Here is a 51,080-nt window from a genome sequence, read left to right as displayed (position 1 = left end):
TCTACCAGGAGCCCCGTTGCCATGACCTGGGCTTCCCCGAAAACCCTCGATCCCGTTGACAACCGGGGATCCGCTCTAACTCCGTGGTCTTGCAACAACCCCTACGCCCTGCCACCCGCACCTCTCCCCCACGAACCCGCAGCAGACGTCCAAGCAGCCCTCACCGCCCTCACCCGCCCCGAATCACGCACCCACGTCGACCCCCGCGAACCACTCGACCTCCACAACCTCCACCTCGCCGGGGCCAACCTCACCGGAGCTGACCTCACCAAAGCCGACCTGCGCGGGGCGACGCTTACGAGGGCCACCCTGAGCGGGGTGACGCTCACCAGGGCCGACCTGACCGCGGCGACGCTCACAGAGGCCAACCTGAACGGCGCAACCCTCAACCACGTCAGCCTGAGCGGCGCGACCCTCAAATACGTCTTCTTAGAAGGGGCGACCCTCAACCACGTCACCCTCCTCGCGGCGAAACTCACCCGCGTTTATCTGCTGAGTGCGACCCTCAACCACGTCACCCTCAGCGGGGCGAAACTCACCACCGTCTACCTGAACGATGCGACTCTCACACGCGTTGACCTGAGCTGGGCGACCCTCAACCACGTCGCCTTCTTCGGAACGACCCTCGCCGACATCAACTTGTCCTGTGCTGATCTATCGGGTGCACTTGGTTTGACCGTGGCGCAGGCTGTTTCCGCACGTACCGATGAGAAGACCAAGCTGCCCAGCCGGTTCTATCCACGGACCGAGATTGCTGAGGAGGCGTGAAGTGCGACGATCGCAGCGCGGCCAGTCAGAGGGTGAAGGCTGTCGCGCCTCGCTTGCCCGGCTGGCTCTGTTCCCGTCGAAAGCAGCGTTTCGACAGCAGCTTGGAAGGCAGCACCACTCGGCGGCAACTGACGAGACGCCGTCTGCCGCTCTTCGGGAATTCTATGCAAAAGCCGTGGCTACGGGCGGAGGCGACGACCGCAATCTCATCGTTGGCGACCGTGGCTGGATGCCTCCCGTTCTCATATGTCTCGCCACCTTGAACCGGGCTGAAAATCACCCGCTAACGACCTACGAAAACAGGCGCCTGACGACTCGTTGCCTGCTGCTGCGGGCTGGTCCGGGTCAGACCTCGATGTATGCGACGACGACCACCGTGCGCAGTGCGGTCACGAAGTACAGGATCCGGACGGCTTCGACGTCGTCGGTGTACTGGCGCAGGAGCGGTGCGCCGGCGGTCGCGGGGAGCGGGTCGCCGATCTCGGGGTCGACGCTGACGACGACCAGGGCGCGGTCCAGGGCGTGCAGCTCGCTCTCGGAGGTGATGGCCTCCAGCTGCTTCGCGGCCGCGTCCGAGAACACGATGCGGGCGCGGCGGCCGTGGTGGTGAGGGGGCATCAGGCGATGGCCGGCCTCTGCTTGGCGAGCCGGGCGAGGTGGGCTTCGCGGAGCTCCTCCCACGGCGTGCAGTGTTCGGGGTCGGGCAGGCCGTTGGTGGCGATGTCCTCGAGGACCGCGGCGAACTGGTCGGCGCGTGCACGGGTTTGCGCGGCGACAGCACGTACGGCATCGGCCGTCGCGGGCTCCAACGGCTGGCGGACGGCGGCGTCGGCGGGTGCCGGCTGGTCGCTCATCGGTGCCTCCAGCGGGGATGCGGCGGTACCACCACGGTAGCGCCGGGAGAGTGGGGCGGGGCCCTGTTCGGCAGCCCTCGGGTCCGCTGCTGCCTTGTGTCCGGTCTGCCGCGCCGGCTGTGTCCGGCGCGCAGCGCGGAGGCCCCGCCGACGCGCAACAAGCAGAGGACGGCGCCCCGATCCCCCGAGGCACACCCTCACCCGTCCCCGCCCTTCCCTTTCCCTTCCTTCTTGTCTCGTCGGGGGCGTGGGGGTGTGCAAAGGGGGATGTCGGGCTGCAGACCATGCCTGGTCAGGGGGGGGTGATCTGTGGAAACTCCGTCAGCCCCGGTAAGGGCGCGGACCGTTGTCGGCGGGGATATGAGCGGGGTGTCCGGCGGGAATGCGGGCGTGGTCGGGGGCGGGGTTATTGCCTCGTGAGCGTCGTGCTGAGCTGAGGACGCCGGCCAGTTGGGCCTTGCCCGGTCGGAGGCGGGCGTTGCTAGACGCCTAACGCTCAGGGCTGACGGGTTGTTCGTTCGCGTGGTCACAGGTGAGAGAAGTCGCCTGCGTGGTGGGATCGCGGTGGTGATGATCGGAAGATGGCAGGACTCGGGGGACGCCGCCGACGGCGTAGGTGGCAGTTGTTCGGGGCTCTGGGCGCCCTGGCGAGCGTGGCGAGCGCCGTGTACACGATTCGGCAGCTGATGCACGGTGGACTTGAGCCGTCCGACACCGCAGGGCTGCTGGGCCTTCCCCTGGGGGTGGCCGGGATCGTGATCGCGGGGGTGGCGCTGCGCAAGCCCATCGAGGGCAACGACGCTGAACTCGCCCGCGGGTGGGCCGCGACGCTGGCCAAGCAGGTCGAGAACGGGGAAAGCCCGGTGTGGCGGCAGCTGCTGGGCGACGACACCCGACGCATCAACCTCGCCTACAACCTCCACCCTGCTGCCGCCCGCCCTGCCATGGCGCCAGCCGCCGGACGCCTGACTGCCGATGGCTCAGGCCCGGTGACGCTGCCCGACATCGTCACCTTCTACCGCGCCACCCAGCCGCTACGCCTGGTCATCACCGGCGCCCCCGGGGCCGGCAAGACCGTCCTGGCCCTGGAACTGATGCTGGCCCTCCTCGACGGCCGAGCCGAGGACGACCCCGTTCCGGTCCGTATCCCGCTGTCCCGGTGGGACACCGAACGCCAGTCCCTGCCCGAACTGCTGTGCCAGCGGCTGGTCGAGGCCTACGACTGGCCCGCCGACCTGGCGGCCGGCCTGGTCCGGCACGGCATGGTGCTGCCGGTCCTGGACGGCCTGGACGAAATGGACCCGCCGGCCCTCGACGGCTCCCCCGACCCCGCCGCGCCCCGCGCCACCGCCGTCGTTGAAGCACTCAACACCTACCAGCAGGGCCGTGATGCCGGGCCCTTCATCCTGACCTGCCGCACCCACCACTACGACGCCCTGACCGCGCATACCGAAGTCCTGGACGCCGCCCGCATCGCCATCGCCCCCGTCGGCAGCGTCGATGCCCAGGCCTATTTCACCGACCGTGCTCTGGGCACGGTCCGGTGGCAGCCCCTGCTCGACCACCTTGCCGCCCATCCCGGCGGATTCCTGGCGACGGTGCTGTCCACCCCCTGGCGGCTCTGTCTGACCGCCACGGTCTACCACCGTGACGGTAACCCTGCCGAACTCCTCACCTTCCCCGATGCCGACGCCCTGGACCGCCACCTCCTGGCCCGGTACATCCCCGCCGCCACCCGCACCGCCCCCAACCCCCGCGGCTACACCCCTCAGGACGTCCACCGCTGGCTCCACCACCTCACCACCCACCTCGACCTCACCGGCGCCCTCCCCGTCACAGCCCCCACAGCTGCGGAGGCCACCGACCTTGTCCTGCACGAACTATGGCCGCTCGCCGGACGCACCCGCGTCCGCACCACCGACGCCATCCTCACCACCCTCACCGTCCTCCCCCTCGCCTGGACAGCCCCCCAACAACTGACAGGCCCTCTCACCGCCCTGCTTACTGGGCTTGCCGTCTTGTCCGGAGCGTTCGCCACCGCAACCGGCCACCCCACGAGTGCGGCGAACCCGCTCAGGACCCCTCAAGGACGCAGGGAGCTCGCGGTCGGGCTTGCGGTCGGGCTCGCGGTTGGGTTCGCGGGCGGGCTCATGATCGGGCTCACATTCGGGCTGGCGGCCGGGCTCACAGCCGGGCTCGCGGTCGGACTCGCGGTCGGACTGGCGCTCGGGCTCACGCGGGAGCCGGGCGCAAATCTCGGAGCCCGGGCCGTCATCAGAAGCGACGCCCTGTCCGGGCTCACCTTCGGGCTCGCGTTCGGGCTCATGGTCGGGCTCGCGGCGGGGCTCACAGTCAGGCTCTCATTCGGGCTCGCGGCGGGGCTCACAGTCGGGCTCTCATTCGGGCTCGTGGGCGGCGCGCAGGCTTCGCGGCGGTATGCGGTGTTCCTGCTCTGCTCACGCGGCCGTTTGCCGTTCCGGCTCGGCCTGTTCCTGGACTGGGCCGTCACCGCAGGACTCATGCGCTACAGCGGACCCGCCTACCAGTACCGCCACCGCGAACTCCAACACTGGCTACGCCAACACCCCCAACCCCCAGACCAGCCCTGAACCAGGCAGGGTCATTCGTCATGCACCGTGATACCAAATCTCAACGGGAAGACACTAGAAGAAGCTCGGACGGAAATTGAGCAGGCTGGGTTTGTCTTTCGCAGCGAAAGCCAGTCTGAGTATATCAGGTATCGCCACGAAGACGGGAGCGAGGTGTGGATCAGGCCGGATGGTGAAGTGATGAGACTTGCGCCGAAGGTGAGGCCAGCATCGGGCGAGGGTAAGTCCTTTCATCCGCGACTCGACCCTGAGGGAAACGTTACGCAGCAGCACGACCCGAAGACGGAGATGGTACTCAGATGAGTCGCCTGGAGCAGATCTGCCAAGCCATTGAGAGCTGCGAAGGATATATGATTGATGCTCTCTCGATGACGGTACTGAACGAAGAGGACGCACTGGAAATCTCACTCCGTTGGGGTCCCGAGAAGCGAGATGTGAGCATCTCCTTGAGAGGCGTTGTCTATTTCGAGATCGGAAGGGACGCGTATGTTTCAGCCGGCCCGCTCTGCGAGCTGCGAGCTTCTGTGATTGGCCCAGGTGGCGACTCGTGGCCGGAGGGTATTAGTTTCGACCGAGTTCGCCAATTGGATGCTCGACTGATTTGGATCCGCGCTAGTGGACCAGTGCAGCTCAACATCCTCGCGAACACGGCTGCCGTTCTACAAGAATTGGGCTAAGACGCCGAGAGAGTATGTACAGTAGAGGCCACTCCGGAAGCTGGAAGCCAGATACGGTGGTTGAGGGCCGGAAATCGAGGAAGCGAATGCGTCTGACGCCTGTCTGGTCGAGGGGCCATGGAAGCAGCGGGGGAGCTTGAGGCGAGGCCCGCCAATCGATGTGCTGTCTGTACGACCACGAGTACCTCTGGACCGTCTGCGGCACGTGGAAACACTGCCAACTAGTTCCATCGGGACGATCAACTGCTGTACGACCGGCTGCTGAACGAGTTCCCCACGTGGCTGACCGACGCCCGCGCTGCCGGAGTCATTCCTTGATGCTCCTCGGATGAAGGCCTCCAGACTCAGGCGGATCAGCCGTGTCGAGGGACCGGAGGGACTGGCATCTCGGATGGGTGTAGCCCCACGACCGTGCTGGAGGATGCGACGGAGTGGGCGCCGAGGATGAGGTCTGTCCAAGGTGCTCGCGGCCTGATCAACTCACCGCGGTGTGGCAGCCGCCAGCAGAACCGGGTGGTCGGGGGCACTGCGCTGGTGTGGGGGTCAGCTGGCAGTGGGTGACAGGTCGCCCGAGGTGGCGGACGTTTCTGAGGTCTGGCCGGCTGCGGTCGCTTCCGCTGTTTCGGCGGGGACGTCGCGTCGGTCGCCCCTCAGTTGCGGCGGCGGGCAGGGCAACCCTGTGGGTGGGTGGTGAGTCTTCTGAGCGGTCACGTTGTGACCGGAGCCACGAGGAGAGACATCATCAACGCCATACGCAAGACCCTGACCGCCACCGCCGTCGTCGGTGCCGTCCTCGCGGGTTCCGCCGCCTGTGGAACGGTGGAGCAGCTGTCTGCCGGCAGGAAGCTCGAGCAGGCCTTCGAGAAGCTCGGCAAGAAGAAGACGCTCTCCTTCGAGGTCGACCTGAACACCGACGCCGCGTCCTTGAAGGCGCTGGACGCCGCGTCCGACCCCGAACCCGGGGAGGAGATCCCGGACGAGGTTGCCGAGTTGCTCAGCGACGCGAAGATCACCGTGACCGTGCAGTCGAGGAAGGCGCTCGACAAGTCCGGCGAGAAGGACCTCGTCGGCACGGCCGTGAAGGTCGGCACCGCGGACGGTGACCTTGTCGAGTACCGGGTGATCGGCGACTACACCTACCTCCGTGCCGACACGGACGTCCTGGGCAAGACGATGGGCAGCCCCCTGCCGGACGCCGACGAACTGCCCCCGGAGGCCGGGGCGATGAAGGACGTCCTCGAGGGCAAGTGGGTCAAGTTCAGCACCGAGGAGATGGACAAGGCCGCTGGCGGGGGTCGGGAAGCCGGAGGCGATGCCCCGCCCTCGCTCGACGCCAAGACGCAGAAGAAGCTCGTCCAGGCCCTCCGTGAAGTCATCGCCCGTGAGGTGGAGTTCAAGACGACCGGTGGCGGGGGCGATACCGAGCACGTCACCGCCACGGCCCCCTTCCGCACGCTGGTCACCGAACTGTTCGGCGAGATCCGACCCCTGGTGAAGGACCTGCCGATGGGCATGGAGCTGCCGACGGACAAGGACCTGAAGGACGCTCCCAACGCCAAGGTGACAGCCGACTTCACACTCAAGAACGGCGAGCTGGCCCAGGTGGACCTCGACCTCGCCAAGCTGGCCGAGAACGCCAAGGTGAAGAAGCTCGGCCTGACAGTGCGGATGGGTGAGGGCACCAAGCCCACCGCTCCGGCCGGAGCCACGACGCTCGACCTCGCCGACCTCATGAACGGCTTCCTCGGCGGTCCGGCGATGACCGATGCCGAGCTCGGAACGAGCGATCTCGCCGACGAGGGCGCCCTGTAAAGCCGGGTTCCGATCACGCGTGAGACGCGGCGGGCCGTCCTTTCCGTCCCCCGTGACGGAATAGGACGGCCCCGGCCTCTTGCGCCGGACGCCCGGTCAGTACAGCTTGTTGACCGCCGTGGTCGTGGTCTTCTTGAAGGCGGTCACGGGAGCGCTCTTGAAGTCGCCCATCTGTCCCCACTGCAGGACAGTGACGGTCTTGCCGTCCCGCCCGACCGACAGCAGCGCGATGTCGCTGGCGCCCCCGGATGTCTCGGTGTGCAGGCCACGGACGTGGGCGCCCTCCTCGACCTTCAGCTTGCCGTAGTCCCGGCTCTCGGCCTCGATGTCGGGCGAGGCCTTCTCGATGCGGTCGGCGCAGGTACGGATCAGGTCGTCGTAGTGCTTCGCCAGGGCCTTGGCCTGGGCGGCGGTGCCCGTCACCACGGTCAACTGCACGGCGCCGGTGTCCAGATCGGTCCGGAACGTGCGGTGCCGGTAGTCGTAGTCGAGCACGCCCTCCGTGCTCACGCAGAAGCCGAGTTCCTCCGGGAACCCTTCGGTGACCGGCCCGGCGGTCCAGGACGACGTCGGGTGCGGCGGCAGCTGGGACGCCGACAGGAACTTCGGGACGGCGGCCTTCGGCGCGGCGCCGGCGGACGGTGCCGTGAGCACCGTGCCCGCCGCGACAGCGGCAACGGCGAGTGCGGTCAGAGCGCTCGTGCGGATACGCATGGACATGAGTGTTCCCCCGTGAATGAGTTACGTGGACGTGGATACCGCGGCAGGTCCGGTTGGTCGGCCCGGACCCGGTCGGCGCGACACCAAGAGCATCACCGGTCACAGCCACCGGCCGCAACAACCGACAGCCGATCGCACACCATGGAACCATCCCAGCCCCTCTGACCTGCACAGACATGCAGTACCTGGGACACTGTCCCTGGCCGGGCGAGGGTCGTATGAGGACGAGGGAAGCCTGCGCCGGCACACGCCGACAGCAACGTCACCGACGTAGTGGCACAGTTCATGGCGCTGCTACGGGCACTGAGAAACCCGCAGTCCGTGGCTACAGCTCGTCGGCCGTCGTCGGGACATGAACACCTCAGTGCTGCACAGCTACTGCTCGGGACGGCAGGGCAGCCGTTCTTCACGCTTCGAGGTGTCGAACAACGTCGCGTGAAGGAACGGCTGCTGGTGACACACCAAGATCAGCGGATTAGCTGGACGGCCGAGGTCGAACAGCCGGGCTAGTTGTAGTGCGGCCTCAGGTGCAGCGAGTTGATGGGACCCAGGTCGCGGTACTCGCCGTGACCTTCCGGGATCGACGACGTGCAGTCGTTCGCGTTGTAACTGAGGCACAGCTCCACGACCGCGCCGTCGTACTGGTTGTTCAGCACCCAGTGGTTGCCCACCTGGTTGCTGAGGTTGTGGGCGCCGTAGGTCCAGTAGATGTGGCTCGGAGACACGGCCGGGTTCTGGTTCTGCGGGTAGATGCAGACCGCGCCGTACGGGCAGCCCGCCCAGGTGTCGGCCGGCTTGGCCTGTGCGGTGGCCGTCGCGACGACGGTCGCGGTGACGGTGGCGAAGGCCAGCGCGGTGGCGCGCCTCAGCATGGTGCGCATGGAAGGTGATTCCTCTCCCGTGGACTTGGTGATCGCCGGAACTGTATGGAGTGGGTGGGCCGGCAGGTCCTGACAGATGTCAGGGCCCGGTGGGCAGCGCGAGTGCGTACGTTCGCGGGAGACCACCGAGACCAGGGGGAGTGCCGTGGGCAGAGTGCGAAGATCTTGGGGTGCGGGGAGAGCCGGGTGGGGCGAGCGGCCGTGGGGGCGCCGGGTGCGGCTGCTGCTGGCCGCGCTCGTGACGGTGGTGAGTCTCGGCCTGCCGGTCGCCTCTGCCGCGCCGGCGGCCGCTGCCACGGGGTGCGCACCGCTCCAGGCCGGTGCCAGCCAGGCGGCGCAGGCGGCCGTCCAGGTCGCGTGCCGTTACGTCGGGCGGCAGTACGCCTGGGGCGGCGGTCACGCGCAGGGGATGCCGGGTCCCAGCCAGGGCATCTACGACGAGTGGTACCCGGAAACCGCCGCGGACCCGACGTACTGGAGCTTCGACTGCATCGGCCTGGTGCGCTGGGCCTGGTACAAGGCGACCGGCCGGGACCTCATCACCGAGCGCACGACGCAGGCGACCTTCGCCGCGCCCGGGTACGCACACACGAAGCTCCTCAAGTCCCAGGGGTCCGCCGTCCTGCTTCCTGGGGACATCATGTACTTCGGCGCCGACGGCGCCGGGCCCACGCACGTCGCGCTCTACCTCGGCAACGGAATGATGGTCGAGGCACCCGAATCCGGCATGAAGATCCAGGTCAACACCATCAGTGCCCGCTGGGACCGCTACAAGGGCGCGTTCCGTCCGCACGCCGAGGCCGTGCCGGTGGTCTGGAACTGGGAGGGCCGCGGTTCGTTCCACAAGACGTGGGGCCAGCCCAATCTGCGGCAGGACTCGAACACCGGCAGCCCGATCAACTTCACCAACGGCAACGGCATCTCCGTGGAGGTACGGGTGCTGTGCCAGCGGGTGGGCGAGCGGGCCACGGTCGACGGCATGGTGAACAACGTCTGGTCGTATCTGCCGGACTACAACAGCTGGATCAGCAATCTCTTCGTCCAAGGGCCGGCGCTACTCAAGGACGTACCATCCTGCGGCGACTTCCCACCGATCGGCGGAACTCTGGCCGGCGCGGAGAACAACACGTCCTGCGGCGACGGTACACAGCCAGACTCCGCGGGTGCCTGGACGGCCAAGTCGACCACCGTCTTCGGCCGTACCGTGGAGCTCCGCTACAACGGCACCACGGAGTGCGCCTGGGGCCGCATCACCGGGGGCACGGTCGGCGACGAGATCTGGGTGGACCGCAGTGCCGACGGAGGAAACACCTGGCAGCCGATGCTGGGCTACACCACAGTCACCTCGGGCAACGACGCGTACACCACCCAGTGGAACGACTCCGGCCTCCTGATGCGCGCCTGCGGCACCAACGGCCGGGGCGGCAGCATCGAATGCACCGGCTGGTTCTGACCGACAGCACTTACCGTACGGCGGATGATCACGGCGTTGCCGCCCTGGTCATCCGCCGTACCGGCTCCTGTCACGTGGGATGTGCGCATCTCTGTTCCCGACCTGGGCGAGCACGGTGGCGATGACCCGTTCGCGGGCGGCGTTCATCTTCATCACAAAGTTGTCGCCCGCACCCGAGTCCCAGTCATCCAGCTCCACCTGGTGCCCGGCGTCCAGGAGCTGCCAGCCGACCCACTCCGCCCACGCACGATCCGCACCGGCATGACTGGTGAACCAGCGCCGGTCCGACGTACCGTCAGATGCCCTGCCGGACCCATCAATCGCGCTCATCGTGTCCCCCGAAACCACGCTCCCCGTGCTGCTGTCAGCGTATGGCCCGCGTGCCCGCCGAGACCCGGTCTTCACGGCGCTCCGTCCCCGGGGGCGGGCCTGCCCACAGCATCGGATCCGAGCCCAGCGTGGCTGGCAGTGGCGACGGATCCGGTGCCGCTGCGGGGAGGGCTGGCGGAGGGTGGCGGGCTGCCGCGCCCCTGGTCTTGTGGGTCAGCCGCGCTTGAGCTGGGTGATCTTCTGCTGGGCGGCCACCACGGTCCGGACCAGGTCGCTGCGGGCGCTCTCCTGCTTCATCGCCTTCACCAACTGCGTACGGTGATCGAGCAGGGAGACCTTCACCGCCGGGCCGGGGTCGGGCAGCGCGGTGGCGACGTACTCCTCGACGCGTTCGACGGTCTTGGCCAGCTCGGGTGCGATCGTGGGCGTCTGGTCGACGACGCCTCGGATCATGTTGCCGATCTGGGTGACGTCCTCGAAGTCCTCGCTGCGGCAGGGCTTGTGTGCGAGGCGGCACTGCGCCTTGTACAGGTCGGTCAGCCACTCGGAGGGCTTGTCGAGTTCGGTGTTCGCCTGGTCCGTGCTGCGGATGTTCTTCATCCAGGCCAGGACTTGCTTGTGGTGGAGCAGGGTGTAGGTGCCCAGGGCACCGGTGAAGAGGGCGGCGATGATGCTCACTGCGAGGGTGCCGGCACCGGTGCCGATCGCCAGCGTGCTGGTCGTCATCGTGTGTGGGTCCGTTCCAAGGGAAACGCCGGCCCCGCGCAGGGTGCGGGCATGCGGCGTAGAAAGGGGGGTGGTGGGTCCGGGGGCCGTCAGTGGGCGGGCCCGGGTGGTGGTGTGCGCGTGGTCGGGGGTGGTGTCAGGTCCCGACGAAGTGGCGCAGGCCGTCGACGTCGCGGACGACGAACTGGCGGTATCTGGCCTCGAGCACACCGTGGTGGCGCAGGGTGCGCAGCGCGTTCTCGGTGGTGGAGACCGCGAGTTGGAGGGCGGCGGCGATGTCTTTCTGGCCGGGCCCGTTGATGATGATGTGCTGCGCGGTGTTCGGGTCGGGCACGCCCGCGGTGTCGGCGAGGTGGGCCAGCAGGCGCGAGACGCGTTCCAGGGGCGGGCGGATCGCCATGGTGTAGACGGCTTCGTCGGTGCGGTTGCGGTCTTCCAGGCTGCACAGCAGGGCGTGGCGGGCCTCGGGCAGGCGGCGCTCGATGAGGAAGCTGAAGTGGCTGGCGCGGCACGGGATGGCGACGGTGCGTGACAGGCAGCGGGTGGCGACGGTGGAGCCGCGCATGATGAGGGCGGCCTCGCCGACGAGCTGGCCCGCGCCGCGGAAGCGGGTGATGGAGGGGATGCCGGGAGCGGCGCCGAGCGGGTGGCGGTCCTGGCGGACCACGCCCTCCCAGATGATGTAGACCATGCCGTCCTGGGGGCCCATCGGCAGGAGCTCGTCGCGGGCGAAGGTGCGGCTGCGCAGGCCAGCCTTGAGGAGGCGGTGCCAGGTGTCGGGTGAGATCAGCTGCAGGAAGCTTCCCGCAGGCATGTCCTCACGGCCCTGCAGCAGGTCGGTGGGACGGGCGGTCTCAAGGGCAGGAGGCACGTTCACTCCCCCGCTCGTACGGCGGCCGGGGCAGTGAAGGGGGTGGCGGGGGCGTGTGTGCGGGCGTGCACGCCCTGGACAGCGTGGTGGTGACGGCAGGTCAGGGCCCGCGGTGCGGCGGGTCCGTGGTGGGGCGGTGGGGCGGCGCCGGCAGCGTTGGCGGTGCGCATGAGGGGTCCTTATGTGGCTGATCGAGTCTGGGACCCCGCTGGTCAGCGGGGTCCCAGATGGTGGGTCCTTCGCCCTCTCCGGGAGGTGGGGCATGCCCGGCTGGTGGGGCCGGACGGGTGGAGAAGACCTCAGGCGGGATAAAGCTACCTCTCGCCGCAACCCGAGAGCCAGTCGCGCTTTCGACGGCGGGGCGAAGACCATTCGATCACGACGGAAACCCCCCACGGGTAGGGGTTTGTTACGCATCCTGTCGCTACCGCACGCTGGGAAACATGCCGATCTTTTCCGGGAAATCGCCCGCATTCTTTATTCGAATGCTTATGCACGAGGGGCGGAAGATTCTCTCCCCGCCGGGCGCGGGTGGCCCGCATGGAAACGGGAGGTAAAAACGGGAGGCCCTGGGGCACCACCCCCAGAACCTCCCGGAAAGGGTCCGGACCCACCAGGATCAGACCGGTGTCCAGTAAACACCACGACCGGTGTTAAGGTCACTCCCGATCCGCCGCCAGAGGGTCTCTACCACCCGGTGCGCCACCGAAACTCGCACAGATCCCTCGGCTCCGGGGGTTTGTTACACCCTCCGCGCCACCGAGGGGCATGACGGAACGGCACACAAACCCGCGCACGCTTTGCCCCAAATGCGCCCCCTGCCGCACAACGCCCCCACCCTCGGCAGGCCTGAGAGCGCGATCAAATGATTAATCTCGTTCAAGAGTCAACAGTGACGGTCGGCGCAGACCTTCCCCAGCAGCACACCCCCTCGGCCAGCCGTGCGATCGCCGCTACCGGAGGAACGCTTCCTCGGCTGCACCGGAATTCTTTTCCCCTCGCCCTCCCGGTCTCGTGCGGAGCATTATGCAAGCGCGATAGATATTTCGCCGACTTCAGATGATCGACGAAATATCGAACATAAATCGGCGGGTCACCCGGCGCCACTCCTGCTTTGTCGACCAGTCCACAATCCGGCGCCAACCCCGCTCAACACACCCAACCGGCACCACAGTTGGCATATGCGCCGCCCTTCACGGAACTGGCGGCCTGTCAGTTCCGTTACCCACACGGCACGTTGACGGACACAGCCGGGCACGACCCGCCCGAACCGCACACAGAATGATCACCCGGGCGCGGAGAGTAACGTACGTCACATCGCGCGCCGCCCCCCACCACCAGGCGCACGCCCCGCACCGCCCAAAGCGCCCCGCGCCTCACCTGACATCGGCCTGGCTTTGTGCCGCGGCCGTGCTCGGGTGGACTCCGGCGTAGTGCGGGGGCGGCACCGGGACGGCCGTGAGGCGGTACCGCCAAGGGTCCTCAGGACGTCATCCTGCCGGCCCACCGAAGAAGCCGCCCCCGCCGTCGCTGCCGCTGACGTCTTCCAGGACGAAGCTGGTCCGGGCCTTCTTGCCCAGGATGGTTGTCTCCACGAGGTACGAGCCGGCTGCAGCAAAGGTGTTCTGCTGGCAGCCGGCGTCGTTGGGGATGCGGTCCCACTCGAAGTCAACGGCAGCCGGTTTGCTCCGGGTGACCTGGAGCCAGCGGTGCCCTTCGTAGCCGCCGGCGCATTCCGAGCTGTCCCACACAGGCTCGCCGCTGTCGGCTGTCGAGATGGCGATCGCCACACGGCTGCGGGCGGCATCCACCCGGCACGGCACCCGCCCTGCCTCGGCCGCCTTGATCTCCAGCCCGATATCGATCAGCAGGCCGCTGAAGCTGTTCTCTGCAGGGCTGACCGTGGCGGTGATGTCGCCTTTCACGCACGGCCCCAGCTTCATCACCGCCGCGGTGTTGACCTCCTGATCGCCGTTGTCCGCCACCGGATCCTGCGTCGGCTCGCTCGGCAGGGCAGACTCAGAGACGTCCGCCGAGCTGGACACAGTTGCCGATCCGGACGCGCTCACCGATCCGGACTTGGAATTGTTCCTGGGCTCGTCCCCGTTGCCCCCTGACCGGTTCATCGCCCAACCGATGCCGAGACCCAACGCCGCCACGAGGATCAGGCCGACGGCCGCGATCCCAACCTTCTTGCGAAGCGATGTCCTGCCGGCCGCCGTTGTCTCTCTCGTCGGCACTGTCCTTTGGCCCGCGGTGCCGGTGCCCGGATGCGGAGGACGAGGCGGGCCACCGGCGGTGACGTCCGTCTCCGCTCTCTCGTCCGGAGGCCCGCCCTCCGGCTCTGAGGCGCCTCGCTCCTGTGCCGGTGGGCTGTCCGGACCGGCCAGGCCAGACACTGCGGCCACGCCAACTGAGCTGGGAGGACTACTTGTCTCCCCAGCGGGGACATCCTCCGCCGGCGGCAGCGCGGCGGGCGCCGGGTCCAGACTCTGCAGAGCCAGGCTGAGGACGGAGTCGGCCTCGGCCAGCACGTGGCCGGCGCGCAGCGAGGCGATCTCTTCGGCGTGCTCCTGCACGAGCCGGGCCAGGTCTCCGTCCCGGCGGATGAGTTCCGCCCGGGCTTGGGCCAGATCATGGAAGACGGTGCGCAACTGCTCGTCCAGGTGTTCCACCACCTGCAGGGCCGCCGCATGCTGTCGCTCGCGGTCTGGAACACTGCGCGGGCCCGGCCGGGTCAGCTGGTTCTGCTGATCGAGGGCCTGGCCGCCCAACGCGTGGTACTCGTCTGCCCGCTGCTGAGCGTCGTACAGAGCGCGGGTGATGGTGCGGAGCATCTGAGCGAGTTCCTCGTTCTCCTCCCACACCGATGCCAAGGTGCTCTGCAACTCGGTGATCCGGCCAGAGCGGACACCGCTGAGCTGTTCCCGCTCGCGCAGCACGGCGATCTCCTGCTCCACCGACTCCTGGTCCCGTCGGCACTGCTCCAGCTGCTCCTCCACGTCACGCACCCGGACTGACAGTTCGACGGCCTCTGTCTGCGCACGGCGGGCTCCCTCGTACTGGATGACCGCGGCCTGCTGGGCGTGCTCCAGCTCAGCGGCCGCGTGCGCGAGCAGGGCCGTGGCGCGTTGTTCCTGCCTGCGGGACAACGCCAGGTCGCTGGTGAGCCGGTCCTTCTCGCGCTGCAGGCCTTCGGCCCGGTTGCGGGCCGCATCCCGCTGATCAAGCGAGTCGTACAGCTCGGCCAGCAGCGGGAACGTGGTGTGCAGCGCCGCCCGATGAGCCCTCCACAGCTCAGTGACCTGCTCGCGTGCGGGCGACGGATCAAGGCTTTCGGCGGCGATGTCGAGCAGATGCTGCACCACATCCCGCGCCGGGACCCGCTCCCCGGCGAAGAACCGCTGCAAGGTCGGCTTCGCCGTCCCCGACACATCCCCCCGCGCCCCGCCCCCAGGCCGCTCCCCGCCCGCGCGCCGGGACAGCTCCGCCGACATCCGCTCCAGCGTCCACGGCGGATCCGCAGCCCGCAGCGGCTCCAGCACCACCGCCCGCCACAACCTCAGCCACGCAACCACCGTGACCGGCAGACCCTCATCGATCGGCTTCATCGGCCGGCCCGCTCGCCGGCCCTCCTCCCCCTGCGCCATACCGCGCCCTTGCCCCCGAGTTGGTTCCCCCACAGAACCATCGGCACGCGCCGCGGCCCCGCTGCCGAGTCAATCAAGGGGCCCGCAAGGTGATGGACACCCACCGGCCGCAACCGACATCCGGCAGGAGTCCACCATGCGCGATCCGCAGCCCACACCGCAGAGCAACCCGCAAAATCACCCCCAACCCGCCCCGTCGGCGCCCGGACGGCCCTCCCGCGTCCCCGCACTCGCCGGCGCCGGACTCGGCAGCGTCAGCACTCTCACCCTGATGACGACCGGCGCCCCCTGGCCCGCCGTCCTCACCCTCGCCCTCGCCGGACTCACCGTCGTCCTCGCCCAGTCCGCCCTCCAAGCCCTCGCCCCCCAGAACTCCCACGACCGCCTCACCTGGTGGACCACACGCTGGGACCACCACACCCGACGCCGCACACCACCCACCCCACCACCCGACACCCCACCGCCCGCTGGCCAGTAGCCGACGGCACGGACGAGGCGGGCGTGTGGCACGCGGCAGTGAACTCCATCCCCCGATGGGGCGAGCCTCCGCCTTTCGCCAGCCTGGTGTCCTGCGTCGGCGCTTACGATCCGCCCCACGTCACGTCCTGGGGGAAACGTTGAACAACACGCCGCCGACGCCCGCAGCCCCGCCACCGGGTCCACTGGCAAAACCCAAGAAGAGCCGCACCAACCGGGTCATCATCGGGGCGGCCGCAGCGGTCATCGCCGCGATCGTCGTCACCGGAATCATCGTGGTGCAGACCCGCAACGACGGCGGGAGCCCAAACAGCGCAGCGCCGCGTTCCACGCCATCGGACGACACCGCCATCACCGAGGAAGAACACGAGCCGACGCCCGAGAACACCGAGCCGGACGTCAGAGGACTGCAGGACACAGTGGTGTACGCAAACGGCGTGGAGGTGACGCTGTCCGACTACAAACGCGGCACATCATCGGCAATCGCCGCGCCCGCGAACACACCGTACGTGTCCTTCACCGTAAAGATCGAGAACAAGTCCAAGTCCGCCCTGGACGCCGCAACCGGCTACCTCATGTGCTACCACGGCGACGAAAGCCAGGAATCCCGGCAGATCTTCGATGAAGAACTGCACGGACTGCCCTCGATGCAACTGCGGCCGGGAAGGACAGCGAAGGCGACAGTGGCGTGCGAGCTGCCGAAGGAAGGGAAATATCTGCAGGTGGAGGTGACGCCATCAACGGGGTTGCCGAAGACGATCTTTGCAGGCGACGTGAAATAGGGCGCATTGTCCGCAAAACCCGCACGGAGAGGCTGAACCCTCGCCAAGTGACGGACAGTCGCGGGAACAGAGATCAGGATTTCGGGAATCCTGAAGCGTCCCGAGAAGCCTCAACCCGACCGAGCACCCCCTCACTCCAGGGTGTGGATCGCGGAGCAGGTGGCCGGGTGGGACCGGCTCGCGCCCGTCCACCAGTACCTGCTGGAGACGATCGGTGTCGATCCCGAGGGCGGTGGCGGTGTCCTCGACCGCCGGCGCTGGAACGCCCTCGAGGAGCTGCGGATCGCGATCGCGACCTGGATCGAAAGGACCTACCACCGACGCCGCCGACAGGCCTCGCTCGGCCGGCTGACCCCCATCGAATACGAAACCGTCATGACCACACCGACCCTCCAGGCCGCGTGACCGAACCTGTCACCCAAACCTGAGATGTCAGGGGCCCGGACGATGATCGGAGCCCTCAGGCCACGTCCTGGGAGGAACAGGGTGGGCGTACCGTCCCGGTTGAGCGGATGACGGCCCCCGGGGCGAGTTCCGATCGGCTGTGCGGATCACGAGTGCCTCCACTCCTCCTCAAGCAGTCGAGCGGTCGAAACGGGCGGGGCCGGCCCGGGACTCGCATGGGACGGCACACCCTCATCCAACCGTCTTGAGCAGGCATTTCAACACCCAACCGGTACCCGTAGACAATCAATGGACAAAACCAAGAGGGGCAGAGCCTGTTGAGCGTGCTGCTTCCTTTGCGCCTAGTGCGCCATCCGTCATTCGCCCGCTCCATTGACCACGGCCGAGCAATGATGCGTGCGTTCGAGCCGCGCCGACAAAGGACGAGGCCACTTTGACGGGGAGCCGCTCTGGCAGGGGGCGCGAACGGACCCGCGGCTTGATGACAAGTACGGGGTGAGACCGTCGTCCGGCGGTCGGAGACGGAGATTCCGTGAAACCGGATACCCGGCAACACGAGGAGCGCCGCGACGGCGCCCCCGACCGTGACGGTGACAGCGACGCCCTGCTGACACGGTCGGCGGCGGGGGACGCGGCGGCGTTCACCCCGCTGGTGGAGACGTACTCGCCCGCCCTGCACGGCTACTTCGCCCGGCGTATGCCCGGCGCGGCGGACGATCTGCTGGCCGAGGCGTGGTTGCAGGCGTTCGCCGCGCGGCGCACGTTCGACCCCTCGCGCGGCTCGGCGCGGGGCTGGCTGTTCGGGGTGGCCCGCAACGTACTGGCCCAGCACCTGCGGCGGGCGGGGCGCCAGGAGGCCGTACCGGGAGTGGAGATCACCGACCCCTGGCAGGCGGTGGACCAGCGGCTCGATGCGGCCGCGCTGGCCCCCGCGCTGCGCCGGGCGCTGGGCGAACTGCCCGTCGAGGAGCGGGAAGTGCTGCTGCTCGTCAGCTGGGAGCAGCTCACCCCGGCCGAGGCGGCCGCCGCCGTGGGCATCCCGGCGGGCACCGCCCGCTCGCGGCTGCACCGGGCACGGGGGCGGCTGCGCGACCGGCTCGCACCGACACGACCGGCCGGGCGGCACCTGAGCGTGACGGGAGACATGGCATGAGTACGTACGACGACGTGGAGCGGACCGGCATGAGTACGCAGGACGTGAAGGAGACCGGCATGACCGAGCGGGCGGTGTTGCTGGACTTCCCCGGCGCCGATGAACTGGTGGCCGCCGGGCGCATCGAGCCGCCGTCGGCACAGGCGCTGGCCAGGGCGCTGGCAGGGATCGAGGCTGCGGTGGCCGCACAGGAGGCCGGGCACGCCTCCGGGCCCGAGAAGGGCGCCGTGGTGAGCGCACCGCTGCGGGGGATGTCCGGGCGCCGCCGGGTCCTCGTCGGCCTGTTCACCGCAGCCGCGGTCGCGGCCGGCGTGGTGACGTACGCGAACACCGGTGAGACACCTACGGGCACGCGGAGCGAGGCGCGCGCGGACGCCTCGTCCGTCTTCCTCGACGACATCTCCACGGTGGCCGCCGCCCAGTCGGTCTCCTCGGGGAAGTACTGGAAGACGCATCTGACGGTCGGCGACTCGTACCTCTCGCAGTCCATGGACTTCTACGTCGTCAACGACGGCAAGGCCTACAAGAAGGGGCGCCAACCCGACTGGCAGTTCGGGCCGAAGGACCTCGACTGGAAGGCCCTGGACCAGCTGACCACGGACCCGGCGAAGCTGCTCCAGCTGCTCCAGACTCCGCCGAGGCCCAAGAGCATCTCCGCCTTCGACCAGGCGGTCACCCTGCTCGGCGGGTCCCCGGCAAGCCCGAAACTGCGGGCAGGGCTGTTCAAAGCGATGGCCGGACTGAAGGGCGTCAAGCTCGTCGGGACCGTCAAGGACAGCACCGGGCGCGGCGGGACGGCCCTGGAGTTCGCGGAGGCCAAGAGCGTCGGCCGGGTGATCGTCGACCCGAAGACGAGCTCCATTCTGGAGTACACCTTCACGTGGACGGCGGGAGCCAGCAAGGGCAAGGTCACCCATCGGACGTACCTGTCGGTGGGCTTCACGGACAAGATCGGCTGACACCGGACCGGCGGGGAGGTCCTCGAACGACCAAAGGCGCCCGGGGCGTACAGCGCCCCGGGCGCCCTCCACTTCCTCGCTTCCGGCAGCTGCTCCCCCGCCCTGGTGGTGTTCCAGACGGACGGCGGACCCACGAGTCGCACCGCTGCCGAGCGTTATCCGTGCAAGGCCGTCCGGCTTCCGCTGTTCTGGCAGTTCGTCGGTTCGGCGATCAAGCCGTTGACGATCAACTGCTGTACGACCGGCTGCTGAACGAGTTCCCCACGTGGCTGACCGCTGCCCGTGCTGTCGGAGTCATTCCCCTTGGCGCGGCAGTGTGGCACGGGTCACTGCGAGGGCTGTCACGGATGGGTGGGCTTGTTTGTCCCATGGGCGTTCCCGTAGGCGTGACGAGCACCCGGAGTGGTCTGTATGAGCAGCGAGCATCGCATTGTCGTTCTCGGCGCCGGTTACACCGGCATGTTGGCCGCGGTCCGGCTGGCGCGTCGTACGCGGCGGGTGGGGGGCCGGGTCGTGCTGGTGAATCCTTCGGGGCGGTTCACCGAGCGGCTTCGGATGCATCAGGTCGCGGCCGGGCAGGAGTTGGCCGACCATCGGATTCGCGAACTGCTGGCCGGTAGTGGTGTCGAGTTCGTGCAGGGGTGGGCCACCGGGATCGATCCGGAGGTGCGGACGATCACTGTCGATGGTGGTCGGGTGCTGGCGTACGACACTCTCGTGTACGCCCTCGGCAGCAGTACCGACACGAGTGTCGTGCCTGGCGTCGACGAGTACGCGGTCACCCTCAACGACCCGCGTGCCGCCCATGAGTTCGGCGCCCGGCTGGCCGTCCTGGCCGGTGCCGGTGGTGCCGTGACGGTGTGTGGTGGTGGGCTGACCGGTGTCGAGGCCGCGGCTGAGATCGCCGAGGCTCATCCCGGTCTCAATGTGACCCTCGTGTGCCGGGAGGTGCCGGGCGCCATGATGGGTGAGGCGGCGCGCGCGTATCTGCACCGTGCTCTGGACCGGCTCGGTGTGACCGTCCGTGCGGGTGTGACTGTCACCAAGGTGCTGACCGACACGGTCGAGTTGGCGGGTGGTGAGCTGCTGCCGTCCGGGCTGACGCTGTGGACTGCCGGCGTGCGGGTGCCGCGGCTGGCCGTCGAGTCCGGGATCGCGACGGATGCGCGAGGGCTGGTGGTCGTGGACGCCGGGCTGCGGTCGGTGTCGCATCCCGAGATCTACGCGATCGGTGATGCTGCCGCCGTCCGCCAGGCGTGGGGGCCTGTCCATGGGACCTGTCAGAGCGGGATGCCCACTGCCCAGTACGTCGCCGACGCCGTCGCGCTGCGGCTGCGCGGGAAGCCGGTGAAGCCGTTCCGGTTCGGGTACTTCCATCAGCCGGTCAGTATCGGGCGGCGGGATGCGGTCATCCAGTTCACGCACGCCGACGACAGTCCGCGTCGTTGGTATCTCAAGGGTGTGTGGGCGGTCCGGTACAAGGAGGCCGTCAGTGGCTCTCCGGTGAAGCTGTACCGGCTGAGCAAGCGCGTGAACGTCAGTGCCACCCTTTCCCGGGGCGGGCGCGCTACCCGGCGGCCGGCGGCGCCGACGCATTGACATGTCGACGGGTTGACGTGTGGGCGCTTTGAGGGTGGCATCGTCCAGTGGATTCCTGGCCGACGATGGGAGCATGCACCGGTGGTCGAGTCGGAGCGCGAAGTGGCCCTGGACCAGGATCCGTTCGCTGTGCACCGGCGGCTGCTGTTCGGTACCGCGTACCGGTTGCTGGGCAGCGTCGCCGACACCGAGGACGTGCTCCAGGACGCCTGGCTGGCCTGGCAGAAAGAGGATCGTTCCGGGGTCCGCAATCCCCGCGCGTACCTGGTGCGTACGGTCACCAACCTCGCCCTGAACCGGCTCACCTCGGCCCGTGCCACCCGCGAGAGCTATATCGGACCCTGGCTGCCCGAGCCGCTGCTGACCTCGCCGGACGTCGCCGAGGACGCCGAGCTCGCCGACACCGTCTCGACCGCACTGCTGGTGGTGCTGGAAACACTGGCGCCGGTGGAGCGGGCGGTGTTCGTGCTGCGCGAGGCGTTCGCCTTCTCCCACACGGAGATCGCGGAGGTCCTGGGGCGGCCCGAGCCGACCGTACGGCAGATCGCCCACCGGGCCCGTAAGCACGTGGACGAACGGCGACCCCGCTACGACGCCGACAGCGTGCGGCACCACGAGGTCACCGCGCGGTTCCGGGCGGCCTGCGCCGGCGGTGACCTGAACGTCGTGATGGAGCTGCTCGCCCCGGACGTCGTCGCCTGGTCCGACGGCGGCGGCAAGATCACGGCAGCCCGTCGGCCGCTGTACGGCACCGATCACGTCGCACGCTGGCTGCTCGGTGTGCTGGCCAAGCCCGAGTCGGCCGGTGCGGCCCTGGAGCCGGCCACGATCAACGCCGAGCCGGGACTGCTCATCACCCTGGGCGGCCAGACCATCGGCACCATGTCGCTCGGGGTGTCGGACGGTCTGGTGCGCCATGTACGGCTCCAGCTCAACCCGGACAAGCTGCGCGGTGTGACCCTGCCCTGAGAAGATGTGACGCCGGTGATGGCTGTGTCTCGGGAAACGCAGAAAGGCTCCCGCTTCGCCGGGAGATCCGGCGGAACGGGAGCCTTGGACGCAGGTGGGTTCAGGCGGCCTGCACGCCTTCGAAGATCAGGATCCTGCCCTTGGTGTTGCGTACGCGCAGGGGAACGATCTCCTGGTAGGCGGGAGAGTCGTACCAGCGCTGGGCCGCTTCGGCGTTCGGGAACTCTATGACGCCGGTGAAGGCCTTGCTCTCGCCCTCCAGGACCTGCCAGGGGGCGCCGCGTACGAGGTAGCGGCCGCCGTGGGGTTCGATGGTGGAGACCAGCTTGGCGCTGTAGGTGGCCACCATCTGTGGGTCGCCGTCGCCGTTGAGTTCGGCTTCGGCTATGACGTAGGCAGTCATGTCGCGTCCTCATTCGTCTTTCGTCGGTGTGGTGGTCACGCGAACGCGCCCGGCCCACCAGCTGCTGCTGGTGGGCCGGGCGCGTTCTGCTGTCTGAGCGGAGGAGAGGGGGCTAGGAGCGCGTGGAGAGCGGGGCCGGGGCGGGTGCGGCGGAGGCCGTGCCGGTGACCCGGTGAGTTATCGCGGAGAAGGCCAACAGCCCGAAGGCCACCAGCGAGGCGACCGTGCGTACCACGTGGGACGTCTGCCACTTGTCCCTCACGTCGGCCCAGTCGGACGGCGGGGACGTGACCGTCCAGTCCTTCTGGTCCGCGTTGATCGGGAGGTTCACCACGATCGTCAGGATCAGGATCAGGAGGAGGAGGGCCAGGGCTGCCAGGGGGACGTAGAGGTCGTTGCCCTTCGCCTTCCAGGCGCCTACCACCAGGATCACCGTGGCGATGATCGTGGGGATCAAGGTGGCGGAGGCCAGGGTGTCCAGGGAGTCGAGTTCTACCTGGCGGACCTGGGCGTAGACCTTGGCGTCGTAGTCGCGCAGGGAGGTCTCCAGGACCAGGACGCAGACCAGGAATCCCGTGAAGACTCCGCCGAAGATCAGGCCTGTCCAGCGGGCGATCGAGAACAGCGGACCTTGCTTCATTCACAACTCCAGGGCGGCTGCGGGGTGGTGTGGCGCTCAGTCACTCAGTCGCTCACTCCGCCAGCCTTCCACAGGTGTGGTCGAGTCCTGGTCGAGTAATTCAGGCGGCTTCCGTCTTGGCTCGCGGGGCCTCGCCCGCCTGCCAGACGAGGTCGAAGGTGAAGCGGTGGATGCGCCAGCCGTGAGGGGTACGGCGGGCTTCGGCCTCGTAGTGGCCGCCGATGGTGAAGTCCGCCGCCGGTTCGTCGGCCTGGCGGACGTGCACCGCCATCAGATGGGCGGCCACCCGGGCCTCGTCGCCGTCCAGATCCACGGTGTGGTTGGCGCTGATGTGGTGGGTACGGGCGAAGGTCGTACGGGCCATCTGCTGGAAGTCCGCCAGGCCTTCCAGGCCCTTGAACTCCCCGAAGGGGAACATGAGGTGGACGTCCTCGGTGAAGATCTTGTCCAGCCAGGCGTCGCTGCCGCGGTCCTTGTCGAGGTGGTGGACGTAGCGGTCGCAGAGCTGGGTGAGCTCCAGGCGGTCGTTGAGGAGCCGCAGTTGGCGGTTGAGGGTTTCCAAGCCGGCCTCGTCCTGGGATATACGCATCTTCGAGTCCTTCTCTAGTGAGACGTGCGGGTCAGGCTGCTCGCTGGAACTGGATGCTGCGCCAGGCTCGGGGCTGGAACGGGGTGGGCTGCTGGCGGTGCCAGCGGGCCGCCGTGGGTGGTCGGCGGCCCTCCGTGGGATCGGACGGCGCGCTCATCAGGCGCTGCTGCAGGACCGCTATCACCGCGGCCAGCTCCTCGGGCGTCGGGTTGCCTCGCTCGATCTTCAGCTCAAGAGGTGACATCAGTGGCCTTTCACTGGGGCGGCGTGCCGTGTTTGCGGCGGGGCAGGGACGCGTCCTTCGCAGCGAGCATCCTCAGGGCGCTGATGAGTGACAAGCGGGTGTCGGCCGGGTCGATGACGTCGTCCACCAAGCCGCGTTCCGCCGCGTAATAGGGGTGGACCAGGTTCCGCTTGTACTCGTCGATCTTCTGGGCGCGCATCTCCTCCGGGTTGTCCGCTGCCGCTATCTCCCGGCGGAAGACCACGTTCGCCGCGCCTTCCGCGCCCATCACCGCTATCTCGTTCGTCGGCCAGGCCAACGCCACGTCGGCGCCGATCGAGCGGGAGTCCATGACGATGTACGCGCCGCCGTACGCCTTGCGGAGCACCACCGAGACGCGGGGGACGGTGGCGTTGCAGTAGGCGTACAAGAGCTTGGCGCCGCGGCGGATGATGCCCTCGTGTTCCTGGTCGACGCCGGGCAGGAAGCCGGGGACGTCGACGAGGGTGACCAGGGGGATGTTGAAGGCGTCGCAGAACTGGACGAAGCGTGCGCCCTTCTCGCTGGCCTTGATGTCCAGGACGCCGGCCATGGAGGCGGGCTGGTTGGCGACGATGCCGACCGTGCGGCCGTCCAGGCGGGCGAAGGCACACACGATGTTGGGGGCCCAGGCCGCGTGGACCTCCATGTACTCGCCGTCGTCGACCAGTTCCTCGATGACGGTGCGGATGTCGTAGGAGCGGTTGCCGTCCGCCGGGACCGTGTCCAGGAGGGTGGGGCAGCTGCGGTCCGACGGGTCCTCGGTGAGGGTCTCCGGGGGGAGTTCCCGGTTGTTGGCCGGGAGCATCGAGACCAGGTAGCGGACCTCCGCGATGCAGGTCTCCTCGTCGTCGTAGACGAAGTGGGCCACCCCGGAGGTGGCGGCATGGACGTCCGCGCCGCCCAGGCCGTTCTGGGAGATCTCCTCGCCCGTCACCGCCTTGACGACGTCGGGGCCCGTGATGAACATCTGCGAGATCTCACGGACCGCGAAGACGAAGTCCGTCAGAGCGGGCGAGTACGCGGCTCCGCCCGCGCACGGGCCGAGCATCACACTGATCTGCGGGATCACGCCGGACGCCAGGGTGTTGCGGCGGAAGATGCCGCCGTAGCCGGCCAGCGCCGAGACGCCTTCCTGGATGCGGGCGCCCGCGCCGTCGTTCAGGGAGATCAGGGGGGCGCCGGCCGCGATGGCCATGTCCATGATCTTGTGGATCTTGGTGGCGTGGGCCTCGCCCAGGGCGCCGCCGAAGATACGGAAATCATGGGCGTAGACGAAGACCGTACGGCCGTCGACCGTGCCCCAGCCGGTGATGACACCGTCGGTGTAGGGCCTCTTGTCCTCCAGGCCGAAGCCGGTGGCCCGGTGGCGCCGCAGGGCCTCGATCTCGGTGAAACTGCCCTTGTCGAGGAGGAGGGCGATGCGTTCGTGGGCCGTCAGCTTGCCCTTGGCGTGCTGACGTTCGGTGGCGGCGGGATCGGGGCCCTCGAGGATACGGTCCTTGATCTCCTTCAGTTCCAGCGTCGCCGCGGTGGACGGTGTGGTGTGCATGGCCATCACTCCCAGTTGGGGCAGACCTGCCGCTCGGCGGCGATCCGTTCGGTGGCGTCGTCGGTGTAGAGGCACTCGGTCGGCAGCCGGCGGGCGAGGATGTCGGGCGCGGCGGCGCCGGCGGGGGCCGCGATGGCGACGGCGGCCACGTGCGCGGGGCAGCTCGGCATGTTCTCGATGCGCCACCCCCGAGGGCGGGCGGGGGCGTCCGGGTCGGTGCGCTCGCCCAGGTAGTCCGAGTTCAGTTCGCGGCCCAGGCCGGTGCCCAGGCCCTTGAAGTAGGCCTCCTTGCGGGTCCACAACCGGCCGAAGGCCAGCGGCTGTTCGGCGTCGGGCAGGGCCCGCAGTTCCCGCTGCTCCGCCGGGTGCAGTTCCGGCAGGCACAGCTCGACCGTCTCCACCGTCGGCACCCGCTGGACATCCACTCCCAAAGGCGCGTCCGCGATGCTGATCAGGGCGATGCCGTGACTGTGGGAGAGGGAGAAGTGCAGCCCCGTGCCGCGCAGGACGGGGCGGCCGTGCGGGCCGCCGCAGCACGGGCAGGTGTCCCTGCCGAGCGGGAGCTCGGCCGGCGGGATACCGGTGTAGGCGGACAGCAGGCGGCGCAGCGCGATGTGCGCCATCAGATAGGTCAGGCGGTCCAGGGGGCGGACGAAGGCCGCCGCCCGTTCTCGTTCACGGTCGTCCAGTTCGCCGGTGACCATGTGCTCAGGGTGGTCGCCCGCCCATTCGGTGCCGATCACCCACAGATGGATCTGCTGCGTGTCGACACTCAGCCGGGGGACGGTGCGCAGAAATGGGGCGGTGGAGCGCGCTGGGCTCATCGCGCCGTCCCGTAGGCGGGCACGGCCACCGACTCGGCCAGCAGGACGGCGATCTCGCCGACCGTATCGTCACGCAGCAGGTCGTGCGTCTTGATCCGGACGTCGAGCTCGTCCTCCAGGCGGCGCTTGAGGCACAGCGCCGTCAGGGAGTCCACGCCGAGGGCGCGCAACGGCCGGTCGGGTCCCACCCGGTGGGCCGGCGGCACGTCGAGGACGTGGGCCAGTTCCCGGCAGAGCCAGGAGACGATCGTCCGGGTGCGGGCGTCGAGGTCCATGGCGCGCAGCGCGGACGGTGCGGGTGGCCGTACGAACAACGGGGTGCTGGTGTGGTTCATGGACTGGTCGCTTCCGTCGAGGGGGCGCGGGGCGGTGGTGTGCGTGGGGGGTTGGACTGTCAGGCGGCCGCGGGCAGCGGCACGGTGGTGCCGGTGACCGCGTGCCCTGCGAGGCACTCCTCGAGGAAGGCGAGGGCGCGCAGGTGGTAGGTGTGGGCGGTCCAGCCGAGGCTGATGTTGTGGCCGGCCTGCGGCAGGCGTTCCACCAGGACGCGGGGTGCGCGCGGCAGCAGGCCGGCCAGCTCGGCCAACGCGTGCTCGTCGTGGCGCCACCACTTCTCGTGCTCGGCGAACGTGAACCGGACGGGCACGCGGAGCCGGGCGGCCACCGACGCGAACCGGGCGGGCCAGGACCGTACTTCGGCGCGTTCCCTCTCGGGCATGGGCGCGACGGGGCAGGTGCGGAACGTGTCGGGCGGGTACAGGCGCAGGGCGCCCCAGTTGTGTTTCCAGTGGCCCTGGCCGCCGGCCGAGGGCAGATCGTGTGCCGGTACGGCCAGACGGTGACCCAGGCCCGAGACGTCCAGGCCCAGCAGGGGTGCCGGGAGGCCGTCCGCGGCGCAGATCAGGGCGAGTTTGCCGCCGTAGGAGTGGCCGAGGACGAAGACGCCGGCGCCCAGGTCGTGGGTGGTCGCGTAGTTTGCGAGGGCCGTGCGGACCGTGGCCGACTGCTCGGCGAGGGTCTGGCCCGTCGGCAGGGCGGGTGTGGAGGCGCCGTAGCCCGGGCGGTCCAGGGCGAGGACCGTGTAGCCCAGGCGGGCCCCGAGGGTGAGCAGTGACTGGCCGGGATGGGCCCGGGCGTCGAAGTAGCCGGCGGTCATGCCGCCGCCGTGCAGGGCGAGGACGGTGGCGCGGGGCGCGCCGCCGGGCGGGGTGGCGAGCAGGGCGGAGAGGCGCAGGCCCGCCGCGTCCAGCATGATGCGGCGGGGCCCGGTGGCGGGCGGGGCGTCAACTGCCGTGCACGCCCCGCCCATTGGTGGAATGGCCACGCTCACGCCGTGCTCCCCGATGTGCTGTCCCCCGCCTCGCCGAACCAGCGGTGCAGTGCGGTGCGCAGTTCGGCCGGGTCCGCCGTGGTGCCGGTGGCCCAGGCGATGTAGCCGTCGGGGCGGACCAGGAGGGCGGTGGTGGCCGTCAGGACGGGTTCGGTGTCCTGCGGGCGGACCGTCACCGTCGTCACCCGGTCCTGCCACGGGGCCGCCGCCTCCCGCAGGGCCGGGTCGTCGGCGAGATCGAGCAGGACGCCGCGTCCCGGGTGCAGGAGTTCCATCGTGGTGGTGGGGCCCTCGGCGCCGGTCAGGGTGCGCGGGGGCAGGCGCCGGCCCAGGAGGGGGTGGGTGCCCTCGCCCACGTCGTAGCGGACGTCCAGGCCGGAGACCAGACCGGACAGGTGCCGCTTGACGTCGTCGTACTGGATGAGCTCGCCCATCAGCTCGCGCAGCGGGCTCATCTCGGGGCCGCCGACGAAGAGCATGCCCTGGGCGTGGGTGTTCATCAGCAGGCGGGCACCGGCCGCGTGGCGTTCACCGTGGTAGGTGTCGAGCAGACCGATGGGCGCGCGGCCGCGGACCTCGGCGGCCAGCTTCCAGCCGAGGTTGGCGGCATCCTGGACACCGGTGCTCAACCCCTGGCCACCGGCCGGGAGATGGACGTGCGCGGCGTCCCCGGCGAGCAGGATGCGGCCGCGCCGGTACTCGGTGACCTGACGGGTGGCATCCGTGAAGGAGCTGACCCAGTGGGCGGTACCGGCGCTGATGTCCTCGCCGGTGATGTCCTGCCAGGCGTCGGCGACCTCCGTGAAGCTCACCGACCGCTCGCGTTCGCGGCCGGGCTCGACGTCGGGGACGACGATGATGCGGTCCACGCCGTCGCCGAGCGGGGCGGCCATCACCATGCCGCCCGGCAGGCGCTCGCCGAGGAAGCGCGGGCGCAGGTCGCAGCCGGCGACGTCGGCGAGGTACATGGTGCGGGTGGCGTCCGTGCCGGGGAAGGAGAACCCGGCCGCTCGCCGTACGGGGCTGCTGCCGCCGCCGCAGCCCACGAGGTAGGCGGCGGTGAGGCGTTGGACGCCCTGCGGGGTGGCGACGGTGATCTCGACGTGGTCGCCCTTCTCGTCGAGTTCGAGGAACTCCCAGCCGCGCCGGATGTCCGCGTCCAGCGAGATCGCCCAGCGCTCCAGAACGTCCTCGGTGTGCGACTGCGGGACACCGCGCGCACCGAAATGGGCGTCCTGAAGGACGGTGTAGTCGAACTGCACGCCGCCGAAGTGACCCATGGGGGCCTTCTCCAGGTCCCCGAACCACGGCAGCAGGCCGCGCTGTTCGAAGACCTCCATGGCGCGTGCGGTGAAGCCGAGCCCGCGGGACTGGCCGGTGGGCTGCTCCAGGCGTTCCACCACGACGACGTGGGCGCCGCCCAGGCGCAGTTCCCCGGCGAGCATCAGACCGGTCGGGCCGGCCCCGACGATGATGACGTCGGCGTCCATGGTCTCTCCTCTCCCCTACTCGTGAGTGGTGGTCAGCCGAACAGTCCGGCGATGTGCTCCGGCGCCTTGGTGCGGCCCCATTCCAGGGCCTGGCCGAGCAGGTCCGGCGTCGCCTCGAAGCACTTGTTGTCCGGGTCGCCGAGCGCGAACGGCTCCGGCAGGAACTTGGACTCGCGCAGCTGCTCGAAGAGGAACTCGGCGGCCTCGCCCGGCTCCAGTCCCCCGACCTCGACGGCCTGGCAGGTGGAGCGGGTCAGGGCGAGCAGGGAGCTGATGTCCTCGCCGACCGGCGCGGGCAGACCGGGGGTGGTGGTCTTCTCCAGGTCTTTGAGGATCTGCTCGTCGCGGTTCTCCATGAAGCGGCGGTACGCCCGCTCGACGGTCATCGTCGGCATGATGCTGGTCGACTCCCACACGCGGGTGACCGCGTTCCACAGGTCGTAGTGCTTGAAGCCGACGAAGGAGCTGTAGACGAGGTCGTCGTGGACGTCGTACAGGCCCTGCTGGAGCCGGTCGATGTACTCGAAGCGCTCGGTGGACCAGTCGCCGTCACGGGAGGCCTCGATCAGGCGCCAGGCCAGGGAGTTGACGACCTCGAGAGTGTTGGTCAGGCCGCGCGAGTACAGCGCGTCGATGAAGCCGGCGGCGTGCGCGGTCAGGCAGTAGCGCTCGCCGACCGTGCTGGAGGAGGAGTACTGCAGACGGCCGGTGGCGACCCAGGGGCGGGCCGCGCGGGCGTCGGTGAACTGCTCGGCGATCTGCGGGAACTTCTCCAGGAACTCGTCGAACTCCTGCTGCGGGGTGAGGTCCTGGGACTTGGGGAACTTCCGCTCGTCCAGGGTGAGGCCCACACTGCACAGCGGACTGATCGCGCCGTCGTGGTTGTCGAAGGGGATGACCCACAGCCAGCCGCCGTCGAAGACGTGGTGCAGGGTGCCGTGGTGCCAGGGGCTGGGCTGCTGGTGCCGGGCGGCGGAGGGGGCGTCGTCGTAGGCGGTGACGCCGACCATGTGCGTGAACAGGGTGCGGGAGTGGTGGCGGGCGCGGGTGGGCTCCTCGCGCAGGCCGAAGGCGTCGGCGACGGGGGAACGGAAACCGCTGCCGTCGACCAGGTACTCGGCGCGGTACTCCACGCCGCGGTCCGAGCGCAGCACCGCGCCGTCGGGGCCCGTCTCGATGTCGGTGATACGGGTGCCGAGCAGCGGGGTCGCGCCGTAGCGGACGGCCAGGTGGAACAGGTAGGCGTCGGTGTCCTGGCGGAACAGGTGGCTCTCGGTGCGCTGCCACTCCGGGACGACCAGCTGGTTGATCTCGTCGGGGTTCTGGTCCTGGCCCTCGCGGTGGTAGACGAAGCCGAAGTTCTGCTTGCGGCCGCTCATCGGGGAGACGTGGTCCTGGATGCCGCGGAAGCTCGCCATGTGCACGATCTCGGGGACCTCGTAGCGTTCGCCGACGATCCGGGTCATGGCGGAGGTGTACGGGATCGTGGACTCACCGACGGCGAAGCGGGGGTGGGTGCCGGCGTCGATGAGGAGCACCTTCACGCCGTTGCGGGCGAGGACCGCGCCGAGCATGCCGCCGGCCATGCCCGCGCCGAGGATGGCCACGTCGTAGCGCTCGTGCGCGGGGTCTTTCGTGTTCATGGGGTCACCCTTCGGGGAGTCGTTGGCGGCCTCGGCTTCGCCGTCGGCCTTGGGGGTCCCACCCGCATCGCCCGTGCGACCTGTCGATTCGGGTGCGGGTGGCCCCTGTGGGACGGAATCGCCGTCGGCGACTGCCGGTTCGGGGGCAGGGGATGGAGCGGCTACGGATCCGGGTGCGGACGCGGTCGTCGGCGCCCGACCGCCGTGGGCGGCTGCCGGTTCGGAGGTGAAGAGCGCGGCGGCTTCGGACTTGGGCGCGCGTAGTGGACTCGGCGTCCGTGCGTCGTCGGCTGTGGGGCGTTCCGTCGTGGGCGGGCCGAACCAGTGGGTCAGGGCCTCCGGCAGGGGGGTGCCGCTCGGGAACGTCCAGGCGATGTGGCCGTCGGGGCGGAGCAGGAGGGCGTCGGTGCCGGGGAGGTCGGCTGTGGCGGTGAGTGTGGTGACGTAGTCCGACCAGGGGGCCGCCTGCTCGAGGAAGGGGGCGGCCCTCGGGGTCAGGAGGAGGAGCAGGGGACGGGCCGGGTGGAGCAACTCCGTTGTCGTGTACTCGCGGTGCCCTGCCCTCAGGGTGGTGCGCGGCAGGCGTACGCCCTGGTCGCCGTAGCTGATGTCCAGGCCCGCGATCATCGACGCCAGGTGGGTGCGGACCTTCTCGGAGGGCAGGAGTTCGGTGAACAGGGCCCTGGTGGAGCTGGATTCCGGGCCGCCCAGGAGAAGCTGGGACTGGACCTTGATGTTGGCGAGGACTCTGCGACCCACCTCGTGCCGTTCATCGTGGTAGGTGTCGAGCAAGTCCGCCGGGGCCCTGCCGGTGGCCACCGCGGCCAGTTTCCAGCCGAGGTTCACCGCGTCCTGGAGGCCGAGGTTGAGGGCCTGGCCGCCGATCGGCATCTGACGGTGGGCGGCGTCGCCGGCGAACAGGATGCGGTCGTGCCGGTAGGCAGACAGTTGGCGATTCGCGTCGCCGAAGGAGTTCACCCACAGCGGGGTGCCCGAGGTGATGTCCTCCCCCGTGACCCGCTGCCAGACCTCGCACACTTCGGCGAAGTCCGGCTCCCGGGTGCGGAGTTGGGCCTCGCGGCCGAACTCGTGCACCATCACTCGGGTGACGCCGTCGCCGCGCCGGGCAGCAACCGCCATGCCGCCGGGAAGGCGCTGGAAACGCCGGTTCGGGACGTCGATACCCGCCACGTCGGCGCGCAGCAGCTCGCGGTGGGCGTCCTCGCCGGGGAAGTCGGCGCCCAGCAGACGGCGAACGGTCGAGTTCTCGCCGTCGCAGCCCACCAGGTACGCCGCCCGGATCCGTACCGGACCGTCAGGGCTGGCAGCCACCGCTTCCACGCCGTCGGCCGTGGTGCGCAGGGCGCGCAGGGTGTGGCGCCGCTTGATGCGCGCGCCCAGGCCGGTCGCCCAGTCCTGCAACAGGCGTTCGGTCTCGGTCTGCGGGACCTTCCACTGACCGGGGTGGGTGCTGGGCAGGGTCAGGTCCAGCGGGATGCCGCCGAAGTGCCCGCGCACCTCGCACGGCGGGGTGCCGAAGGCCTGAAGCAGGCCCCGGCTGTCGAGGATCTCCATGGTGCGGGCGTGCAGGGTCGAGGCCCGCGACTCGGTGGTCGGGGCCTCGCGGGTCTCCAGTACGACGACGTCGGCGCCGCCGAGGCGGAGTTCACCGGCGAGCATCAGCCCGACCGGTCCCCCGCCCACGACGACGACGTCGGCCTCCAGCCGCTGGTACGCCATGGTCAGCGCTGGTTCTCGGCGTGGTCCTTGGCGTGGCCCAGGGTGGCGCGGCTGTTGGTGCTCAGCGCGCCGTGGACGTACGCGCGGGCGTCCGCGACCGTGGCGTCCTCGCCGAGGATCCTCGCGATGTTCGCGGTGTTGAGGACCACGGTGTGCTGGGATGAGGCGGTGGTGGTGCCGTCGGCGGCCTCGGTGAACGTCCAGTAGCCGGTGTGCAGGGTCATCAGCGCGGGCAGCGTGACCTGCTTGTAGGCGATCTTGTGGTGCGGGAACGTCACCCGGTACGACTTGGTGGTGTGTGTGGAGCCGTCCTTGGCGCGGGTGTCCATCTCCAGGCTCTGCAGACCGGGGGCGGGCTCCTCGAAGCGGACGGTGGCCACGTGCGGCAGCCGCTCGGGCCACAGGCCGGCCTCGTTGACGAAGTCGTAGGCGTCCTTGGCGGAGCCGGCGATCGTGACGGAGTCCTCGAAGGAGAACGTGACGTCCTCGGTGGCGTGGGCGAGTTCGACGTTGGTCTTCAGTGCCGCGAGCTCCGAGCGGGAGTTGCGGTCGACGGCCTCGTCGATCCAGGCCAGGCCCTTGGGGTCGTCGTCGATGGCCCGGTAGTCGTGCAGGAGCCGCACCCGGGACGTGGACTCGGTGAGCGGCTCGATGATCCAGGTGCCGCCCATCGCGGCGACCGGCGGGGTGGAGACCTCCTGACGGAAGGTGATGACCAGGCCCTCGGCGTCCAGGGTGCGGCGCGAGGTCCAGTTCTTCGGCTCGCCGTTGGCGGTGGCCCAGATACGGATCCGCTCGCTGTCACCGTCGTCCTCGACGCGGTCGACGAAGATGGTGGGCGGGAAGATCCGCGGCCAGTTCTCCACCTCGGCGATCAGGCGGTAGACGGCCGTTGCGGGGGCGTCGACGTCGACGGTGTGCTCGACCTCGCGGAGCGTCATGGCTGAACTCCCTTCAGGGCAGGGGGATTAGAAGTTGCCGAGGCCGCCGCAGACGTTGAGCGCCTGTGCGGTGATGGAGGCTGCGGTGTCGGAGGCGAGGTAGCCGACCAGACCGGCGACCTCTTCGGGGGTCGAGTAGCGGCCGAGCGGGATCTTCGACTGGAACTTGGTGAGGATGGCGTCCTCGGTGGTGTCGTAGGCGGCCGCGTAGCCCTGGCGCACCCGCTGCGCCATCGGGGTCTCCACATAGCCGGGGCAGACCGCGTTGACGGTGATGCCGGTCGGCGCGAGCTCGTTGCCGAGAGCCTTGGTGAAGCCGACGACGCCGTGCTTGGACGCGGAGTAGGGGGCGCCGAGGACCACGCCCTGCTTGCCGGCGGTGGAGGCGATGTTGATGATCCGGCCGCGGTCCTTGTGGCGCATGCCGCCGGTGTTGAGGACCGCGCGGGTCATGCGGAAGACGCTGTTGAGGTTGGTGTCGATGACGTCGTCCCACAGCTCGTCGTCGATGTCGGCGGTGACGCCGCCGCCGCTGCGGCCCGCGTTGTTGACGAGCACGTCGACGGTGCCGAACCTCTCGACGGCGGCGGTGACGAACGCGGTGACGCTGTCGGAGTCGCGGACGTCGACGGCGGCTCCGTCGACGTCGAGGCCTTCCTCGCGCAGCTGCTTGACGGTGCTGGTGACGTTCTCGGCGGTGCGGGCGCCGATGAAGACGCGGTGGCCGCCGGCGGCCAGGATCCGGGCGGCCGCGAGGCCGATTCCGCTGGTGGCGCCGGTGACGAGAGCGACGCGCTGGTCCTGCTGCATGGTGGCTTCTCCCTGGGTCCGGTCGAATCAGGCGGCGGTGGCGGCCGGCGACAGCAGTTCGTTGACGGCGGCGATGAGGGTGCGGGGGGTGCGGTTGTCGGTGAAGACGTCGTCGTCGAGGGCGATGCCGTACTCGCGCTCGATGCGGCCGCCGGTCTCCAGCAGGGCCAGCGACTCGTAGCCGAGCGACTCGAAGTCGAGGTCGAGGATGTCGCCGTCCAGGTCGATGCCGTCGTCGGCGCCGGCGCCCTCCAGGAGGATGCGCTTGAGGTCGGCGAGGGCGAACGCGGAGGAGCTCATGAGGGGTCCCTTCGGGGATTGGGGTGGTGATGGGGTGGGCATGGCGATGCCCCTGCCGGTGGGGCTCGGCAGGGGCATCGGGTTGAACAGGAGAGAGCGCCTAGGAACTCGGGAGGGTCTGTCTTCTTGCGGCTGCGGGCTCGTTGTGGCTGGTCGCGCAGTTCCCCGCGCCCCTGGGGGAGCAGCCCCGCCCGGGCATGGGAACGCCCCTGCCGGGGCGGGGGATGTCGCCGGCAGGGGCGTGCTCCAGGCGGCCCGTCCAGCGGGCCGTGGGGGTCAGACGCCCCACAGGTGGCGCTTCTTGTAGCTCGACTCCCAGAAGAGCTTGTTGAGGACCTTCACCGGCGCCGGCATGGTGTCCAGGAACGCCTTGCGCTCGGTGTCGTTCTGCTCGTCGGTGATCCAGGGGAAGTAGACGGCCGCGCCCTTGGGACCCTGCTTGCGGGCCATCGCTCCGCGGAAGGCGTCCCAGTCCTTGGTGGTGCAGGCGTCCTGGATGAGCGGCAGCGCCTCGCTCTCCTCGTGCTTCATGTGGTCGCCCAGGACCCGGATGAGTTCGGCGACGCGGTCGGCGAGGTCGGGGGCGTTGCGGGCCAGGCCGTCGTCGACGGCGGCGAGCACCGGGTCCAGCTGGGCGTGCTCGGCCTCCATCTCATCGAGCAGCTTCTGGTCGGCGGGCCGGCCGGCGACGGCGGCCGCGACCCGCGGCCACAGGTCGGAGTCCTCGACGGTGTGGTGCACATGCAGCTGGTGCTTGAAGTTCGCCCAGCCGTCGCGCACCTCCGGGGACTGGGAGCGGCCCGCGGCGACCGCCGCGGCGAGCCGCCTCATGTCGCGCCGGAACGCGTCGTGCGTGGCGTACATGACGGCGAAGTTGATCGGGGCCTGCTGTGCGACTGCCATGGTGTGCATGCCTTTCTTGGGTGACCGGTCGCGGCCGGTCGGCGGATGGGGTAACTCGCTGTCGCGAGTGGGGAGTTCGGACCCTTGCGGCCGAGCTCCCCACGCCCCGCGGCCCGGGATGCCCTCGCGAATGAGAGGGATCGGCCATGGCCGGATGTGACACGAACCGTCACATTTGTGATCTGAATCACATTCGCGGGGGGTGATGTCACAATCCCCGGGCGAAAGGCGTCTCGGGTGTGAGCTCGTCACAGGGAGGCACCATGTCCGACAGCCAGGCAGGCGACCACACGGCCAGTTCCGTCGAAGCCTCGACGGAGGTCTTCGTCGGCTACCGCGAGTTGCTGTTCTCGATCGTCTACAACCTGCTCGGCACCGTCGCCGACACCGACGACGTGCTCCAGGAGACCTGGTTGTCGTGGTCGGCGAAGAAGAGCCGCTCCCCGCACGAGGAGATCGACAACCCGCGGGCCTACCTCGTACGGATCGCGGTCAACCACGCGCTGGCCCGCAAGGCCGTCATCAAGCGACGCCGTGAGACGTATGTGGGTCCCTGGCTGCCGGAGCCGCTGGTGACCCGGGGCGCCGCCGACGAGGAGCCGGTCGCCGAGCCCGCGCACCGGGCGCTGCAGAGCGAGTCGGTGTCGATGGCGCTGATGGTGGTCCTCGAGACGCTCTCCCCGCTGGAGCGGGCGGTGTTCGTGCTGCACGACGTGTTCGGCTACGCGCACGCCGAGATCGCGGGCATCCTCGACCGCAACCCTTCCTCGGTGCGCCAGCTCGCCCACCGGGCCCGCGCCCACGTACAGGCGCGGCGCCCCCGCTACCAGGCTGATCCGCACGTCCAGCAGCAGGTCACCGAGCGGTTCATCGACGCCGCGCTCGGCGGCGACCTCGGTCTGCTGATGGAGATGCTGGCACCGGACGTGACCATGTGGACCGACGGCGGCGGCAAGGTCCGCACCGCGGGCCTGCGTCCGGTCATCGGCCGGGAGAAGGTCTGCCGGCTGCTCGCGGGCTACGCGGGGCGCACCCCCAAGGACCTCGACATCCACTACCGGCACGTCAACGGCGACCCCTCGGCGGTGGTGTTCTCCGAGGACTCCCCCTACGCGGTGCTGGTCATGGACCTCACACCCGACAGCGACCAGGTGCGCGGCATCTACGCCGTGGTCAACCCGGACAAGCTGGCCCGGGTGCGGTCCGGCGAGGCCGACGAGCCCGCCGAGACGGAGGTCTGAGGGCCGTGGGTGTCAGTGCGCGCCGCGCCCGTGGCCGGCGGCCGCTTCGGCGACATCGGCACGCGGACCGGCGACCGCCCCGGCGGCGTCCGGAGTGCCGGCTGCGCTCCCCACCAGGGGCGCCCGGTCGTCGTCCCGCAGCAGCCGGTTGAGGACGGGCGCCGCGATCCCGGTGGTGACCAGGGCCATGAGCACCATCGCGGAGAACAGCTGCACGGTCAGCAGCCCGAGACTCAACCCCACGTTCAGCAGCACCAGTTCGGTCAGCCCGCGGGTATTCATCAGCACCCCGAGCACGGTGGCGTCCCTCCACTCCATGCCGGTCAGCCGGGCGGACAGGGCGACGCCACCGAGCTTGCCGAGGCAGGCGACCACGATGATGGCCACCGTCTGCAGGACACCGCCCGCACTGAGCGTGGTGAGGTCCACGGACAGGCCGGTGACGACGAAGAACACCGGAAGCAGCAGCTTGCCGACGCTCTCCAGGGGCGGCAGCGCCACCCGGTGGAGCAGGCTGTCGTGACGCCGGGGCATCACGAGACCGAACATGAACGCCCCGAAGATGGCGTGGATGCCGATGTGGGAGGTGACGAACGCCGAGGTGAACACGCCGGAGGCGACGAGCACGGGCACGTACTGCGTGTGCGTGACGCGCAGCCGGTCGCCGACGGTGGCGAGCACGGGGCGTACCAGCCACAGCATGGCGACCAGGTAGACCGCCGACCAGGCCATCACCGTCAGGAATCCGGCGGTGCCGGTGGCGGTGGTCAGGGCGACCACGACGGCCAGCATGCACCAGGCGAGCACGTCGTCCGCGGCCGCCAGCCCGAGGGCCAGGGTGCCGGCGCGGGTCTTCTGCAGTCCCTGTTCGGCGATGATCCGGGCCAGTACCGGGAAGGCGGTGATGGACATCGCGACGCCGAGGTAGAGCGCGAACTCGGTGAACGGCACGGTCCTTCCGTCGACCACGTCGTGCGAGCCGTAGATCAGCCAGGCGAGCCCGACACCGAGCGCCATGGGCAGCGCCAGCGAGCTGATCCAGATGGTGCCGGTGGAGCGGAAGCGGCCTTTGAGGGCGCCGCCGTTGAACTCCCAGCCGATGATGAACATGAACAGGAGCAGGCCCACCTGGGAGACGACGCCCAGATGGGGGCGTATCTCCGCGGGGAAGAGCCGGTCGGGCAGGTCGCCGGGGAACAGGCCGAGCAGGCTCGGTCCCAGGCAGATGCCGACGGTGATCTCGCCGATGACGGCGGGCTGTCTGATACGGCGGCACAGCGCGGTGACGGCGGCCGCCAGGGCGAGGATCAGGGCGATGCCGCCGATCGCCGTGACGGTGATCCACTCGGAGTGGGGCACAGCAGTCTCCTGTCAGGGGGCGGCGGCGGTCATGGTCGGGCCGGCGCGGACGTGGAGGTGGCAGCGTCGACGGGACGCAGCTCGATGAAGTCGAAGGCCTTGAAGCGGCGCAGCAGGGGCCGCAGCGGCGCCGGTACGACGGACTGCTGCGGGTCGGTGAACACATGCGGCTGGTCCAGGCGGATCAGCTTGCCCCGGGTGTGCAGTTCGCAGCCGCCGCCGGCGATGGTGTTGCGCACCCAGTCGGACTGGGGGCCGTACGGCAGCGACATGACGTAGTTCCCGTCGCGCTTGAACACCTTGACCGGGGTGCGGTAGACGCGCCCGGACTTGCGTCCCACGTGCAGGACGGCGCCGAACCCGGGCATCCGGGTCAGGACGGGGCCGACGAAGCGGTTGGCGAAGGTGCGGTTGAAGCGGGCCAGTCGCCGTTGGATGGCGGACATCCGGAACTCCTTAAGCGTGCGGGTCAGACGTCGAACATGGGGTGGGTGCCGCGCTGTTCGGCCTCCAGGGAGCCCATGGAGCCGCGGAAGAAGATCAGTGGTTCGGACTCGCCGCTGGACACGCCCAGTTCGGCGACCTTACCGATGAAGATCGTGTGGTCGCCGCCCTCGACGGCGTTGACCAGGCGGCAGGACAGGAACGCCATGGCGCCGCTGAGCACGGGCACGCCGGCGGTGGAGTAGTGGTGGTCGACGCCGTCCAGGTTCGCGGTGTGTTTGCCCGCGAACGCCCAGGCCAGGGGCTCTTGCCGGCCGGCGAGGAAGTTCACCGTGTAGGCGCCGGACTCCTCCACCACAGCGCGCAGGCGGGACGCCTTGTGGAGGCAGAACAGCACCAGCGGCGGGTCGAGGGAGACCGAGGTGAAGGAGTTGACGGTGGTGCCGGCCGCGTGCGAGCCGCTGCCGCTGGTGATCACGGTCACTCCGGTCACGAACATGCCGCACACATTGCGCAGCACCTTGCCGTCGATGGGACCGTCGGCCCGCTGTTGCAGGATGCCTGGCTGTGTCGTGGTCATGGGCGCCCCCTGGGGGAAGAAGGCCCCGGCGAGGGGCTCAGCGGATGCTCTGGGCGTACTTGAACAGGCCGTACGGGTCGTAGAGGGCCTTGGTCGCGGCGAGCCGCGGGTAGTTCTCGGCGTAGTAGGACCGCTTCCAGTCCTTCAGGGCCGGGTCGATGAAGTTCTGGTAGGTCTCGCCACTGGAGTAGGGGTCGATCGCGGCGAACCCGCGGTCCACCCACGCACGGGCGGCCGCCCGGCCCTCGTCGGTCGGTGAACTCGCGATGGTGGCCAGGTAGTTGGTGGTGCAGAGGCTGTCGCGGTGCACGAACGCGGTGGCCGTGCGGGCGAGGTCGGCGGCGGCTCCGCCCAGCGGCAGCACCTGCAGCTGGCGGATCTGGCCGGCCCGGCGGTCCGCGTCGAACACGGCGAGGGCCGCCGCCCACCCGGTGCGGGCCATGGGGGACTTGAACATGCGGCTGCGTTCCAGCCCGAACGCGGGCCTGGTCAGCTGCCCCTCGGGGTGCAGGTCGGCGGCCCGGTGGCACTGCTCGGCGGTCCTGGTGGCGCAGCCGTAGACGCCCATCATCAGCGAGCGGTACGGCATGACGGCGTCCACGCGGGAGGCGGGCGGCCCGGTCAGGGCGAGCAACCGGCCCGCCTCGTCGGCGAGTTGGGCGGCCGTGCCGGTGGAGACCAGACGGATCGCGGGCACCGGGGTGACGCCGGGCGCCGCGTCGGGGAGCGTGACCACGGCCGCGCCGCCGATGGTGCGGGGGGCGTCCACCAGCCAGCGGGCGTATCCGTCGAGCATGTCGAGCGCCTTGTCGTAGGCGAAGACGAGCGTCGCGGTGGCCACGTCGGTGACGGCGGAGGCGGTGGCGGTGTAGGAGGTGACGACGCCGAAGTTGCCGCCGCCACCGCCGCGTATCGCCCAGAACAGATCGCTGTGCCGGTTCGGTGCGGCGGTCACGATCCGGCCGTCGGCCAGGACGACGGTCGCGGAGGTCACGGCGTCGCAGGCCACGCCGAGCGGGCGGGTCAGGAAGCCGAGGCCGCCGCCCTGGACGAAGCCGCCGGCCGCGACGGTGGGGCCGGCGCCGCCGGCCACGGCGAGCCCCGCGGGGGCGAGCGCGTTCAGCATGTCGACGTTCTGGGCGCCGGGCCCGAACGTCGTCGTGGCGCCGGTGAGACTGATCGAGTTCAGCCGGGACACGTCGACGACCAGGCCGGTGGTGGTGGAGTAGCCGCCCAGGCTGTGGCCGCCGCTGCGGATGGCGACGGGCAGGTCGTTGTCCTGCACGAAGGCCAGGCACAGGGCGACGTCGGCCGCGCTCGCGCAGTACGCGACGGCTTGCGGGTCGATGGTGTCGAACTGCTGCAGTTCGAGCAGTTTGGCGGTGGCGTAGGAGGCTTCGCCGGGCAGCACGAGGGTGCCCGAAAGACGGCCGCGCAGCTGCTCCCAGGGAGCGGCCGCGCGGGCTGGGGAGGGGTGGAGGGCGGCGAGCGCGAGGGCGCCGCCGGAGGCTCCGAGAAGTGTTCTTCGACTGATCATGTCCGGTCCCAATACAAGCGCCCCCGGCCCTGAAGGGCCGGGGGCGCAGACGGTGGTGCGGTCAGTGCGCGGCGGTGGCGTCCTTGGCGGGCGCGGTCTCCGGCTGCGCGGGCGGCGCGCCGTGTCCCATGCCCGAGGGGGTCGGCCCGCCCTTGAGGGCGAGGCACAGGGCCGCGCCGGCGAACATCGTCAGGGCGGGCACCAGCATGGTGGGCTGGAGCGCGTCGACGAAGCCCTGGTGGAAGACCTTGCCGGCCAGTTCCTGGATGGTGTTGGCGACGTCCTGCGGTACGTTCGCCGGCAGTGAGGCACCCTGCTGGGTGCCGACCTCGACGTTCTGGGCGCCGTCGGCGAACCCGGAGACGAAGTCGGCGCGGTAGTCCTGGGGCAGCGACTGGGCGGCGGTGGCGGCCTCCTCGCGCAGCGCGGAGACCAGTTTGGCCTGGAGCACCGCGCCGATGATGGCGCCGGCGAGCACGGAGCCGACCTGGCGCAGCGCGTTGTTGACGCCGGAGGCGGCGCCGGTCAGGTGCGGCGGCACGTTGCGCATCACCTCGGCGCCCATCGGGGCGAAGGTGCAGCCGGCGCCGAGACCGGCGACGAAGAGCGGGCCGACGAACGCGGTCCAGGAGCTGTCGGTGTCGGCGACCATGAAGATCCAGGTGATGCCGATGCCGAACATCGACAGGCCCGCCGTCAGGATGTACTTGCCGCCGAACTTCTCCGACAGGATGCCGGCCGGGCCGGCCGTGAACATCGAGCCGAGCGCGAGGGGCACCAGCACCAGGCCGGTCTTGATCGGGCTGAAGCCCAGCACGGACTGCAGGTAGATGGTGGTCGGCAGGAGGATGCCGAGGACACCGAAGGACACCGCGATGCCGACGAGGTTGACGACGGAGAAGTTGCGGTCCTTGAACAGGGAGAACGGCAGCAGCGGCTCGTTGTCCTGCTGGCCGCGCTCGTACATCAGGAACGCGCCGATCAGGACGGCCGCGGAGACGAGCAGCGCCCAGATCCAGCCGTTCCACTCGTAGCGCTCACCCTCGATGAGGCCGAAGGCCAGGCAGAACAGCGCACCCGAGGCGATGATGACGCCCATCAGGTCGAAGCGGTGCTTGACCACCCGCACGTTCTTGGGGATGAGCTTGAAGCCGAGCACCAGCACCAGCAGGCCGACCGGGATGTTGATGAAGAACACCCACCGCCAGTCCAGGTGGGTGACCAGCAGACCGCCGAGCGTCGGGCCGATCGCTCCGGAGACGCCCGCGACCGCTCCCCACACGCCGTAGGCGGCGCCGCGCTTCTCCGGCGGGAACACGTCGGTGATGATCGACAGGGTCTGCGGCATCAGCATCGCCGCGCCCACACCCTGCAGCGCGCGGAACGCGATCAGCTGGGAGGGGTCCTGGGCCAGACCGCAGGCCAGGGAGGCGAGGGTGAACAGGGCCACGCCGGACAGGAAGAGGTTGCCCTTGCCCCGGATGTCACCCAGCCGCCCCGCGGTGATGATCAGCGTGGCGAGGACCAGGGTGTAGGCGTTGACGACCCACAGGATCTTGTCGAGCGATGCACCGAGGTCGTCGGTCATGTCCGGGATGGCGATGTTCACGATCGTCAGGTCGACCAGGGTCATCACGAACCCCAGGCACAGGACGCTCAGAACCGCCCACGGGTTGGTCTGCCGTTCTTGAGTCATGTTCCTCTCCTTGTCGCGGCGTCTAAGGCGCTCACGTTGTGTGGCGGTGCACCCAAGAGGGCGGTGCCGGTCCGGGTGTGACATGCACCAGCGGCGGTGAGACGCACGTCACATTCAGGCCGTGGGGGTCAGGCGTTCCCGCAGGAAGGCGACGACCCGGGTGCGGGCGGCGAGGGCCTGGTGGCCCGGTGCCTCGCGCACCTCGGCGGTCAGCACGGAGTGGGCGCTCTTGGCGAAACCGCCCGCGTTGCCGGGAGCGGAGTCGAGTTCGATGACCTCGAAGGCGTCCCCGAGCCGGGCACGGAGCGTGCCGAACCGCTCGGCCGGGGAGATGCCGTCCTTGCTGAAACGCAGGCCGAGCACGCACAGCCCCTCGCCGCGCGTGCGGGCGACGACGGTGTCGAGCTCGTCGGCGGCGAGCCCGGCATCGGCCTTGCGGGTGCGGCTCGTCGGGAACGGCACCGAGGGCTGGCTGACGACGGGGGCGAGTACGGCGGGATCGACGGCGGCGGCCAGCGCGAACCCGCCGGTGAAGCACATGCCGATGACGCCGACGCCGGGGCCCGGGGTGCGCGCGGCCAGGTCACGGGCGAGCGCCCGCAGATAGTCCGCGACGGGGCGGCGGGCGTTCGTGGCGAAGGCCCGGAACTCGGCCGACACGCACAGCCGGGCCACCACACCGAGGGTGTAGGGCGGGGAGTCCGCGCGGCCGGGCGTTCCGAACAGGGAGGGGACCGTGACCGTGAACCCCTCCTTGACCAGGTGCTCGGCCAGGCCCAGCACCTCCGGGGTGATGCCGGGAATCTCCGGGACGAGGATCACCCCGGGCCCGGCCCCCTTCTCGTACACATCGTGGGTGACGGAGCCGGCGGCGAAGGAGCGCCGGCTCCATCCGGTGAGGTCAGAGGTCGGTGCGGTGCCGGTCGTCACGGCGAACTCCTAGTGAGGCAGGCGCAGTTGGTGGCCGCGCCCTGGTCGTCGTACGACTTCGGCCGTACGACGACCAGGGCGTTGCCGGCCGGTCAGGCGACGCAGATGCCCTCGACGGCGATCTTCTCGTAGACGTGCGGGTAGGCCGTGATCCCGTCGGGGTACTTGGCCGCCGACTGCTGGAACTCCGGCTTGCTGAAGGCGGCGAACAGGGCCTCGGTGGACTCCCACACGGCCACGTTCACCAGCAGGCGGCTGCCGGCGATGCCCTTGTGCAGCTGGGTCTGGATGCAGCCTGGGCTGCCCTTCATGTACGCGGCGTCCTCCTGCCAGATCTTGAGGAACTCGTCGTACAGCTCGGTCGGCACGTCGAAGACGTTGACGAGTGTGATCGGCCCGCTCTTCTCCTGGAACTGCTTGATGAGGGGGGTGGCCGGGTCCAGCGCCTCGATCTTCATCTGTTTCCTTCCTGGTGGCGGGGGGTGCTCAGAGCTCTTGCGGGTCGAGGTCGTCGGGGGTGATCTCCAGGACCGGGATGGGGCGGCTGGCGCGCTTCTGGAACTCGGCGATGAACGGGAAGACCTCGCAGAACTCGCGCCACCTGCGGTCGCGTTCGTCACCGGCGAGGATCCGTACGGTGGCCGGGAACTGCTCGGGGCCGATGTCCACGCTCACCTGCGGGGTGGCGCGCACGTTGTGGAACCAGGCGGGGTGGCTGGCCTGCGGGCCGCCGGGCACGTCGAAGTGGCCGGGGGCGGCGCACACGATGTAGCGGCCGTTGTCGTAGACGTAGCCGACCGGCAGGGTGCGCTTGAGGCCCGTCCTGCGGCCGGTGGTGGTCAGCAGCATCGCGTCGAGGCGCCCGAAGTGCCCCATGATCTTTCCGCGGGACTTGCGGTACAGGAACAGATGCAGGTGCAGGAAGGACTTGTTGACCTTCTTGACGTACTTGTTCGGCGGCTTGGAGTACAGGTAGACGTTGAAGCGGGTGAACGCCTGCACCAGCGGGTTGGTGTCCTCCATCTGGGGGCGGGTGGAGGACCAGGAGGACAGCGCCGCCTCGTCCTCGGGTCGTGCGGTGGTCTGGGACATGGCCGTCCTTCCTCAGAGAGCCTTCTTGCCCTGGAGAGCCGAGCGCAGGCCGCTCCTCACCAGGGAGCGGGCGATGTCGCGCATCTCGCCCTCGGGGGCCTTGCGCAGCGACCAGTTCATGAACTTGGCGACCATCGCGGTGGTCGGGTACACGAACCGCGTGGAGTCGTCGTCCTTCCAGCCGAACACCGGGTTCAGGCCCTCGCACTCACGCAGCGCAGCGAAGATCGTGTCCGCCGCGGTGTCCCCGTCCAGCTCGCCGATCTCGTACTTCTCGCAGACCTCGGCGGTCAGTTCGAGGATCTTCTTGAACTCGTCGTGCGGCCACCACAAGCCCGGGTACGGGGTGTTCTCCAGCTCCTTCAGGTGCTGCTCGTTGCCGTCGAGCTCGTACTGCGCGCGGGCCCGGTGCAGCCGCATCACGCCCGGCGTGAGGAACCCGCCCCACACCCGGAACACCGCGTTCCACAGCCGGAAGTGGGAGAAGGAGATGTAGGAGGCGTTGACGAGGTCGTCGTTGTACTGGAGCAGACCGCGCTCCAGCTGCTCGACGTACTCGAACCGCTCCACCGACCAGTCGTCGTCCTTGACCGACTCCAGGATGCGGGTGCACAGCGAGTACACCACCTCGAAGGTGTTGGACAGGCCGCGCGAGTACAGCGGGTCCAGGAAGCCGGCCGCGTGCGACATCAGGCACCAGCGCGGGCCGATCGAACGGCTGGAGGAGTACTGGAGGCGGTCCGTGGAGATCCACTCACGGACCCGCTTGGCGCCCACGAACTGCCGCTTGACCGCCGGGTACTTGTCGAGGAAGCCGCGCCACTCCTCCTCCGGCGTGAGGTCGGTGGGCTTGGGGTAGGTGCGCTCGTCCATGGTGATGCCGACCGAGCACATCGGGTTCTTGGAGCCCTTGACGTTGTCGAACGGGATGATCCAGAACCAGCCGCGCTCGATGAGGTGGTGCAGGGTGCCGCCGTGCCACTGGGCGGGCGGCCGCTTGCTGACCGGGTGGTGCGAGACGTCGTCGAAGGGCTTGACGCCGATGTAGTGCGTGAACATCGAGCGGGCGTGGTGCTTGAAGCGGGCGGGCTGCTCGCGCAGGGAGAACTTCTCCGCCAGCGGGGAGCGGAAGCCGCTCGCGTCGATCAGGTACTTGGCCCGGAACACCTCGCCGTTGCGGCCCGTGATGGTGACGCCGTCGTCGTCGAAGTCGAGGTCGGTGGCGAACCAGTTCTGCCGGGTGACGCAGCCGTACTTGGCGGCGACGTTGAAGTAGTACTGGTCGCTGTCCTGGCGGAACAGATGGCTGGCGTCGGTGAGGACCTTGGGGATGACGAACATCGTCGCCTGCTCCGGGTCCGGCTCCTGGCCCGCCTCGTGCTTGATGAACCCGAAGCTCTGCTTCTTGCCGTGGTGCGGGCCGATGTTGTCGGCGACCGCCTTGGCGCTGAGCAGATGACCGAGCTCGGGGACGTCGAAGCGCGACTTGAGAATGTGCAGCCACTCGATGAGCTGCGGCGTCATCGACTCGCCGACCGCGAACCGCGGATGCTGCCCGGCGTCCACGAGGACCACCTTGGTGCCCTGTCGGGCCAGGATCGCCCCGGCGACCGAGCCGGCCAGGCCCGATCCCAGGATGAAGACATCGCAGTGCTGGACGTTGTCGGACCTCTTGGCCTGGCCCTTGGCCATCACCTTGCTGGCCATACGCGCCACCCTCTCTTCTGACGTTGTCTGAGCCGTTTGTGTCGGGGCCCGGCCGGCGTTCACGAGGTGCTCCGGCGCACGACCATCGCGGAGTTGAAGCCGCCGTGGCCGCGGGCGAGGACCAGCGCGGTGTCCACCCGGGCACTGCGCGCCTCGCCGGTGACCAGGTCCAAGCGGTAGGCCGGGTCGGGGATGACGTGGGCGGTGGGCGGGATCACGCCGTCCCGGATGGACAGCAGGGCCGCGGCCACGTCCAGGGAGGCGGCGCCGGACAGCAGACGTCCGGTCATCGTCTTCGGCGCGGTCACGGCGACCGCTTCGGGGCCGAAGACCTTGGTCACCGCGTCCGCCTCGGCCCGGTCGAGCTCGGGGATCGCCGCGGCGTCCGCGAACACCACGTCGACGTCACCGGCATCGGTGCCGGCGTCCGCGAGTGCCTGGCGGATGGCCCGCTCCAGGCCCGGCTCGCGGCCGGTGCCGGGCGGCGGGTCGAAGGTGGCCGCGTATCCGGCGATCTCGCCGTACACCCGGGCTCCGCGCTCCCTGGCCGCCTCGGCGTCCTCGAGGATGAGCAGGGCGCCGCCCTCGCCCGGCACATGGCCGGCCGCCTCGATGTCGAAGGGCAGATAGGCGCGGCCGGGGTCGTCGCTGGTGGACAGGCGGCCGCCGGCGAGCTGGGCGACATGCCCCCAGGGGCAGATCGAGCCGTCGACGCCGCCGGAGACGATCAGCTTGCTGCCCTTGCGGATCTGACGCCGGCCCTGCGCGAGGGCATCGAGGCCCCCGGCCTGGTCGGAGACGACGACGCCGCTGGGGCCGCGCATGCCGTGCCGGATGGAGATCTGGCCGGTGTTGACGGCGTAGAACCAGGCGAAGGACTGGTACGCGCTGACGTACTGGCCGCCCTTGCTCCACAGCGCCTGCAGTTCGCGCTGGCCGAACTCGAAGCCGCCCGAGGAGCTGGCGGTGACCACACCCATGTCGAAGGGCGCCCACTCGCCGGGCGTGACGCCCGCGTCGGCGAGCGCCCAGTCGGCGGCGACCAGCGCGAGGCGGGTCATGTGGTCGGTCTGCGGCAGCAGCCGGCCCGGAAGGTGGTCCTCGGCGACGAAGCCGGGGACCTCGCCGGCCAGGCGGGCCGGGTAGCCGGAGGCGTCGAAGCGTCCGATCTCGCCGATGCCGCTGCGGCCCTCGACGGTGGCACGCCAGAAGTCGTCGGTGCCCAGGCCGTTGGGGGCGGTGACGCCGAGTCCGGTGACGACGACACGGGTGGTCGTGGCCGGGGTGGCGGTGGCCGTGCTCATGGCCTCGGTCGTCTTCATGCCGCCCTCCGCAACACCATGGCGCTCTGGAACCCGCCGAATCCGCTGCCCACGCTCAGGACCGTGTCGGTGCGCTGTTCACGGGCGTGCACCGGCACGTAGTCCAGGTCGCACTCGGGGTCGGGTTCGTGGAGGTTGGCCGTCGGCGGCACCACGTTGTTCTCGATCGCCAGGACCGAGGCGGCGATCTCCAGGGAGCCGATCGCGCCGAGCGAGTGCCCGACCATGGACTTGATGGAGCTGACCGGGGTTTCGTAGGCGTGCGCGCCCAGGCTGTGCTTGAACGCCGCGGTCTCGTGCCGGTCGTTCTGCTTGGTGCCCGAGCCGTGGGCGTTGATGTAGTCGACCTGCTCGGGGTTGATGCGCGCCTCGTCCATCGCGAGCCGGATCGCCTCGGCCATCTCCAGTCCGTCGGGCCGCAGCCCGGTCATGTGGAAGGCGTTGCAGCGGGTCGCGAAGCCGGCGATCTCGGCGTAGATGTACGCCCCGCGCCGCTCGGCCCGCTCGCGCTCCTCCAGGACGAACATGGCGGCGCCCTCACCGAGGACGAAGCCGTTGCGGGTCCGGTCGAAGGGGCGGGAGGCGTGCTCGGGGTCGTCGTTGCGGGGGGTGGTCGCCTTGATGGCGTCGAAGCAGGCCACCGTGATGGGCGAGATGGGGGCGGCCGCGGCGCCGGCGAACATGACGTCGGCGCTGCCCTCGCGGATCAGCTCGGTGGCGTATCCCACCGAGTCCAGGCCCGAGGTGCAGCCGGTGGAGACGACGGCGGCGGGGCCCTCGGCGCCGACCTTCCAGGCCACTTCGCTGGCGAAGGAGCTCGGTACGAAGTAGTCGTACAGGTGCGGCACCGCGTAGCGGTGGTCGACCAGGTCGAGGCGGCCGCCGTCGGAGACGATGCGGTACTCGCGGTCCAGGGCCATGGTCGCGCCGACGCCGCTGCCCACGGTGACGCCCGTGCGGTGCGGGTCGAGGTCGGTCAGGGCGAGTCCGCTGTCGGTCAGGGCCTCGGCGGTGGTGACGACCGCGAACTGGGCGGCGCGGTCCATGCGCCGGATCTCCTGCGGGGTCAGACCGTGCAGTTCGGGGTCGAAGTCGACCTCGGCGGCCACCCGTGAGCGAAACGGTGTCGCGTCGAAGGAGGTGATGGTGCGGGTGGCGGTGCGACCCGTGCTGAGCAGGTTCCAGAAGTCCTTGGTCCCGACCCCGCCGGGGGCCACCACACCGATGCCGGTGATCACTACCTGGCGCGCCATCAGGACGCCCAGTGGTAGAAGCGGGTGGCCATCGCGTCGGCCGGCGAGCGCCAGGTCGCCGGGTCGTAGGCCTCGATGAACGGCTTCAGGTCGTCGCTGACCTGCACGAACCGCGGGTGGGTCTTGGCCTGTTCGATGTTCTTGCCGCCCTGGTCGTCGTCGAAGTCCTGGAGGTGGAAGTACAGGCCGCGGTAGGCGAACAGCTCACGGCGCCGCGTGCCCATCAGGTGCGGCATCTCGGTGCCGTCGAACTCCTGGAAGATCCGGGCGACATCACCGATGGACGCCGGGTCCATCCGCGCCACGATCAATGTGCTGTGCATGGGCTCTCTCCCTGGGGGAAATTCCGGATGCGTTTCCGAACAAGAACTCCGCGATCTCGTGGACTGCGCGGAAAGGGAATCGGGAGCGCACTGGGCGGGAATTTCTTGAATTCGCATCGCCGTGCGGACAGTTCACCGGATCCTCACTTACAGCTTCTTCGGTCCCTGTCCGGATAACAACGCCCATCCGTGCAGATCCATGTCAGAGTTTTCTCAAGCGACTGCCGTGGACTGTCAGATGCCGGATGCGGGACCGGATCCCTGACGGCGGGTGAAGCACGCGTGGACATCGGATTCGGCGTAGTACGTCCGGCCCGCGCGGCTCTGCCGGCGCCAGCGCTGCTCGCTGGCGAGGCGATAGACGGTGCCGGTCGTGGTGGACCACAGCCGGGCCACGTCACCCGCGGTCAACCAGCGTTCCGGTACGGCCTGTCCACTGCGCATGGCACGGCGCAGTTCGGTCCACCGACCGCCCGGCCAGGAGTGCGCGGGGTCGGTGTCGCACTGGATGCGGGCGCCCTGGCCCGGCTCGGTGACCAGGGCCCCGGGGCAGCCGGGTGCCACGCACTCCCCGACGGTGAGCCGGCGCGACGGCTCCTGGCGGGCGACCCGGTGGGCGGCGCGGACCAGGCGGGCGACCTCGCGGGTGGCGTCCGAGGCGGCGGGGTGCGCGGCGAGCCAGGCGGCGTGCCGCACCAGCAGGGCGGCCAGTGAGCCGACGGTGCGCAGCGGGGTGGGGACACGGCGCTGCTCGACGACGACCCCGCACCAGGAGCTCAGGGTGGTGACGATGTCGGCGCGCACGTCGGCCGCGGCGGCGTTGAAGGGCAGCCCGGACGGCACCGGCCCGCCGCTGGTCCGCTCGCGCAGTTCGTCACCGCGGGCGCCGCCGAGGGCCTGCTCCAGCTCTTCGTGGAGGCCGGGAATGCTGCGGAGCCGCTCGACGAACAGTCGCAGGCACCCGGGGCACAGACGTGTGCGGTGCGCCGCGTATTCCGCCGACGCCGACTTCCGGCAGTCCTCGCCCTCGCAGCGGATACGGGTCTGAGTGGACGTCATTCCTGGCAGGTTCACTTGGTTCATTTCGAATCCCCCGTGAGCTGTTGGACAGACAGGCGACTTTGCTGATTGCGTCCGGAAAAGGGCGTACGTCGGCGACGTACGCCCTACGGAAAGGGAGAGGATTTCAGGCCCGTCCGATGCGGAATCCCACCCCGTGCACGGTGACGATCCAGTCGCGGGAGCCGAGCTTGCCGCGCAGACTGCTGACATGGGTGTCGACGGTGCGACGGGACCAGGAGTCCGCCCACACCTCGCGCAGCAGCTGCTCGCGGGTGACGACGGTCTCGGGGCGTGAGGCCAGCAGGTGGAGCAGGTCGAACTCCTTGCGGGTGACCGCCACGGTGCGTCCGCCGAGGCGGACCTCGCGCAGCTGCGCGTCGATACGCAGCGCCCCGATGGACAGGACACGACGGGTGGTGCGGGGCTGGACACGGCGCATGACGGCCTCGATGCGGGCCAGGAGTTCTCTGAGGCCGCAGGGTTTGACGAGGTAGTCGTCGGCACCGGCCTGGAGGCCGAGGACGACGTCGAGTTCGGCGCCGCGGGCGGTCAGCGCGATGACGGCGGTGTGCCCGGACGCGGAGAGCTGACGGCACACCTGGAGTCCGTCGACGTCGGGCAGGTCGAGGTCGAGCAGGACGACGTCGACATCCGTCTCGCCGTAGGTCTCCAGCGCCGCGTAGCCGTTGCGGGCGCGGTCGACGTGGTGGCCGTGCCGGCGCAGGGCCTCGGCCAGCGGCTGGGCGTCCTCGGCGCGGGCGTCGACGATCAGAACCCGCCAGGCGGTGTGTCCGGCGGAAGCGGTGCGTGCGGCGGTGTCGAGCATCTCATGACGCGGTGTCGGTCGTGGACTGAGCAGGTCGGCTGACGCCTGACGCATGACTCACCTCCGGGGTGGTCTGTTTCCACGGCGCGTGCAGCATTTCGGCCACTTTAGGAAACACCGTGCCAACTCCCGGTCAGGGCAAGTGCAGAGGATGCGCAACGGGTGGCACGGGCTTGGCCAGCGATCCGGCGGGGGCGGCCCGCCCGGCTTGCGGAATGTTGACATGCCGATGCGGTTCGGTTGGCACGGCCGTGCGGTGGAGCTGTCGTGACCCGCCCGATGCTGACAGCAGCACCTGACCCCGGTCACCGGCTACGACGACGGAGTGGAGCCATGGACACGAGCAGCGCATCGGCGGTGAACCGGCCGCGGTGGCCGGGCGGTCCGGACGACACGGCGGTCCGGCACCGTCCGGTGTGGGCGCCCGCCGCGACCCATCCGCTGGCTCCGCCGCTCTTCCCGGCCGAGCGGCTGCTGCTCGTGGTCGACGGCCGCGACAACGCCCGTGCCTGGGTGCCGGGTTCGGTGCGCACGGTGCGGGCGGGCCGGGACGTCACAGGCAGTGCGATGTCCTGGTCCACGTATC

General features: G+C 69.7%; 49 protein-coding genes and 2 pseudogenes (1 of these 51 only partly in view). 14 read left to right on the top strand and 37 right to left on the bottom strand.

Features of this window, described 5'->3' with window-relative positions; all coding sequences use genetic code 11:
• Positions 1-768: pentapeptide repeat-containing protein (locus ACWD3I_RS40000; RefSeq protein WP_451084315.1), on the top strand; the 768-nt coding region annotated here is incomplete at its 5' end.
• A gap of 345 nt (positions 769-1,113) precedes the next feature.
• Here the strand turns inward: ACWD3I_RS40000 and ACWD3I_RS39995 are convergent.
• Both ACWD3I_RS39995 and ACWD3I_RS39990 read right to left on the bottom strand, forming a co-directional pair.
• Positions 1,114-1,386: a hypothetical protein gene (locus ACWD3I_RS39995; RefSeq protein WP_365413387.1), complete on the bottom strand. Its 273-nt coding sequence runs from the start codon at positions 1,384-1,386 to the stop codon at positions 1,114-1,116.
• Positions 1,386-1,622, bottom strand: a complete 237-nt coding sequence (locus tag ACWD3I_RS39990; protein WP_365413385.1) for a hypothetical protein — start codon at positions 1,620-1,622, stop codon at positions 1,386-1,388. The genes ACWD3I_RS39995 and ACWD3I_RS39990 overlap by 1 nt, the downstream gene beginning before the upstream one ends.
• A 686-nt stretch (positions 1,623-2,308) precedes the next feature.
• Here ACWD3I_RS39990 and ACWD3I_RS39985 point away from each other — a divergent pair.
• Both ACWD3I_RS39985 and ACWD3I_RS39980 read left to right on the top strand, forming a co-directional pair.
• Positions 2,309-4,231: an NACHT domain-containing protein gene (locus ACWD3I_RS39985; protein WP_451084314.1), complete on the top strand. Its 1,923-nt coding sequence runs from the start codon at positions 2,309-2,311 to the stop codon at positions 4,229-4,231.
• A gap of 1,496 nt (positions 4,232-5,727) precedes the next feature.
• A complete protein-coding gene (locus ACWD3I_RS39980; protein WP_365395443.1) occupies positions 5,728-6,720 on the top strand; it encodes a hypothetical protein in 993 nt (330 codons plus the stop codon).
• A 96-nt stretch (positions 6,721-6,816) separates the two neighbouring features.
• Here the strand turns inward: ACWD3I_RS39980 and ACWD3I_RS39975 are convergent, their stop codons facing one another.
• Positions 6,817-7,440, bottom strand: coding sequence for a hypothetical protein (locus ACWD3I_RS39975; protein WP_365395193.1), 624 nt, complete (start codon positions 7,438-7,440; stop codon positions 6,817-6,819).
• 506 nt (positions 7,441-7,946) lie between these two features.
• Positions 7,947-8,321, bottom strand: a complete 375-nt coding sequence (locus tag ACWD3I_RS39970; protein ID WP_362409070.1) for a hypothetical protein — start codon at positions 8,319-8,321, stop codon at positions 7,947-7,949.
• A gap of 154 nt (positions 8,322-8,475) precedes the next feature.
• On the opposite strand from ACWD3I_RS39970, the gene ACWD3I_RS39965 reads away from it, so the two are divergent.
• Positions 8,476-9,774, top strand: coding sequence for an NlpC/P60 family protein (locus ACWD3I_RS39965; protein ID WP_365395196.1), 1,299 nt, complete (start codon positions 8,476-8,478; stop codon positions 9,772-9,774).
• Between the two features lie 48 nt (positions 9,775-9,822).
• On the opposite strand, the gene ACWD3I_RS39960 is transcribed toward ACWD3I_RS39965, so the two are convergent.
• The 5 genes from ACWD3I_RS39960 to ACWD3I_RS39940 form a co-directional block, all read right to left on the bottom strand.
• On the bottom strand, positions 9,823-10,104 hold the full coding sequence (locus tag ACWD3I_RS39960; protein ID WP_365395199.1) for a toll/interleukin-1 receptor domain-containing protein: 282 nt from the start codon (positions 10,102-10,104) through the stop codon (positions 9,823-9,825).
• Between the two features lie 213 nt (positions 10,105-10,317).
• Complete coding sequence (locus ACWD3I_RS39955) at positions 10,318-10,830, bottom strand: hypothetical protein (RefSeq protein WP_365395202.1); 513 nt, start codon at positions 10,828-10,830, stop codon at positions 10,318-10,320.
• A gap of 136 nt (positions 10,831-10,966) precedes the next feature.
• Positions 10,967-11,701, bottom strand: coding sequence for a Crp/Fnr family transcriptional regulator (locus ACWD3I_RS39950; RefSeq protein WP_365395205.1), 735 nt, complete (start codon positions 11,699-11,701; stop codon positions 10,967-10,969).
• Between the two features lie 2 nt (positions 11,702-11,703).
• Positions 11,704-11,871: a hypothetical protein gene (locus ACWD3I_RS39945; protein ID WP_365395208.1), complete on the bottom strand. Its 168-nt coding sequence runs from the start codon at positions 11,869-11,871 to the stop codon at positions 11,704-11,706.
• Between the two features lie 1,320 nt (positions 11,872-13,191).
• Positions 13,192-15,351, bottom strand: a complete 2,160-nt coding sequence (locus ACWD3I_RS39940; RefSeq protein WP_365395211.1) for a coiled-coil domain-containing protein — start codon at positions 15,349-15,351, stop codon at positions 13,192-13,194.
• A gap of 136 nt (positions 15,352-15,487) precedes the next feature.
• On the opposite strand from ACWD3I_RS39940, the gene ACWD3I_RS39935 reads away from it, so the two are divergent.
• The 8 genes and pseudogenes from ACWD3I_RS39935 to ACWD3I_RS39900 all read left to right on the top strand — a co-directional run bounded on the left by ACWD3I_RS39935 (position 15,488) and on the right by ACWD3I_RS39900 (position 21,695).
• Positions 15,488-15,829 carry a hypothetical protein gene (locus ACWD3I_RS39935; protein WP_365395214.1) on the top strand — a complete coding sequence of 114 codons (342 nt, stop codon included), beginning with the start codon at positions 15,488-15,490 and terminating at the stop codon, positions 15,827-15,829.
• 139 nt (positions 15,830-15,968) lie between these two features.
• Positions 15,969-16,610, top strand: a complete 642-nt coding sequence (locus ACWD3I_RS39930) for a hypothetical protein (RefSeq protein ID WP_365395217.1) — start codon at positions 15,969-15,971, stop codon at positions 16,608-16,610.
• Between the two features lie 240 nt (positions 16,611-16,850).
• Positions 16,851-17,015 (top strand): annotated as a pseudogene (locus ACWD3I_RS39925) (IS3 family transposase); the annotation flags it as partial.
• A gap of 532 nt (positions 17,016-17,547) precedes the next feature.
• Positions 17,548-18,168, top strand: coding sequence for an RNA polymerase sigma factor (locus tag ACWD3I_RS39920; protein WP_365395220.1), 621 nt, complete (start codon positions 17,548-17,550; stop codon positions 18,166-18,168).
• Complete coding sequence (locus ACWD3I_RS39915) at positions 18,165-19,127, top strand: hypothetical protein (RefSeq protein WP_365395223.1); 963 nt, start codon at positions 18,165-18,167, stop codon at positions 19,125-19,127. The genes ACWD3I_RS39920 and ACWD3I_RS39915 overlap by 4 nt, the downstream gene beginning before the upstream one ends.
• A gap of 69 nt (positions 19,128-19,196) precedes the next feature.
• Positions 19,197-19,426, top strand: a pseudogene (locus ACWD3I_RS39910) (VWA domain-containing protein); the annotation flags it as partial.
• 112 nt (positions 19,427-19,538) lie between these two features.
• A complete protein-coding gene (locus tag ACWD3I_RS39905; protein ID WP_365395226.1) occupies positions 19,539-20,726 on the top strand; it encodes an NAD(P)/FAD-dependent oxidoreductase in 1,188 nt (395 codons plus the stop codon).
• Positions 20,727-20,807: 81 nt separating this feature from the next.
• The gene (locus tag ACWD3I_RS39900) at positions 20,808-21,695 is read left to right on the top strand and encodes an RNA polymerase sigma-70 factor (protein ID WP_365395228.1); all 888 of its coding nucleotides are present in this window, start codon (positions 20,808-20,810) and stop codon (positions 21,693-21,695) included.
• A 100-nt stretch (positions 21,696-21,795) separates the two neighbouring features.
• Here the strand turns inward: ACWD3I_RS39900 and ACWD3I_RS39895 are convergent, their stop codons facing one another.
• The 14 genes from ACWD3I_RS39895 to ACWD3I_RS39830 form a co-directional block, all read right to left on the bottom strand.
• The gene (locus ACWD3I_RS39895) at positions 21,796-22,098 is read right to left on the bottom strand and encodes a DUF1330 domain-containing protein (RefSeq protein ID WP_365395231.1); all 303 of its coding nucleotides are present in this window, start codon (positions 22,096-22,098) and stop codon (positions 21,796-21,798) included.
• A gap of 112 nt (positions 22,099-22,210) precedes the next feature.
• Complete coding sequence (locus ACWD3I_RS39890; protein WP_365395234.1) at positions 22,211-22,738, bottom strand: DUF1772 domain-containing protein; 528 nt, start codon at positions 22,736-22,738, stop codon at positions 22,211-22,213.
• A 100-nt stretch (positions 22,739-22,838) separates the two neighbouring features.
• The gene (locus ACWD3I_RS39885; RefSeq protein ID WP_365395237.1) at positions 22,839-23,327 is read right to left on the bottom strand and encodes a nuclear transport factor 2 family protein; all 489 of its coding nucleotides are present in this window, start codon (positions 23,325-23,327) and stop codon (positions 22,839-22,841) included.
• A 31-nt stretch (positions 23,328-23,358) separates the two neighbouring features.
• A complete protein-coding gene (locus tag ACWD3I_RS39880) occupies positions 23,359-23,571 on the bottom strand; it encodes an acyl-CoA carboxylase subunit epsilon (protein ID WP_365395239.1) in 213 nt (70 codons plus the stop codon).
• Between the two features lie 10 nt (positions 23,572-23,581).
• Positions 23,582-25,141, bottom strand: coding sequence for an acyl-CoA carboxylase subunit beta (locus ACWD3I_RS39875; protein ID WP_365395242.1), 1,560 nt, complete (start codon positions 25,139-25,141; stop codon positions 23,582-23,584).
• Between the two features lie 5 nt (positions 25,142-25,146).
• Positions 25,147-25,965: a 4'-phosphopantetheinyl transferase family protein gene (locus ACWD3I_RS39870; RefSeq protein ID WP_365395245.1), complete on the bottom strand. Its 819-nt coding sequence runs from the start codon at positions 25,963-25,965 to the stop codon at positions 25,147-25,149.
• Positions 25,962-26,300, bottom strand: coding sequence for an acyl carrier protein (locus tag ACWD3I_RS39865; protein ID WP_365395248.1), 339 nt, complete (start codon positions 26,298-26,300; stop codon positions 25,962-25,964). Before ACWD3I_RS39865 ends, ACWD3I_RS39870 begins: the two co-directional genes overlap by 4 nt.
• A 59-nt stretch (positions 26,301-26,359) precedes the next feature.
• Positions 26,360-27,274, bottom strand: a complete 915-nt coding sequence (locus ACWD3I_RS39860) for an alpha/beta hydrolase (protein WP_365395446.1) — start codon at positions 27,272-27,274, stop codon at positions 26,360-26,362.
• A 17-nt stretch (positions 27,275-27,291) separates the two neighbouring features.
• Positions 27,292-28,785, bottom strand: a complete 1,494-nt coding sequence (locus ACWD3I_RS39855; protein ID WP_365395251.1) for an FAD-dependent monooxygenase — start codon at positions 28,783-28,785, stop codon at positions 27,292-27,294.
• A 32-nt stretch (positions 28,786-28,817) separates the two neighbouring features.
• Entirely contained in the window at positions 28,818-32,168 is a 3,351-nt protein-coding gene (locus ACWD3I_RS39850) for an FAD-dependent monooxygenase (RefSeq protein ID WP_365395254.1), read from the bottom strand.
• Between the two features lie 2 nt (positions 32,169-32,170).
• Entirely contained in the window at positions 32,171-33,109 is a 939-nt protein-coding gene (locus ACWD3I_RS39845) for an aromatase/cyclase (RefSeq protein WP_365395257.1), read from the bottom strand.
• Positions 33,110-33,136: 27 nt separating this feature from the next.
• Positions 33,137-33,919, bottom strand: a complete 783-nt coding sequence (fabG, locus tag ACWD3I_RS39840; RefSeq protein WP_266834965.1) for a 3-oxoacyl-ACP reductase FabG — start codon at positions 33,917-33,919, stop codon at positions 33,137-33,139.
• A 27-nt stretch (positions 33,920-33,946) separates the two neighbouring features.
• Positions 33,947-34,219, bottom strand: a complete 273-nt coding sequence (locus tag ACWD3I_RS39835; RefSeq protein ID WP_307038126.1) for an acyl carrier protein — start codon at positions 34,217-34,219, stop codon at positions 33,947-33,949.
• Between the two features lie 276 nt (positions 34,220-34,495).
• Positions 34,496-35,122 (bottom strand): hemerythrin domain-containing protein, encoded by a 627-nt coding sequence (locus ACWD3I_RS39830; RefSeq protein ID WP_365395259.1) that lies wholly within the window; start codon positions 35,120-35,122, stop codon positions 34,496-34,498.
• 263 nt (positions 35,123-35,385) lie between these two features.
• Between ACWD3I_RS39830 and sigJ the strand changes: the two genes are divergently transcribed.
• Positions 35,386-36,363 (top strand): RNA polymerase sigma factor SigJ, encoded by a 978-nt coding sequence (gene sigJ / locus ACWD3I_RS39825; protein WP_365395262.1) that lies wholly within the window; start codon positions 35,386-35,388, stop codon positions 36,361-36,363.
• 12 nt (positions 36,364-36,375) lie between these two features.
• Here sigJ and ACWD3I_RS39820 read toward each other — a convergent pair whose 3' ends face one another.
• The 14 genes from ACWD3I_RS39820 to ACWD3I_RS39755 form a co-directional block, all read right to left on the bottom strand.
• The gene (locus ACWD3I_RS39820; protein WP_365395265.1) at positions 36,376-37,722 is read right to left on the bottom strand and encodes a cation:proton antiporter; all 1,347 of its coding nucleotides are present in this window, start codon (positions 37,720-37,722) and stop codon (positions 36,376-36,378) included.
• A gap of 29 nt (positions 37,723-37,751) precedes the next feature.
• Positions 37,752-38,168: a nitroreductase/quinone reductase family protein gene (locus ACWD3I_RS39815; protein ID WP_365395267.1), complete on the bottom strand. Its 417-nt coding sequence runs from the start codon at positions 38,166-38,168 to the stop codon at positions 37,752-37,754.
• 23 nt (positions 38,169-38,191) lie between these two features.
• On the bottom strand, positions 38,192-38,746 hold the full coding sequence (locus ACWD3I_RS39810) for a flavin reductase family protein (protein ID WP_365395270.1): 555 nt from the start codon (positions 38,744-38,746) through the stop codon (positions 38,192-38,194).
• Positions 38,747-38,783: 37 nt separating this feature from the next.
• Entirely contained in the window at positions 38,784-40,283 is a 1,500-nt protein-coding gene (locus ACWD3I_RS39805) for an FAD-binding oxidoreductase (protein WP_365395273.1), read from the bottom strand.
• Positions 40,284-40,344: 61 nt separating this feature from the next.
• Positions 40,345-41,979, bottom strand: a complete 1,635-nt coding sequence (locus tag ACWD3I_RS39800) for an MFS transporter (protein ID WP_365395276.1) — start codon at positions 41,977-41,979, stop codon at positions 40,345-40,347.
• Positions 41,980-42,093: 114 nt separating this feature from the next.
• Entirely contained in the window at positions 42,094-42,909 is an 816-nt protein-coding gene (locus ACWD3I_RS39795) for a dienelactone hydrolase family protein (RefSeq protein WP_365395279.1), read from the bottom strand.
• 92 nt (positions 42,910-43,001) lie between these two features.
• A complete protein-coding gene (locus ACWD3I_RS39790; RefSeq protein ID WP_327722846.1) occupies positions 43,002-43,367 on the bottom strand; it encodes an antibiotic biosynthesis monooxygenase family protein in 366 nt (121 codons plus the stop codon).
• Between the two features lie 28 nt (positions 43,368-43,395).
• On the bottom strand, positions 43,396-44,001 hold the full coding sequence (locus ACWD3I_RS39785; RefSeq protein ID WP_365395282.1) for a nitroreductase/quinone reductase family protein: 606 nt from the start codon (positions 43,999-44,001) through the stop codon (positions 43,396-43,398).
• Between the two features lie 12 nt (positions 44,002-44,013).
• Positions 44,014-45,708 carry an NAD(P)/FAD-dependent oxidoreductase gene (locus tag ACWD3I_RS39780; protein WP_365395285.1) on the bottom strand — a complete coding sequence of 565 codons (1,695 nt, stop codon included), beginning with the start codon at positions 45,706-45,708 and terminating at the stop codon, positions 44,014-44,016.
• A 59-nt stretch (positions 45,709-45,767) separates the two neighbouring features.
• Positions 45,768-47,030 carry a ketosynthase chain-length factor gene (locus ACWD3I_RS39775; protein ID WP_365395288.1) on the bottom strand — a complete coding sequence of 421 codons (1,263 nt, stop codon included), beginning with the start codon at positions 47,028-47,030 and terminating at the stop codon, positions 45,768-45,770.
• On the bottom strand, positions 47,027-48,283 hold the full coding sequence (locus ACWD3I_RS39770; RefSeq protein ID WP_365395291.1) for a beta-ketoacyl-[acyl-carrier-protein] synthase family protein: 1,257 nt from the start codon (positions 48,281-48,283) through the stop codon (positions 47,027-47,029). The genes ACWD3I_RS39775 and ACWD3I_RS39770 overlap by 4 nt, the downstream gene beginning before the upstream one ends.
• Positions 48,283-48,606: a TcmI family type II polyketide cyclase gene (locus ACWD3I_RS39765; RefSeq protein ID WP_365395294.1), complete on the bottom strand. Its 324-nt coding sequence runs from the start codon at positions 48,604-48,606 to the stop codon at positions 48,283-48,285. The genes ACWD3I_RS39770 and ACWD3I_RS39765 overlap by 1 nt, the downstream gene beginning before the upstream one ends.
• Before the next feature lie 234 nt (positions 48,607-48,840).
• Positions 48,841-49,665, bottom strand: coding sequence for a hypothetical protein (locus ACWD3I_RS39760; RefSeq protein WP_365395297.1), 825 nt, complete (start codon positions 49,663-49,665; stop codon positions 48,841-48,843).
• Positions 49,666-49,792: 127 nt separating this feature from the next.
• A complete protein-coding gene (locus tag ACWD3I_RS39755; RefSeq protein WP_365395300.1) occupies positions 49,793-50,548 on the bottom strand; it encodes a response regulator transcription factor in 756 nt (251 codons plus the stop codon).
• A gap of 279 nt (positions 50,549-50,827) precedes the next feature.
• Between ACWD3I_RS39755 and ACWD3I_RS39750 the strand changes: the two genes are divergently transcribed.
• On the top strand, positions 50,828-51,080 hold the start of the coding sequence (locus ACWD3I_RS39750; RefSeq protein ID WP_365395303.1) for a KR domain-containing protein. It continues 995 nt past the right edge of the window; 253 of the gene's 1,248 nt are visible here — the first part of the coding sequence; the start codon lies at positions 50,828-50,830; its stop codon lies beyond the right edge, outside the window.

The sequence above is a fragment of the Streptomyces sp. NPDC002817 genome (genome assembly GCF_053592055.1).
Note: the sequence above shows the minus strand (reverse complement) of the source record. Positions and strands in the feature narration are given on the sequence as shown.

Bases quoted from the DNA above. Each gene is read 5' to 3' on its own strand.
- ACWD3I_RS39995 (WP_365413387.1), bottom strand. From the start codon at position 1,386: ATGCCCCCTCACCACCACGGCCGCCGCGCCCGCATCGTGTTCTCGGAC.
- ACWD3I_RS39990 (WP_365413385.1), bottom strand. From the start codon at position 1,622: ATGAGCGACCAGCCGGCACCCGCCGACGCCGCCGTCCGCCAGCCGTTG.
- ACWD3I_RS39985 (WP_451084314.1), top strand. From the start codon at position 2,309: ATGCACGGTGGACTTGAGCCGTCCGACACCGCAGGGCTGCTGGGCCTT.
- ACWD3I_RS39975 (WP_365395193.1), bottom strand. From the start codon at position 7,440: ATGTCCATGCGTATCCGCACGAGCGCTCTGACCGCACTCGCCGTTGCC.
- ACWD3I_RS39970 (WP_362409070.1), bottom strand. From the start codon at position 8,321: ATGCGCACCATGCTGAGGCGCGCCACCGCGCTGGCCTTCGCCACCGTC.
- ACWD3I_RS39960 (WP_365395199.1), bottom strand. From the start codon at position 10,104: ATGAGCGCGATTGATGGGTCCGGCAGGGCATCTGACGGTACGTCGGAC.
- ACWD3I_RS39955 (WP_365395202.1), bottom strand. From the start codon at position 10,830: ATGACGACCAGCACGCTGGCGATCGGCACCGGTGCCGGCACCCTCGCA.
- ACWD3I_RS39945 (WP_365395208.1), bottom strand. From the start codon at position 11,871: ATGCGCACCGCCAACGCTGCCGGCGCCGCCCCACCGCCCCACCACGGA.
- ACWD3I_RS39940 (WP_365395211.1), bottom strand. From the start codon at position 15,351: ATGGCGCAGGGGGAGGAGGGCCGGCGAGCGGGCCGGCCGATGAAGCCG.
- ACWD3I_RS39935 (WP_365395214.1), top strand. From the start codon at position 15,488: ATGCGCGATCCGCAGCCCACACCGCAGAGCAACCCGCAAAATCACCCC.
- ACWD3I_RS39915 (WP_365395223.1), top strand. From the start codon at position 18,165: ATGAGTACGTACGACGACGTGGAGCGGACCGGCATGAGTACGCAGGAC.
- ACWD3I_RS39905 (WP_365395226.1), top strand. From the start codon at position 19,539: ATGAGCAGCGAGCATCGCATTGTCGTTCTCGGCGCCGGTTACACCGGC.
- ACWD3I_RS39895 (WP_365395231.1), bottom strand. From the start codon at position 22,098: ATGACTGCCTACGTCATAGCCGAAGCCGAACTCAACGGCGACGGCGAC.
- ACWD3I_RS39890 (WP_365395234.1), bottom strand. From the start codon at position 22,738: ATGAAGCAAGGTCCGCTGTTCTCGATCGCCCGCTGGACAGGCCTGATC.
- ACWD3I_RS39885 (WP_365395237.1), bottom strand. From the start codon at position 23,327: ATGCGTATATCCCAGGACGAGGCCGGCTTGGAAACCCTCAACCGCCAA.
- ACWD3I_RS39880 (WP_365395239.1), bottom strand. From the start codon at position 23,571: ATGTCACCTCTTGAGCTGAAGATCGAGCGAGGCAACCCGACGCCCGAG.
- ACWD3I_RS39875 (WP_365395242.1), bottom strand. From the start codon at position 25,141: ATGCACACCACACCGTCCACCGCGGCGACGCTGGAACTGAAGGAGATC.
- ACWD3I_RS39870 (WP_365395245.1), bottom strand. From the start codon at position 25,965: ATGAGCCCAGCGCGCTCCACCGCCCCATTTCTGCGCACCGTCCCCCGG.
- ACWD3I_RS39865 (WP_365395248.1), bottom strand. From the start codon at position 26,300: ATGAACCACACCAGCACCCCGTTGTTCGTACGGCCACCCGCACCGTCC.
- ACWD3I_RS39860 (WP_365395446.1), bottom strand. From the start codon at position 27,274: ATGGGCGGGGCGTGCACGGCAGTTGACGCCCCGCCCGCCACCGGGCCC.
- ACWD3I_RS39855 (WP_365395251.1), bottom strand. From the start codon at position 28,785: ATGGACGCCGACGTCATCATCGTCGGGGCCGGCCCGACCGGTCTGATG.
- ACWD3I_RS39850 (WP_365395254.1), bottom strand. From the start codon at position 32,168: ATGGCGTACCAGCGGCTGGAGGCCGACGTCGTCGTCGTGGGCGGGGGA.
- ACWD3I_RS39845 (WP_365395257.1), bottom strand. From the start codon at position 33,109: ATGACGCTCCGCGAGGTCGAGCACACCGTCGACGTCGACGCCCCCGCA.
- fabG (WP_266834965.1), bottom strand. From the start codon at position 33,919: ATGCAGCAGGACCAGCGCGTCGCTCTCGTCACCGGCGCCACCAGCGGA.
- ACWD3I_RS39835 (WP_307038126.1), bottom strand. From the start codon at position 34,219: ATGAGCTCCTCCGCGTTCGCCCTCGCCGACCTCAAGCGCATCCTCCTG.
- ACWD3I_RS39830 (WP_365395259.1), bottom strand. From the start codon at position 35,122: ATGGCAGTCGCACAGCAGGCCCCGATCAACTTCGCCGTCATGTACGCC.
- sigJ (WP_365395262.1), top strand. From the start codon at position 35,386: ATGTCCGACAGCCAGGCAGGCGACCACACGGCCAGTTCCGTCGAAGCC.
- ACWD3I_RS39815 (WP_365395267.1), bottom strand. From the start codon at position 38,168: ATGTCCGCCATCCAACGGCGACTGGCCCGCTTCAACCGCACCTTCGCC.
- ACWD3I_RS39810 (WP_365395270.1), bottom strand. From the start codon at position 38,746: ATGACCACGACACAGCCAGGCATCCTGCAACAGCGGGCCGACGGTCCC.
- ACWD3I_RS39805 (WP_365395273.1), bottom strand. From the start codon at position 40,283: ATGATCAGTCGAAGAACACTTCTCGGAGCCTCCGGCGGCGCCCTCGCG.
- ACWD3I_RS39800 (WP_365395276.1), bottom strand. From the start codon at position 41,979: ATGACTCAAGAACGGCAGACCAACCCGTGGGCGGTTCTGAGCGTCCTG.
- ACWD3I_RS39790 (WP_327722846.1), bottom strand. From the start codon at position 43,367: ATGAAGATCGAGGCGCTGGACCCGGCCACCCCCCTCATCAAGCAGTTC.
- ACWD3I_RS39785 (WP_365395282.1), bottom strand. From the start codon at position 44,001: ATGTCCCAGACCACCGCACGACCCGAGGACGAGGCGGCGCTGTCCTCC.
- ACWD3I_RS39780 (WP_365395285.1), bottom strand. From the start codon at position 45,708: ATGGCCAGCAAGGTGATGGCCAAGGGCCAGGCCAAGAGGTCCGACAAC.
- ACWD3I_RS39775 (WP_365395288.1), bottom strand. From the start codon at position 47,030: ATGAAGACGACCGAGGCCATGAGCACGGCCACCGCCACCCCGGCCACG.
- ACWD3I_RS39770 (WP_365395291.1), bottom strand. From the start codon at position 48,283: ATGGCGCGCCAGGTAGTGATCACCGGCATCGGTGTGGTGGCCCCCGGC.
- ACWD3I_RS39765 (WP_365395294.1), bottom strand. From the start codon at position 48,606: ATGCACAGCACATTGATCGTGGCGCGGATGGACCCGGCGTCCATCGGT.
- ACWD3I_RS39760 (WP_365395297.1), bottom strand. From the start codon at position 49,665: ATGACGTCCACTCAGACCCGTATCCGCTGCGAGGGCGAGGACTGCCGG.
- ACWD3I_RS39755 (WP_365395300.1), bottom strand. From the start codon at position 50,548: ATGCGTCAGGCGTCAGCCGACCTGCTCAGTCCACGACCGACACCGCGT.